The organism is Stenotrophomonas sp. SKA14, from assembly GCF_000158575.1.
GTDB classification, from domain to species: Bacteria; Pseudomonadota; Gammaproteobacteria; order Xanthomonadales; family Xanthomonadaceae; genus Stenotrophomonas; species Stenotrophomonas forensis.
Window position 1 is genome coordinate 1,629,856 of sequence record NZ_DS999412.1, and the last position, 57,671, is coordinate 1,687,526.

At 67.5% G+C, this 57,671-nt stretch carries 44 protein-coding genes (1 of these 44 running past the window's edge); 30 read left to right on the forward strand and 14 right to left on the reverse strand.

Annotation, left to right across the window (positions count from 1 at the left end; translation table 11 throughout):
* Nucleotides 1-365 precede the first annotated feature (365 nt).
* Nucleotides 366-914, reverse strand: a complete 549-nt coding sequence (locus tag SSKA14_RS07450) for a Dps family protein (protein ID WP_008265629.1) — start codon at nucleotides 912-914, stop codon at nucleotides 366-368.
* Between the two features lie 86 nt (nucleotides 915-1,000).
* Between SSKA14_RS07450 and hrpA the strand changes: the two genes are divergently transcribed.
* Nucleotides 1,001-5,083: an ATP-dependent RNA helicase HrpA gene (gene hrpA / locus SSKA14_RS07455; RefSeq protein ID WP_008265368.1), complete on the forward strand. Its 4,083-nt coding sequence runs from the start codon at nucleotides 1,001-1,003 to the stop codon at nucleotides 5,081-5,083.
* Between the two features lie 53 nt (nucleotides 5,084-5,136).
* On the opposite strand, the gene SSKA14_RS07460 is transcribed toward hrpA, so the two are convergent.
* A complete protein-coding gene (locus SSKA14_RS07460) occupies nucleotides 5,137-5,673 on the reverse strand; it encodes a hypothetical protein (protein ID WP_008266354.1) in 537 nt (178 codons plus the stop codon).
* A 130-nt stretch (nucleotides 5,674-5,803) separates the two neighbouring features.
* Here SSKA14_RS07460 and SSKA14_RS07465 point away from each other — a divergent pair, with 130 nt between their 5' ends.
* The gene (locus SSKA14_RS07465; protein ID WP_008266225.1) at nucleotides 5,804-7,960 is read left to right on the forward strand and encodes a bifunctional (p)ppGpp synthetase/guanosine-3',5'-bis(diphosphate) 3'-pyrophosphohydrolase; all 2,157 of its coding nucleotides are present in this window, start codon (nucleotides 5,804-5,806) and stop codon (nucleotides 7,958-7,960) included.
* 30 nt (nucleotides 7,961-7,990) lie between these two features.
* A complete protein-coding gene (locus SSKA14_RS07470; RefSeq protein WP_008268042.1) occupies nucleotides 7,991-9,556 on the forward strand; it encodes a hypothetical protein in 1,566 nt (521 codons plus the stop codon).
* Here SSKA14_RS07470 and SSKA14_RS07475 read toward each other — a convergent pair.
* Complete coding sequence (locus SSKA14_RS07475) at nucleotides 9,553-11,652, reverse strand: glycosyltransferase (RefSeq protein ID WP_008264581.1); 2,100 nt, start codon at nucleotides 11,650-11,652, stop codon at nucleotides 9,553-9,555. The genes SSKA14_RS07470 and SSKA14_RS07475 overlap by 4 nt on opposite strands.
* Before the next feature lie 96 nt (nucleotides 11,653-11,748).
* Here SSKA14_RS07475 and mrcB point away from each other — a divergent pair, with 96 nt between their 5' ends.
* The 4 genes from mrcB to tsaB all read left to right on the forward strand — a co-directional run bounded on the left by mrcB (nucleotide 11,749) and on the right by tsaB (nucleotide 18,056).
* Nucleotides 11,749-14,187, forward strand: coding sequence for a penicillin-binding protein 1B (gene mrcB / locus SSKA14_RS07480; RefSeq protein WP_008265794.1), 2,439 nt, complete (start codon nucleotides 11,749-11,751; stop codon nucleotides 14,185-14,187).
* 11 nt (nucleotides 14,188-14,198) lie between these two features.
* Nucleotides 14,199-14,723, forward strand: coding sequence for a hypothetical protein (locus SSKA14_RS07485; protein WP_040009436.1), 525 nt, complete (start codon nucleotides 14,199-14,201; stop codon nucleotides 14,721-14,723).
* A gap of 564 nt (nucleotides 14,724-15,287) precedes the next feature.
* Entirely contained in the window at nucleotides 15,288-17,333 is a 2,046-nt protein-coding gene (locus SSKA14_RS07490; protein ID WP_008264709.1) for an ATP-dependent DNA helicase, read from the forward strand.
* 9 nt (nucleotides 17,334-17,342) lie between these two features.
* Nucleotides 17,343-18,056 carry a tRNA (adenosine(37)-N6)-threonylcarbamoyltransferase complex dimerization subunit type 1 TsaB gene (gene tsaB / locus SSKA14_RS07495; protein WP_008266578.1) on the forward strand — a complete coding sequence of 238 codons (714 nt, stop codon included), beginning with the start codon at nucleotides 17,343-17,345 and terminating at the stop codon, nucleotides 18,054-18,056.
* A gap of 574 nt (nucleotides 18,057-18,630) precedes the next feature.
* On the opposite strand, the gene SSKA14_RS07500 is transcribed toward tsaB, so the two are convergent.
* Nucleotides 18,631-19,515 (reverse strand): energy transducer TonB, encoded by an 885-nt coding sequence (locus SSKA14_RS07500; protein ID WP_008264791.1) that lies wholly within the window; start codon nucleotides 19,513-19,515, stop codon nucleotides 18,631-18,633.
* Entirely contained in the window at nucleotides 19,515-20,462 is a 948-nt protein-coding gene (gshB, locus tag SSKA14_RS07505; RefSeq protein ID WP_008264760.1) for a glutathione synthase, read from the reverse strand. The genes SSKA14_RS07500 and gshB overlap by 1 nt, the downstream gene beginning before the upstream one ends.
* Nucleotides 20,463-20,702: 240 nt before the next feature.
* Here gshB and pilG point away from each other — a divergent pair, with 240 nt between their 5' ends.
* From pilG to SSKA14_RS07540, 7 genes are all read left to right on the forward strand, one after another.
* On the forward strand, nucleotides 20,703-21,104 hold the full coding sequence (pilG, locus tag SSKA14_RS07510) for a twitching motility response regulator PilG (RefSeq protein WP_005418455.1): 402 nt from the start codon (nucleotides 20,703-20,705) through the stop codon (nucleotides 21,102-21,104).
* Between the two features lie 18 nt (nucleotides 21,105-21,122).
* Nucleotides 21,123-21,485 carry a response regulator gene (locus tag SSKA14_RS07515; RefSeq protein ID WP_005410717.1) on the forward strand — a complete coding sequence of 121 codons (363 nt, stop codon included), beginning with the start codon at nucleotides 21,123-21,125 and terminating at the stop codon, nucleotides 21,483-21,485.
* On the forward strand, nucleotides 21,485-22,015 hold the full coding sequence (locus SSKA14_RS07520) for a chemotaxis protein CheW (protein ID WP_006464979.1): 531 nt from the start codon (nucleotides 21,485-21,487) through the stop codon (nucleotides 22,013-22,015). Before SSKA14_RS07515 ends, SSKA14_RS07520 begins: the two co-directional genes overlap by 1 nt.
* Before the next feature lie 41 nt (nucleotides 22,016-22,056).
* On the forward strand, nucleotides 22,057-24,093 hold the full coding sequence (locus SSKA14_RS07525; RefSeq protein ID WP_008266837.1) for a methyl-accepting chemotaxis protein: 2,037 nt from the start codon (nucleotides 22,057-22,059) through the stop codon (nucleotides 24,091-24,093).
* 100 nt (nucleotides 24,094-24,193) lie between these two features.
* Complete coding sequence (locus SSKA14_RS07530) at nucleotides 24,194-30,763, forward strand: Hpt domain-containing protein (protein ID WP_008266188.1); 6,570 nt, start codon at nucleotides 24,194-24,196, stop codon at nucleotides 30,761-30,763.
* Nucleotides 30,750-32,072, forward strand: coding sequence for a chemotaxis protein CheB (locus tag SSKA14_RS07535; protein WP_040007260.1), 1,323 nt, complete (start codon nucleotides 30,750-30,752; stop codon nucleotides 32,070-32,072). The genes SSKA14_RS07530 and SSKA14_RS07535 overlap by 14 nt, the downstream gene beginning before the upstream one ends.
* Nucleotides 32,069-32,533, forward strand: a complete 465-nt coding sequence (locus tag SSKA14_RS07540) for a chemotaxis protein CheW (protein ID WP_006464650.1) — start codon at nucleotides 32,069-32,071, stop codon at nucleotides 32,531-32,533. Before SSKA14_RS07535 ends, SSKA14_RS07540 begins: the two co-directional genes overlap by 4 nt.
* Nucleotides 32,534-32,611: 78 nt before the next feature.
* On the opposite strand, the gene SSKA14_RS07545 is transcribed toward SSKA14_RS07540, so the two are convergent.
* Entirely contained in the window at nucleotides 32,612-33,349 is a 738-nt protein-coding gene (locus SSKA14_RS07545; protein ID WP_008265180.1) for a 16S rRNA (uracil(1498)-N(3))-methyltransferase, read from the reverse strand.
* Nucleotides 33,340-34,731, reverse strand: a complete 1,392-nt coding sequence (gene bioA / locus SSKA14_RS07550) for an adenosylmethionine--8-amino-7-oxononanoate transaminase (RefSeq protein WP_008266339.1) — start codon at nucleotides 34,729-34,731, stop codon at nucleotides 33,340-33,342. Before bioA ends, SSKA14_RS07545 begins: the two co-directional genes overlap by 10 nt.
* Before the next feature lie 77 nt (nucleotides 34,732-34,808).
* On the opposite strand from bioA, the gene nudE reads away from it, so the two are divergent.
* From nudE to SSKA14_RS07600, 11 genes are all read left to right on the forward strand, one after another.
* Nucleotides 34,809-35,372, forward strand: coding sequence for an ADP compounds hydrolase NudE (gene nudE / locus SSKA14_RS07555; protein ID WP_008267624.1), 564 nt, complete (start codon nucleotides 34,809-34,811; stop codon nucleotides 35,370-35,372).
* A complete protein-coding gene (cysQ, locus tag SSKA14_RS07560) occupies nucleotides 35,369-36,172 on the forward strand; it encodes a 3'(2'),5'-bisphosphate nucleotidase CysQ (RefSeq protein WP_008268136.1) in 804 nt (267 codons plus the stop codon). The genes nudE and cysQ overlap by 4 nt, the downstream gene beginning before the upstream one ends.
* 13 nt (nucleotides 36,173-36,185) lie before the next feature.
* The gene (mazG, locus tag SSKA14_RS07565) at nucleotides 36,186-37,025 is read left to right on the forward strand and encodes a nucleoside triphosphate pyrophosphohydrolase (RefSeq protein ID WP_008266737.1); all 840 of its coding nucleotides are present in this window, start codon (nucleotides 36,186-36,188) and stop codon (nucleotides 37,023-37,025) included.
* Nucleotides 37,022-37,351, forward strand: coding sequence for a YnfA family protein (locus tag SSKA14_RS07570; RefSeq protein WP_008267009.1), 330 nt, complete (start codon nucleotides 37,022-37,024; stop codon nucleotides 37,349-37,351). The genes mazG and SSKA14_RS07570 overlap by 4 nt, the downstream gene beginning before the upstream one ends.
* A 123-nt stretch (nucleotides 37,352-37,474) precedes the next feature.
* Entirely contained in the window at nucleotides 37,475-37,777 is a 303-nt protein-coding gene (locus SSKA14_RS07575) for a DUF962 domain-containing protein (protein WP_008268297.1), read from the forward strand.
* A 67-nt stretch (nucleotides 37,778-37,844) separates the two neighbouring features.
* The gene (locus SSKA14_RS07580) at nucleotides 37,845-38,804 is read left to right on the forward strand and encodes an SPFH domain-containing protein (protein ID WP_008268117.1); all 960 of its coding nucleotides are present in this window, start codon (nucleotides 37,845-37,847) and stop codon (nucleotides 38,802-38,804) included.
* A 1-nt stretch (nucleotide 38,805) separates the two neighbouring features.
* Complete coding sequence (locus tag SSKA14_RS07585) at nucleotides 38,806-39,249, forward strand: NfeD family protein (RefSeq protein WP_008265054.1); 444 nt, start codon at nucleotides 38,806-38,808, stop codon at nucleotides 39,247-39,249.
* A 79-nt stretch (nucleotides 39,250-39,328) separates the two neighbouring features.
* On the forward strand, nucleotides 39,329-40,441 hold the full coding sequence (gcvT, locus tag SSKA14_RS07590; protein WP_008268250.1) for a glycine cleavage system aminomethyltransferase GcvT: 1,113 nt from the start codon (nucleotides 39,329-39,331) through the stop codon (nucleotides 40,439-40,441).
* 93 nt (nucleotides 40,442-40,534) lie between these two features.
* On the forward strand, nucleotides 40,535-40,930 hold the full coding sequence (gene gcvH, locus SSKA14_RS07595; RefSeq protein WP_006464497.1) for a glycine cleavage system protein GcvH: 396 nt from the start codon (nucleotides 40,535-40,537) through the stop codon (nucleotides 40,928-40,930).
* Between the two features lie 71 nt (nucleotides 40,931-41,001).
* Nucleotides 41,002-41,124, forward strand: coding sequence for a hypothetical protein (locus tag SSKA14_RS24250; protein ID WP_008265696.1), 123 nt, complete (start codon nucleotides 41,002-41,004; stop codon nucleotides 41,122-41,124).
* 581 nt (nucleotides 41,125-41,705) lie between these two features.
* Complete coding sequence (locus SSKA14_RS07600; protein ID WP_008264525.1) at nucleotides 41,706-42,209, forward strand: hypothetical protein; 504 nt, start codon at nucleotides 41,706-41,708, stop codon at nucleotides 42,207-42,209.
* 301 nt (nucleotides 42,210-42,510) lie between these two features.
* Here SSKA14_RS07600 and SSKA14_RS07605 read toward each other — a convergent pair whose 3' ends face one another.
* Nucleotides 42,511-43,911 (reverse strand): serine hydrolase domain-containing protein, encoded by a 1,401-nt coding sequence (locus SSKA14_RS07605; RefSeq protein WP_006464418.1) that lies wholly within the window; start codon nucleotides 43,909-43,911, stop codon nucleotides 42,511-42,513.
* A 285-nt stretch (nucleotides 43,912-44,196) separates the two neighbouring features.
* On the opposite strand from SSKA14_RS07605, the gene SSKA14_RS07610 reads away from it, so the two are divergent.
* Together SSKA14_RS07610 and SSKA14_RS07615 are read left to right on the forward strand one after the other, a co-directional pair.
* The gene (locus SSKA14_RS07610) at nucleotides 44,197-45,525 is read left to right on the forward strand and encodes an MFS transporter (RefSeq protein WP_008265264.1); all 1,329 of its coding nucleotides are present in this window, start codon (nucleotides 44,197-44,199) and stop codon (nucleotides 45,523-45,525) included.
* Nucleotides 45,526-45,555: 30 nt separating this feature from the next.
* On the forward strand, nucleotides 45,556-45,906 hold the full coding sequence (locus SSKA14_RS07615) for a DUF1304 domain-containing protein (protein ID WP_008267966.1): 351 nt from the start codon (nucleotides 45,556-45,558) through the stop codon (nucleotides 45,904-45,906).
* A 481-nt stretch (nucleotides 45,907-46,387) separates the two neighbouring features.
* On the opposite strand, the gene SSKA14_RS07625 is transcribed toward SSKA14_RS07615, so the two are convergent.
* The 3 genes from SSKA14_RS07625 to SSKA14_RS07635 form a co-directional block, all read right to left on the reverse strand.
* A complete protein-coding gene (locus SSKA14_RS07625) occupies nucleotides 46,388-46,855 on the reverse strand; it encodes a hotdog fold domain-containing protein (RefSeq protein WP_008267052.1) in 468 nt (155 codons plus the stop codon).
* A 75-nt stretch (nucleotides 46,856-46,930) separates the two neighbouring features.
* A complete protein-coding gene (locus tag SSKA14_RS07630; protein ID WP_008266728.1) occupies nucleotides 46,931-49,408 on the reverse strand; it encodes an acyl-CoA dehydrogenase in 2,478 nt (825 codons plus the stop codon).
* Nucleotides 49,405-50,322: an alpha/beta fold hydrolase gene (locus tag SSKA14_RS07635; RefSeq protein WP_008265798.1), complete on the reverse strand. Its 918-nt coding sequence runs from the start codon at nucleotides 50,320-50,322 to the stop codon at nucleotides 49,405-49,407. Before SSKA14_RS07635 ends, SSKA14_RS07630 begins: the two co-directional genes overlap by 4 nt.
* 141 nt (nucleotides 50,323-50,463) lie before the next feature.
* Here SSKA14_RS07635 and SSKA14_RS07640 point away from each other — a divergent pair, with 141 nt between their 5' ends.
* Nucleotides 50,464-51,066, forward strand: coding sequence for a TetR/AcrR family transcriptional regulator (locus SSKA14_RS07640; protein WP_006464233.1), 603 nt, complete (start codon nucleotides 50,464-50,466; stop codon nucleotides 51,064-51,066).
* 137 nt (nucleotides 51,067-51,203) lie between these two features.
* Here the strand turns inward: SSKA14_RS07640 and SSKA14_RS07645 are convergent, their stop codons facing one another.
* The 3 genes from SSKA14_RS07645 to SSKA14_RS07655 all read right to left on the reverse strand — a co-directional run bounded on the left by SSKA14_RS07645 (nucleotide 51,204) and on the right by SSKA14_RS07655 (nucleotide 56,198).
* Nucleotides 51,204-53,948: a TonB-dependent receptor gene (locus SSKA14_RS07645; protein ID WP_008264596.1), complete on the reverse strand. Its 2,745-nt coding sequence runs from the start codon at nucleotides 53,946-53,948 to the stop codon at nucleotides 51,204-51,206.
* Nucleotides 53,949-54,339: 391 nt separating this feature from the next.
* A complete protein-coding gene (locus SSKA14_RS07650) occupies nucleotides 54,340-55,188 on the reverse strand; it encodes a hypothetical protein (RefSeq protein ID WP_006464105.1) in 849 nt (282 codons plus the stop codon).
* Between the two features lie 116 nt (nucleotides 55,189-55,304).
* Nucleotides 55,305-56,198, reverse strand: coding sequence for an Hsp33 family molecular chaperone HslO (locus SSKA14_RS07655; RefSeq protein ID WP_008267303.1), 894 nt, complete (start codon nucleotides 56,196-56,198; stop codon nucleotides 55,305-55,307).
* A 77-nt stretch (nucleotides 56,199-56,275) separates the two neighbouring features.
* Between SSKA14_RS07655 and mtgA the strand changes: the two genes are divergently transcribed.
* Together mtgA and SSKA14_RS07665 are read left to right on the forward strand one after the other, a co-directional pair.
* A complete protein-coding gene (mtgA, locus tag SSKA14_RS07660) occupies nucleotides 56,276-57,025 on the forward strand; it encodes a monofunctional biosynthetic peptidoglycan transglycosylase (protein WP_006464101.1) in 750 nt (249 codons plus the stop codon).
* A 63-nt stretch (nucleotides 57,026-57,088) separates the two neighbouring features.
* Nucleotides 57,089-57,671: the 5' portion of a glycosyltransferase family 2 protein gene (locus SSKA14_RS07665; RefSeq protein WP_008267361.1), read on the forward strand. It continues 437 nt past the right edge of the window; the window shows 583 of its 1,020 coding nt (coding positions 1-583); its start codon is at nucleotides 57,089-57,091; the stop codon falls past the right edge of the window.

The following is a 57,671-nucleotide window of genomic DNA, read 5'->3' on the forward strand; positions in this document are numbered from 1 at the left end:
ATCCGACACCGCCCCGCCCCTGACAGTTCCCCGCGCCTGTTGGTAGGTGTCGACCTTGGTCGACACATCTTTCAGATATCGACAAACGAAATGGGGTCAGAGCCGTTTTCCTGCGGAAAACGGCTCTGACCCCAGGCTTTGCCGACAGATCGCGGAGAACTGTCGAAGGCGGGGTGGGTCCGGTTGCGGGAGTGTCAGCCGCATGGATGCGGCTGCCAAGCCCCCAAGGACGGGTTCACGGCGTCTCCCGCAACCGGACCCACCCCGCCAACCCACAGGAAACCAGCTTTTGCTGTTGCTGTTGCCGGCCAGCGGCCGGCACTACCGCGGGTGCAGGGCGCAGCCCTGCCGAGCCCCCAAAATCCTTACTGGAGCAGGGAACGCAGCATCCAGGCGTACTTCTCGTGGGTCTGCAGGCGCTGGGTCATCAGATCCTCGGTCGGGGCATCGTCACCCTTGGCTGCCACGTCCAGCACGTCACGTGCCGTACGGCAGACCGCTTCGTTGGCGACCACCAACTGGCGTACCATTTCACGCCAGTCCGCACTGTCGGTCAGGCCCGGTTCCTCGGCGATCGAGGTCAGCGCAGCAAATTCCCGGTAGGAGCCCGGGGCATTGAAGCCCAGCGCGCGGATGCGCTCGGCCACGTCGTCCAGTGCCGCCCACTGCTCGGTGTACTGCGTCTCGAACATGGTGTGCAGCGAGTTGAACATCGACCCGGTCACGTTCCAGTGGAAGTTGTGCGTCTTCAGGTAGAGCGTGAACGCATCGGCCTGGAAGCGCGACAGACCGTCGGCGATCTTCTTGCGGTCGCCCTGGGTGATCCCGATATCGATGTTCGGTGCCGACGGTGCCGCCGCTGCAAGCTTCTGCTTGCCGGTCTTGGCCTTGGTCGTGCTCTTGGTCTTCGCCATGGGGTTCCTCCTTGTGGAATCGTTGGCCTTCACAATAAACCGGTCGTGATGACTGGTCGCTTTCAAAGTTTTGAACGAACCGATTGATGAACTCTATCGATAAAAATCCATCGCCCCGCCTGCGCCAACAACGTGCCGCCATCGACGGCGCCATGAGCCGCGACCGGGGCCGTCTGCTGGGAATGCTCTCGCGTTGCCAGGCCAAGCCACAGGATGCGGCGCTGGCCGCCACCTTCGAGCAGGCCTTGCAGGCATCGGTGCAGCGCCGGCAGATGCGGGCGCAACAGCAGCCATCCATTACTCTGGACCCGCAGCTGCCGATTGCGCGTGAAGCCGACGCGATCATCGAGCTGATCCGCGACCACCAGGTGGTGGTGATTGCCGGCGAAACCGGTTCGGGCAAGACCACCCAGCTGCCGAAACTGTGCCTGGCCGCAGGCCGTGGCCAGGCTGGCATGATCGGCTGCACCCAGCCGCGACGGATTGCCGCACGTGCGGTGGCCAGCCGCGTGGCGCAGGAACTGCAGAGCGAACTGGGCCAGCTGGTCGGCTACCAGGTGCGCTTCAACGACAAGGTCAGCGACGACAGCCGCATCAAGTTCATGACCGACGGCATCCTGCTGGCGGAGATCGCCAGTGACCGCTGGTTGTCGAACTACGACACGATCATCGTTGACGAAGCGCACGAACGCAGCCTCAACATCGACTTCCTGCTGGGCTACCTGAAGCAACTGCTGCGCAAGCGCCCGGACCTGAAGCTGATCGTCACCTCGGCCACCATCGACACCGGACGATTCGCCGAGCATTTCGACAATGCGCCGGTGATCAGCGTCGAGGGCCGCACCTTCCCGGTGGAAGTGCGTTACCGCGCGTTGGAAGGCGAGGGCGAAGACCAGGGCGAACGCACCGTCAACGATGCCATCGTGTCGGCCATCGACGAGATCACCCGCCTGGATGCGCGCGGCGACGTGCTGATCTTCCTGCCTGGCGAACGTGAGATCCGCGACGCGCATCAGTCGCTGGAGCGCCGCAAGTACCGCAATACCGAAGTGCTGCCGCTGTACGCGCGGCTGTCCAACCAGGATCAGGACCGGGTGTTCAACCCGGGCCCGAACCGGCGCATCGTGCTGGCCACGAATGTGGCCGAAACCTCGCTGACGGTGCCGCGCATCCGCTACGTGGTCGACCCCGGTTTCGCCCGCGTCAAACGCTACAGCCCACGCAACAAGCTGGATCGCCTGCATATCGAGCCGATCTCGCAGGCCAGCGCCAACCAGCGCAAGGGCCGTTGCGGTCGTATCGCCGAGGGCATCTGCTATCGCCTGTACGCCGAAGCTGATTTCCAGGCGCGGCCGGAGTTCACCGACCCGGAAATCCGCCGCTCCAGCCTGGCCGGGGTGATCCTGCGCATGCTGCAGCTGGGCCTGGGCCGCATCGAGGACTTCCCGTTCCTGGAAGCACCCGATGAGCGTGCGGTGGCCGATGGCTGGCAGCAGCTGACCGAGCTGGGCGCGATCGATGCCGAGCGGCGCATGACCACCGTCGGCAAGCAGATGGCGCGCCTGCCGGTGGACGTGAAGCTGGCACGCATGCTGGTGGCCGCGCAGGCCGCCGGCTGCCTGCGCCCTATGCTGGTGATCGCCTCGTTCCTCGGCATCCAGGACCCGCGCGAGCGACCGGCCGAGGCGCGCGGCGCGGCCGACAGCGCACATGCGCAGTTTGCCGATGGCCGCTCCGAGTTCGTCGGCGTGCTGCGCCTGTGGGACGCCTACCGGCAGGCCCATGAAGACCTGACCCAGTCCAAGCTGCGCGACTGGTGCGGTCGCCATTTCCTGGGTTTCCTGCGCATGCGCGAATGGCGCGAGCTGCATCGCCAGCTGCGCTTGCAGTGTGAGGAACTGGGCTGGAAGGAAGAGGCCAACGAAGCGTCGATGGCGCCGCTGCTGGCCGGCAGCAGTGCGCCGACTCCGGCGCGTGATGATGCAGCGGCGGTCAAGGCCACCCGTGGCCAGCTGCACCGTGCCGCGCGGCTGGCCCGCGAGGGCAAGACCGAGGCTGCGCCGACGCCCGTAGCCGTGCGTGCGCAGAAGGAACAGGCGCCGGCTGGCGGCGGTTTCAGCGAACGCGTGCGTGCCGCCGCCTACCAGACCCTGCACCGGGCGCTGGTGGCGGGCCTGCCGACGCAGATCGGCCACCGCACCGAGAAGGGCGATTTCCAGGCCCCGCGCCAGCGCCGGTTCCTGCCGTTCCCGGGCTCGGCGCTGTCCAAGCGGCCGCCGCCGTGGCTGCTGGTGGCCAACCTGCTGGATACGCAGAAGGTGTGGGGCATGACCCTGGCCGCGATCGAGCCGGACTGGGTGATTGCCGAATTGCCGCACCTGCTGTTGCGCAAGCATTTCGACCCGCACTGGTCGCGCGCGCAGGGCCAGGTGCTGGCGTCCGAGCAGATCAGCCTGTTCGGCCTGGTGCTGGCGCCGAAGAAGCCGGTGCACTATGGCCGTATCGAACCGGGCGAAGCGCACGACATCTTCGTGCGCCAGGCGCTGGTGACCGGCGAGATCAACACCCGCGCCAGCTTCGTGGCCGACAACCAGAAGGTGCTGGAGGTCGCACGCGAGGAAGAGGCCAAGCTGCGCCGCGCCGGCATCGTTGCCGACGAGGACTGGCAGGCGCGCTGGTACCTGGACCGGGTGCCGCCGCAGATCCATTCGGCGGCGGGTCTGGACACGTGGTGGAAGGGGCTGGCGCCGGAACAGCGCAAGACCCTGCACTGGTCGCTGGTCGACCTGCTGCCCGGCGAAGGGAGCGAACAGGAGCGCTACCCGAAGTACCTGGCGCTGGGCCAGGCGCGGTTGCCGCTGCATTACCGCTTCGAACCGGGCGCTGACGATGACGGCGTGACCCTCGACGTACCGCTGCACCTGCTCAATGCACTGGACCCGGTGCAGCTGGGCTGGCTGGCGCCGGGCTTCGTGGTGGACAAGGCCTCGGCGCTGATCCGCAGCCTGCCCAAGGCGATGCGCCGCAACTATGTGCCGGCGCCGGACTTCGGCCGCGCGTTCTTCGAGGCGTTCCCGCAGCCCAGCGCCGATGCCATCACCGGTGAGCTGGCACGCTTCCTGTCACGCGCGACCGGTGCCATGGTGACGGCGCTCGATTTCGAGCCCGGTGCGATCGAACCGCACCTGCACATGAACCTGCGCCTGCGCGACGAGCACGGCAAGGTGCTGGCCACGTCGCGTGACCTCGATGCGCTGCGCGCGAAATTCGGTGGTCGTGCCGGCGATGCCTTTGCGGCGCGTGCCGGGCGCGAGATGGCGGCCGATGGCCTGCGCACGTTCCCGGCCACGCCGATTCCGCTACAGGTTCCTGGTGAAGCGGGTGTGCCGGCCTATCCGGCATTGCTCGATGAAGGTGACAGCGTGGCGCTGCGCATCTTTGCCGATCGGCAGCAGGCGCAGGAGGCCCATCCGCTGGGCGTGCGCCGCCTGCTGGAGATCGCGCTGGCCGAGAAGGTCAAGCAGGCACGCAAGCAGCTGCCGGTGGGGGCCAAGACCGGCTTGCTGTACGCGGCCATCGAATCGCAGGAGCGCCTGCGCGGCGATCTGGTCGATGCGGCGATGAATGCCGTTCTGGCCGAAGGCCTGGAGGACATCCGCGATGCGGCGGCCTTCGAGCAGCGTCGCGACCACGCGGCCAAGGCGCTGTTCGGCGAGGCGATGTCGCGATTGAAGCTGGCCGAGACCATCCTGGCGCTGGTGGCGGAATTGAAACCGATGCTGGAGGCGCCATTGATGGGCTGGGCGCGCGGCAACCTGGACGACATGGAAGCGCAGCTGGTGGGCCTGATCCACCCCGGCTTCCTGCGCGACACGCCGGCCGACGCGCTGGCGCAGTATCCGCGCTACCTGAAGGCGATGATCCTGCGCACCGAGCGGGCCAAGCGCGATCCGCCGCGCGACCAGGCACGCATGCTGGAGCTGCATCCGTTCCTGGACGCACTGCGCGATGGTGAGGCACAGGGCCTGCGTGAACGCCCGCAATGGCAGGCACTGCGCTGGGACCTGGAGGAACTGCGGGTGTCACTGTTCGCGCAGGAGCTGGGTGCGCGCACCGGCATCTCGGCGAAGAAGCTGGCGCAGCGGGTAACCGCACTGCGCCAGGCGTGAGTCCGATCCGGTAGAGCCGAGCCGGTGCCCGGCTCTACCTCCAGGACGCGCCGTTACTTGGTGCGGCGGACCTTGGGCTGGGTGTTCACACCGTCAACCTTCATGTACCAGACGCCCATCACCCCGGGCTTGATGCTTACCCGGGGCGACGCCTTGCGCACGCCGGCCAGGGTCGTGGCATCGGTCTGTTCCCATTCCTGGCCGTTGTCCAGCACGTAGACGCGGCCCTTGCCGAAGCCGCGGAACTCGCCCTGCAGCACGCCGGTGATGGGTTCGCTGCTGCCAAAATCGAAGAAGCCCCGGTTCTTCACGATCACTTCCTGGCGTCCTTCCTCGCGTGCCTCCTCGCGGACGGCGGCCACGGCCTGGGTGGTGGCCGCCTCGACCTTGCCCTGCAGCCAGCGGTTGAGCGTGGCCAGTTCCGCTGCATCGAGCTTGTCCAGCCCGGCGGCCTTGAACTCGGCGGGCGACATCTGCTGCTGCAGGTCGCCTTCCACCACGCGCTGGGCCAGCGCAGGCGCCGATACGGCCAGCAGCAGTGCGGCGCAGGCCAGCAGTCGTGGACGGAAGTGCGGAACGATCGAGGGCATGGCGGGACTCTCCTGGGTTTACCCGCGAGTGTAGCGGCATGTCCACATGCCGGGCGATGGTGGCCGCGGCGATTGTCCCTGAACGGCGCCGGCGCTAGTGTAGGGGCCTCTGTCTTGCCTGCTCGATGCTGTGAACCGCGCTTCCGTCCCCGGCCTGGATGCCTTGTTGAACCGTCCCTCGGCAGCGGTGCTGCCCGCTCCGCTGCGCGAGGCCCTGCGCGGGCACTGGGATGCCCCGGAGTGCGACCACCAGATGCGCGCCAGCTGGTCGGTGCTGGGTGACACCCTAGATGCGCTGTCGATGCTTTCAGCCGACGAAGGCGCAGTGGTCGCGGCCCTGCTGTTCGACCTTCCCGGGTTGCGTGCCCACCTGGATGCGTTGCCGCTGGGCAACCACAAGGCGGCAGTGATCGGCCTGCTCGATGGCCAGGACGCTGCTGATCCGGTATGGGCGCTGCACGCTGGCCGCGAGGCCGGACGTAACAGTGAAGGGCTGCGCCGCCTGCTGCTGGCGATCATCCGCGACCTGCGCGTGGTGCCGATCCTGCTGGCCCGGCAACTGGCGCGGATGCGCGCGGCCGACAAGCTGGATGACGAACAGCGCCGCGCGCTGGCCCAGCTGACCCGCGACATCCATGCACCACTGGCCAACCGGCTGGGCATCTGGCAGCTGAAGTGGGAGCTGGAGGACCTGGCTTTCCGACATCTGGAGCCCGAGACCTACCGGCGCATCGCCCGTGAGGTGGACGAGACCCGCATCGCGCGTGAGCGCTACGTCGAGAACGTCAAGAAGGTGCTGTCGCGCGAACTGGTCGCGCAGGGCATCAAGGCCGAGGTCAGTGGCCGCCCGAAGCACATCTACAGCATCTGGCGGAAGATGCAGAAGAAGCGACTGGCGTTCGACCAGCTGTACGACATCCGCGCGGTGCGGGTGATGGTCGACGACGTCGCCGCCTGCTACGCCGCGCTGGGCGTGGTGCACGCACTGTGGGCGCCGGTGCCGAGCGAATTCGATGATTACATCGCCCGTCCCAAGGCCAACGACTACCGCTCGCTGCATACCGCCGTGGTCGGCCCGGAAGGGCGCACCATCGAAGTGCAGATCCGCACGCACGAGATGCACTCGCAGGCCGAGCTGGGCGTGGCCGCGCACTGGAAATACAAGGAAGGCGGCAAGGGCGCGGAGAAGGCCTTCGACCGCAAGATCACCTGGATGCGGCAGCTGCTGGAGCAGGCGCAGGACGGGCAGGGCAACGAACTGGCCGGGGCGCTCGATGCCGAGCTGACCGAGGACCGGGTCTACGCGCTGAGCCCGAAGGATGAGGTGCTGGACCTGCCACAGGGCGCCACACCGCTCGATTTCGCCTATCAGGTGCACACCATGGTCGGTCACCGTTGCCGCGGCGCCAAGGTCAATGGCCGCATCGTGCCGCTGACCTACCGCCTGCGCAGCGGCGACCGCGTCGAGATCCTGACCGGCAAGGAGGCCGACCCGCGCCGCGACTGGCTGATGCCGGCCAATGGTTTCCTGGCCAGCAACCGCTCCCGCGAGAAGGTGCGCAGCTGGTTCCACAAGCTGGACCGTGCGCGCAACGTGCAGGCCGGGCGCGAACTGCTGGAGCGCGAGCTGAAGCGGCTGGGCCTGCAGCATTCGGATCTGGCGGTGGCGGCGAAGAAATTCCATGCCGACAGCGTCGATGACCTCTACATCCAGGTGGCGCTGGGCGATACCGGGCCGAACCAGGTCAGCCGTGCCCTGCTGGAAGCCGAGCGTGCCGCCAGCCAGCCGGCAACCGCGCCGGCGCTGCCGCGCCCGACCGCGCGCCGGGAGAACCTGGGCAAGTCCAAGTTCACCGTGCAGGGTGTGGGCAATCTTCTGGTGCAGCTGGCACGCTGCTGCCAGCCGGTGGCGGGCGAGCCGATCGTCGGCTACCTGACCCGTAGCCGGGGTGTCACCGTGCATCGGGCAGACTGTGCAGCGCTGGCCCGCCTGGCCGCTACCAGCCCGCAGCGTATCCTGCCGGTGGAATGGGGCCAGGCCGGTGGCGGCTACGAAGTGGACGTGGTGGTCACCGCGGTCGATCGCCGCTGGCTGCTGAAGGACATCACCAACCTGATCGCCCAGGAAGACGCGTACGTGCTCGATATCCATAGTGACAACGTGCGCAACAGCGGCCGTGCCCATCTGCGCCTGCGGTTGAAGGTGAGCGACTACGGCCAGCTGTCGACCCTGCTGGGCAAGCTGGACGCGCTGCCGGGCGTGAGCGAGGCACGTCGCCTCGGCTGAGCTTCACGCTGCCCCGGCTACCCTGCACGCATGGAACGCGAGCCCCCGCATCGCCCGCATGGCGCTGAACATCCTGCGCTGGACCGCGTCCGCCGCGAAGGCCGTTGGTGGTGGCTGCAGGCACGCCACGCACGCCGGGTCTGGCGCTGGGCGCTGGTCGCCGCGCTGGCCGTGTTCGTGCTGCTGGTGCTGCTGCGCAAGCCGCTGGCCGACTGGTTCTGGGATGAGCCGCAGATCGAACAGTTGCTGGCCGAGGGTGACCGCGCACTCGCCGCGGGCCGGTTGAGCGCGGCCGATGGCAGTGGCGCACGCGAGCGCTACCAGGCGGTGCTGGCACTGGACGGTGATCGGCCGCAGGCGCGCGAAGGCCTGGCCCGAACGGCTGCGGCGGCACTGCAGCAGGCACGCGACAGGCTGCAGAACAACGACCTCGACGGCAGCACGCAGGCACTGGCGTTGGCCCGCGAGCTGCAGGTGCCGCAGAGCGAAGCCGAGGCTGTTGCCCGCCAGCTGCAGGCGCGACGCAGCGCGGGGGCTGGCATCGGCGCGCTGCTGGCACAGGCGCGCAATGCCTATGCGGCGGGGCGGCTTGATGATGGCGACAGCAGTGCATTGCCGCTGTTCCAGCGCATCCTGGCAGTGCAGCCGGACAATCTGCCGGCGCTGGAAGGGCGCGAGGATGCCCTGAGCGATCTGTTGCAGCAGGCACGCACGCTGGCCGGGCAAGGGGAGCTGGCCGAGGCGGCTGCGATCGTGCAGCGCGCCCGCCAGTTCGATGCCGGCCATGCCGACCTTCCGGCCAGCCAGGAGGCGCTGGCACGAGCGGTGGACCTGCGCCTGCGGCAGGCGCAGCGCGCGTTGCAGCGCCAGCAGCTGGAAAATGCGGCGAAGGGATTCCTGGCCGTGCTGGCCGTGGCGCCGGAGGATCCCACGGCCCTGCGTGGCCGCGAGCAGGTGCTGCAGGCCGTGCTGGCGCGCAGCCAGAGCCAGGCCGACGATTTCCAGTTCGACGCAGCACAGCGTGATGCAGCGCTGGCCGAAGCGCTGGGCGCGTCGGCCGCGGCGCGCCAGCAGCTGGCGCAGCGCCTGCAACGTGCGCATCAGGCGCAGCAGTCGTTGCAGCAACCGGCGGCCAGCAACACGCAGCGCGAACGGCAGTTGCGCGAGCTGCTGCGCAGGATCGAGCGCGCCGAGCGCGCCGGGCAGTGGATCAGTCCACCGGGACACAGCGCGTTCGACGCGCTGCGTGAAGCACAGGCCCTGGCGCCGCGCGATTCCCGGGTGAAAGCGGCCGCCGCGCGCCTGCTGCCCGCCAGCCGTACCTGCTTCGATGACAACCTGCGGCAGAACCGGGTGCAGGCCGCGGGTGCCTGCCTGCAGGCCTGGCAGACCCTGTCGCCCACCGCGAGCGGCCTGCCTGCTGCCCGTCAGCGCCTGGCACAGCGCTGGCTTGCGATCGGCAGCGAACGGCTTGGTAACGGCGACCTGGATTTTGCCGCGCATGCCGCCGGACAGGCGCGGGTGCTGCAGCCGGAACTGGCGGAACTGCCGGCATTCGAAGACCGCCTGCGTCGCGCCGGTGGACGGGCGGACTAGGCGAAGAACACGCGCTGCACGGTCGCACGTGCGGCATCGAGCGAAAAATGCTCGGCGACATTGGCCAGGCCGGCATCGGACAACTGCTGCCACAGCTGCGGGTCCTGATACAGGCGGACCACCGCATCGGCGAAAGCGAGCGCGTCGTCAGCCACCAGCACATCCCGCCCCGGATGCAGGTGCATGCCTTCCACTGCGCAGGTGGTACCGACCACCGGCTGGCCATGGGCCATGCTCAGGTTGATCTTGCCCTTCACTCCGGCACCGAACCGCAGCGGCGCGATGGCAATGCGTACGCCGTCCATGTAGGGCGTGATGTCTTCGACGAATCCGTGCATCTGCACGCCGGGCTGGCGTGCGGCCAGCGCCAGCAACGACTCCGGTGCTGCGGCGCCAATGCAGTGCAGGTGCACCTCCGGCAGCCGGGCGCGGATGTTGGCGAACACCTCGCCGATGAACCATTCCATGCCATCCAGGTTCGGCGGGTGGCGGAAGCCGCCGACAAACACCAGGTCGTGGCGCTGCTCGAACCCGGCACCTGCACCGGCAACCTCGTGCAGGTTGGAGATCAGCTCCACCTGCACCCGCGGTGCATCGGCCTGCAGCTGCTCACGCTCGGCTGCACTGACCAGCACGGTGATGTCGCACTGCTCCATCACTGCCAGCTCGCTGCTGCGGGTACGCTCGGCAGCGCGCAGGAGAGTCGCGTCGCCGGCTACCTCGGCACCGCGGCGTTCGCGCAGGTAGTGCAGGTCGACGGTGTCGAACACGGTGCGTGCCTGCGGTGCGTAGCGCTTGAGCAGGGGCAGGCACTCATGGGCGACGTGGTGGCGTACCAGCATTGCCACGTCGAAACGCGATCCGTGGCTGCGCAGCCAGCCGGCCACGCCGTCCAGGAAGGGCGCGTACCAGACTTCCACGCCCATCCGCTGCAGTGCTTCGGTCGCCGCACCGGCATGCTCGCGCCGGGTCGGTACGAATACCACGTGGGCACCGCCCTGCAGCAGCAGGCGGATCAGGTTGACCTGGCGCAGCGACCCGGAGTCGCGATCCGGTTGTGGAACTTCCTCGTCCAGGATCAGCACCTGGCGCCGGCCGCGCAGCAGCAGCGCCGGAGACGGTACTTCGCCGACCGCCGGATGACGGGCCAGTTCGCTGGCCCAGCGGGCGGCAAAGATGGCCTGGTTGCGCACCTGGTAGGCCTTTACGCCACTGCCGGTGTCGGTGCCGTTGCTGGTTCCCTCGTCGTGGATCACCCGGCTGGCCGGCTGCACCAGCACGCGCAGGCCCTGTGCACGCACGCGGAAGGCCAGGTCGGTGTCCTCGTAGTAGGCCGGCTTGTAGCGGGTATCGAAGCCGTTCAGCTGCTGCCAGAGGGCGCGCGGCAGCATCAGGGCGGCACCCGAGCAGTAGTCGACATCGCGCAGGCTGGCAAAGCGCGGATCATCGGCGGCCTCGAAGCGGCCGTAGCTCCAGCCACTGCCATCGGCGAAGATCACCCCGCCCGATTCCTGCAGGCGGCCATCCGGGTACAGCAGCTGGCTGCCGACCAGGCCGGCGTCGGGTGTGTTGTCGAAGGTGTCGAGCAGGGCATCGAGCCAGCCCGGCTGCGGCACGGTGTCGTTGTTGAGCAGCACCACGTAACGGCCGCGGGCACGCGACACCCCATCATTGCAGGCTTCAATGAAGCCGCCGTTGTGCTCGCGAACTTCATAGCGCAGCCCGGCCACCTGCGGCATCCACTGCACGGTGGCGTCGCTGCTGCCGTCATCCACTACCAGGATCTCGCAGGCCGCCGCCGGCGGATGCGCCGCCAGGGCGCGCAGGCAGGCCAGGGTGTGCTCGACGTGGTTGTAGACCGGGATGACGATGCTCACCTCCGGCGACTCGCTGAACGGCACCGTGAAGGGGGCAAACTCCTGCGCCGGCGGCAGGTACAGCGGCGTGCGCGGAGCAGGAACGGCGCGCTGGGTATGGATGCGGATACGCTGCCAGGTGGCCCGCCAGCCTCGGGTGCGCAGGCTTGCCAGGCTCCGGCGGGCCAGGCCCGTCAGGCGGTTGATCAGGTATCGGATCTCGGCCAGTGACATCGCCATCCGGTTGCAACTCCAGCTTAAGCAGGGGGGGCTGGGAGAATTCGCCAGCCGCAGCGGCTGGGGTAGACTCGCCAGACCCTACATTCTCGCATTCCCGTGCCCCGACGCTACGATTCCGACGACATCGACGATTCCGACGACGACCAGCAGGACAACGGTCCGCTGTGGCGGCGCCGGCTGATCACCTGGAGCATGGCTGCGGTCGCGTTGGGATTGGGTTTCCTCATCCCCTATACGCTGTACCTGAACCAACAGGTGACGCAGCGCTTCGGTGAGCTGCGCTGGCAGATCCCAACGCGCGTGTACGCGCGCCCGCTGGTGCTTGCGCCCGGCAAGGCAATGGATGCGGCCACCCTGAAGACCGAGCTGGCTGCTTCGGCCTACCGCGATGACGGGCAGGGCAAGGAGCCGGCCACCTATGCGGTGAACGGCGGTCGCTTCGTCATCTCCAGCCGCGGCTACAACGACGTCGACGGCCGGGTTGCCCCACGCCGGGTGGAACTGTCGTTGGCCGATGGCGGCGTGGCCTCGCTGCGCGACGCAGACAACCGCAAGGCGCTGAAGGCGGCGCGGCTGGATCCTGCGCGCATCGCCACCCTGTACGGCCAGAAGCAGGAAGAGCGCCGCCTGATCCGCATGGATGAGGCGCCGGACCTGCTGGTGACCGGCCTGCAGGCGGTGGAAGACAAGGATTTCAACCGTCACCACGGCATCGATCTGTCGGGTATCGCGCGCGCGGTATGGGTGACCATCCGCTCCGGTGGCCAGAGCCGCCAGGGCGCGTCCACGCTGACCCAGCAGCTGGCCCGCAGTGGCCTGCTCGGCATCGGCAAGGAGCAGACAGTCACCCGCAAGTTCAACGAGGTGTTGTACGCGCTGATCATGGAAGCGCGTTACGACAAGCGCACCATCTTCGAGGCCTACCTCAACCAGGTGTATCTGGGCCAGCGTGGCAGCCAGGCCATCCACGGCATGTCCTCCGGCGCCGAGTTCTGGTTCGGCCGTGACCTGTCATCGCTGGAAACCGAGCAGATCGCGCTGCTGATCGGCCTGGTCAAGGGGCCGTCCTTCTACGACCCGCGGCGCAACCCGGAACGCGCGCTGGATCGCCGCAACTTCGTGCTGGGCAAGCTGCACGAGGCCACGTTGATCGACGACGCCGAGTACCAGCGTGCGCTGAAGGCACCGCTGGGCGTGCCGAAGACACCGGGCCTGGTGGCGGCCAACCGTTTCCCGGCCTACGTCGACCTGGTCCGTCGCCAGCTGGGCCATGACTATCCGGAATCGGCGCTGCAGGGCGCCGGTCTGAGCGTGATGACGGGTATGTCGCCGTCGGCCCAGGCCTACGCCGAAGGCGCGGTGACCCGCACCATCAAGTCGCTGGAGAGCAAGCGACGCCCCGAACTGCAGGCCGGCATGGTGTTGACCGACGTGCACAACGGCGATGTGCTGGCGGTGATCGGCAGCCGCGAGGTCTCCGAGGTCGGCTTCAACCGCGCGATCGAGGCACAGCGTCCGGTCGGTTCACTGCTCAAGCCGTTCGTGTACCTGCTGGCGCTGGCACAGCCGGATCGCTACTCGCTGGCCAGCTGGGTCGATGATTCCCCGGTGACGGTGCAGCTCGGCCGCGGCCGCAACTGGAACCCCGGCAACGCGGACAACCGCAGCCACGGCACCGTGCGCCTGATCGATGCACTGGCCCATTCCTACAACCAGGCCACCGTGCGCGTCGGCATGCAGGTCGGTCCCGAGCGCGTGACGCAGCTGATCCACGTGTTGGCCGGCATCAAGGCCGAGGCCAATCCGGCGGTGATCCTCGGCTCGACCGACCAGAGCCCGTACGCGATGGCACAGCTGTACCAGTTCCTGGCGTCCGGCGGCGAGATCCAGCCGTTGCACGCGGTGCGTGGCGTGCTCGATCCGCAGGGCAAGCTGCTCAAGCGCTATGACAAGACGCCGGCGCCGGCACAGGAGGGCGACTCGATCGCCGCCAACCTGATCAGCGTCGGGCTGCAGCAGGTGGTCGCCAGTGGTACCGCGCAGCGCCTCAACGCCGACGGCCTGGGCCGGCTGCAGCCGGCCGGCAAGACCGGTACCACCAATGATGGCCGTGACAGCTGGTACGCCGGTTACACCGGCGATCATCTGGCGGTGATCTGGATCGGCAACGACCAGAACGAGCAGGCGGGCCTGTACGGTGCCACCGGTGCGATGAGGGTGTGGTCGGGTATTTTCCAGCGTCTGCCAAGTGCTCCGCTGCGTGTCAGCAACAAGGGCCTGGACTGGCAGTCGGTGGCACCCACCGGCATCAACAGTACCGATGAAGGCTGCCCGGGCGCGCGTCGCTTCCCGTTCGTGGTGGGCTACGCGCCGGCCTATGCACCGTGTGCGCCGGCGGTATTGCCGGATGGGCAAGGCGGAGCCGAGGGCGAAGGCGGGGGCTGGCGCAGCTGGTTCGGCCTGGATCGCAAGCCGGAAGCTCCTGCGGAACCCGCCGCGGCACCTGCTGCCGCCACACCTCCTCCAAGCCGATGATGCCGATGAACATGCGATCCCTGCTGCAGCCCCTGGCCCTGAGCGGTCTCAGCCTCGCCCTGGCTGCCTGCGTGAGCAGCGCACCACCGGTGGCCAAGCCGCCGGTTGATACCACCACCCCGGCGCAACGTCTGGCCGCCGTGGACGCGGCCGCGGGGCCGGACGACAAGGAACTGTCGGTACAGCCGCTGCGCGATTCGCAGGTGGAAGACCTGCGGGTGACCGCGCAGGCGCAGCGACAGGCCAATGATCTGGCCGCCGCGGCCAGCAGTCTGGACCATGCGCTGGAGATCGTGGCGGGTGATCCGGCAGTGCTGCAGGAACGCGCCGAGCTGGCACTGCTGCAGGGCCAGTGGGCGCAGGCGGAGACGTTCGCACGCAAGGCGATCGATCTGGGTTCGAAGACGGGGCCGCTGTGCCGCCGGCACTGGGCCACGATCGAGCAGTCGCGCCTGGCGCGCGGCGAGAAGGAAAATGCGGTGTCGGCGCATGCGCAGCTGGAAGGCTGCACCGTGCCGGGGATCAAGCGGTACTGAGGTATTCCACTCCATCGGGCGCTGCCCCCTCTGCGGCGCGCGCGCACTGATGGATGCGGGTGATGGGCCGGGTGGGTGGGGCGTGCAGGACACGCCGTAAACCCATCCATGGGGGCTCGATGGCGCCATCCATGGCGCCAACGGTCCTGCACGCCCCACCCACCCGGCCCGCCATACATCGCGCGGGCCGCAGGCAAGAACAAAATCAAAATCAAAAGCGGGTCGCGCGCTGCGCGCGCTCTCTGTGATTTCTTTTCTTCTTCCCCCGCTTCCTCCCCGCTTCTGAAATCGCAGTCGAGCAAGCTCGACTCTACGAAGCATGTCCATCCGTCACCGGGAAACTGTCGAGGGTGGGGCGGGAGGGGCAGGCAGGACCGTTGGCGCCATGGATGGCGCCATCGAGCCCCCATGGATGGGTTCACGGCGTGTCCTGCCTGCCCCTCCCGGCCCGCCCAGCACGTAGAAACCCAGAGCCATGAACAAACGCTGTTGCTGTTGCTGTTGCCTGTGCTCTGGCTTGAAACGGGTGCCGGGCAGCGCCCGGCCGGGTATCCTTTGCCTCTGATGTCCGACCTTGTCCATGCCAGCCGCGAAGCCCTCAGCGACGGCGGCGCGCTCGCCTCGCACCTGGATGCCTTCGTCCCGCGTCCGGCCCAGCTGCGCCTGACCGAGGCCATCGCCGATGCGTTGCAGCAGCGCGATCTGCTGCTGGCCGAGGCGGGGACCGGTACCGGCAAGACCTTCGCTTATCTGGTGCCGGTGCTGCTGTCCGGGCTGCGTACCATCATCTCCACCGGTACCCGCGCGCTGCAGGACCAGCTCTACCACCGCGATCTGCCACGCGTGCGCCAGGCGCTCGGCGTCGGCCTGCGCAGCGCGCTGCTGAAGGGGCGTGCGAACTACCTGTGCCGTTATCGCCTGCAGCAGGCGCGTGGTGAGCCACGATTCTCCAGCCCCGAACAGGCGGCGCAGTTCCAGCGCATCCTGGCCTGGTCCGGTCGCTCCGAGTTCGGTGACATCGCCGAGCTCGATGGGCTGGCTGACGACTCTCCGCTGCTGCCGATGGTCACCTCCACCGTCGACAACTGCCTGGGCACCGATTGTCCGTTCTGGGACGATTGCTTCGTAGTGCGCGCGCGGCAACGTGCGCAGGCGGCCGATGTGGTGGTGGTCAACCATCACCTGCTGCTGGCGGACCTGGCATTGAAACAGGATGGCTTCGGCGAACTGCTGCCAGGGGCGCAGGCGTTCGTCATCGACGAAGCGCATCAGCTGCCCGAGTTGGCCGCGCAGTTCTTCGGCGAGGGGTTCGGCATGCGCCCGTGGCAGGAACTGGGCCGCGACTGCCTGGCCGAAGCGCGTGGCGTGGGCGGTGCGCAGTCGGCCCTGCAGGCGCCGGTCGACCAGTTGCAGCAGGCACTGCTGGCATTGCGCTCGGCGATGGAAGGCCTGCCGTCGCGCGGCACGCAGTGGCGCGCACTGGCAATGCCGCAGGTGCGCGACGGCTTCGATACGGTGATGGCGGGGCTGGTGACGCTGGAGCAGGCACTGCAACCGCTGCGCGAAGCCGCCGCTGGCCTGGATGCCTGCCATGCGCGGGCGCGCGAAGCGGTCTCGCGGCTCAGCCGCTGGCTGGGCGATGACGAGCCCAGCCTGGATTTCGATACCGACCCTGCGGACGTAGCGGGTGCGGCCGATGTGCTCTGGTACGAGCTGACGCCGCGTGGTTTCCGCTGCCAGCGCACGCCCATGGATGTGTCCGGGCCGCTGCGCGAGCACCGTGAACGCAGCCGGGCAGCATGGATCTTCACCTCGGCTACGCTGACCGTAGGCGGTGGCTTCGATCACATCGCCACGCGACTGGGCCTGGACGATCCGCATACCCTGGTCCAGCCGAGTCCGTTCAACTGGCCCGAGCAGGCGTTGTGCTACCTGCCCGAAGGCCTGCCCGATCCGGCCGCGCGTGGCTTCGGCACCGCGTTGATCCAGACCCTGCGGCCGGTGCTGCAGGCGTCGCAGGGCAGGGCATTCCTGCTGTTCGCGTCGCATCGCGCCCTGCGCGAGGCCGCCGAAGCGCTGCGCGACGGGCCGTGGCCGTTGTTCGTGCAGGGCGAGGCACCGCGCGCGACCCTGCTGCAGCGCTTCCGCGAATCGGGCAATGGCGTGCTGCTCGGCTCGGCCAGTTTCCGCGAGGGCGTGGACGTGGTCGGCGAAGCGTTGAGCGTGGTGATGATCGACAAGCTGCCCTTCGCTGCTCCGGACGACCCGGTGTACGAGGCGCGGCTGGAGGCGATCCGCAGCCAGGGCGGCAACCCGTTCCGCGACGAGCAGCTGCCGCAGGCGGTGATCGCGCTGAAGCAGGGCGTCGGTCGCCTGATCCGCAGCGAGAGCGACCGCGGGGTGCTGGTGCTGTGCGACCCGCGCCTGCTCAAGCGCGGCTATGGCCGGGTCTTCCTCGATTCGCTGCCGCCGTTCCGCCGTACCCGCAGCCTGGCCGATGTGCAGGCCTTCTTTACGCCACAATGGGCACCCGTGGCCGATGATGCCGTTCCGGCCACCGCTGCGGCGGGCCCGGATCTGGCGCCCGGCGCCACGTTCCCCCTGTTCTGACCTGATCCGATGAAACTGCTCGCCTTTGAAACCGCCACCGAAGCCTGTTCCGTTGCCCTGCATGTCGATGGGCAGGTGCTGGAACGCTTCGAGATCGCCCCGCGCCGGCATGCCGAGCTGAGCCTGCCGTGGGCGGAGGCGCTGCTGGCCGAAGCCGGCATCAGCCGCCGCCAGCTGGACGGTATCGCGCTCAGCCGCGGCCCCGGTGCGTTCACCGGCGTGCGCTTGGCCATCGCCATTGCCCAGGGCATTGCGCTGGCGCTGGATCGCCCGCTGCTGCCGGTGTCGACGCTGCAGGTGCTGGCGCTGCGGGCGCCGGCAGAAGAAGTGCAGATCCTGTCGGCGATCGATGCGCGGATGGGCGAACTGTACGTCGCACGCTTCGAGCGCGTGGACGGCCTGCCGGTCGCACGCGATGCCGAGCGCGTCTGCGCACCGGCTGCGGTGGTGCTGCCGGAAGGGCAGTCGGCTTACGGCGTCGGTACCGGGTTCGGCGCGGCCGAGGGCGCTCTGGTGGCACAACTGGGGGCAGGCCTGCGCGGCTTCGATGCCACTGCACTGCCGCGTGCGTCGGATGTACTGGCCCTGGCGGTGCCGGCCTTCGCGCGCGGCGAGGCCATTGCACCGGAGAAGGTCGAACCGGCGTACCTGCGCGACAACGTGGCATTGACCCTGGTCGAGCAGCAGGCCGCGCGCGAGGCGAAGGCGAAGGCCAACGGCTGAGCCCCTCGTGGCGGGGTTGGTTGATCGCGTAAATCAAAAGCCGCGCTTGGCCGGGCGGGGTGGGTTCGCGGGGGACGCCGTGAACCCCCCTCCGGGGTCCGGCCCAGCCGCTGGCGGCTGTGCGTTCGGGCGCTCGCGAAGCAGTGCTTCGCAAGCAAAGCGCCCTCACCCCTGGGGGCTTAGCCGCGCCATCCATGGCGCGGATACCCCCGCGAACCCACCCCGCCCGACCTCTGACAGTTTTCGTGTGCGTCCGCCACGGAAAATCAAAAGAAAATCAAAATCAAAAGCCGATCGCTTCGCTCGCATCCACGCGTGGCGTGGATGTGTGTCGACCAAGGTCGACACCTACCAACGGCGAAGATACGCCGCGATCTGTCAGCGGTGGGGCGGTGTCGGGTGGCGGGGTATCCGCGGCATGGATGCCGCGGCTAAGCCTACAGGGACGTACTTGCGGCGTCCCCGCCGCCCGACACCGCCCCGCCAAGCCTCAGTACACCGACCGCCGCTGGTGCCGTTGCCGTTGCTCAAGCCTTGCAGCGGGTCCCGGGCCGCAGGCCCGGGCAGCAAAACCCTACCGGTCGTCGTGCAGGGTGCCACCGGGCAGGAACACCCACGTGCGGGTGACCTGCAGGATGTCGATCTCGTCCTCGGTCTTCGGCAACGGCGGGAACGGCTGCGCCAGCTTCACCACCCGCAGCGCCGCTTCATCCAGCAAGGGCGTGCCGCTCGAACGCAGGATCCGGCTGCTCTCCACGCTGCCATCGCGGCGCACGCCCACGCTGATCACCACCTGGCCACCGAGGCGACGCTGCCGGGCCTCGTCTGGATAGTTCAGATTGCCCACCCGCTCGGCACGGTCGACCCACGCACGCAGGTAATTGGCGTAGGCATATTCCCGCGTGCTGGCCGACACGAACTTGCGGTTCGGGCGCTTGGCGTACTGTGCCGAGCGTAGGTGCACTTCGGCCGCCAGCCGCGCCATCTCCACGTCGCGCTGCTCGCGTGCGCTCAGCGGCGCATCCGGTTCGGGCTGCTCCGGCGTGGGCCGAGCCTGCGCCTGCGCCACCGTGTCCTGGCCGTTGCGGCTGCTGACCACGCGCGCCTGCGGCGGCGGAGCCGGCGCGGCCGATTGTTGCTGCTGCGGCACCGGGCTCACCCCGGCCTGGGCCTGCGGCACGATGCCGGCCTGGTTGTCGCGCGGGCGTTGTGCACGGTCGTGCTCGCCGCCGCCTTCCTGGCTGGCCGCGGCAAGGAAGTCGGCCTGCTTCGGGGTCAGCGCGGTGCGGGTCTGGCTGAAGATCACCTCCAGCGTCGGCACCAGCGGCGCATCGCCCTTCACCGCAAAGCCCACGCCCAGGATCAGCAGGGCGTGGACCACGACCGACAGCGCGATGGTTGCTCCCAGCCGCTGCGCTTCGCGCGGTGGCGGGGGCAGCACGGCAGGTGCGGCAGCCATCAGCGCAGGCCGGCCTCGAGCGCGTCGAACAGGGTGCCGGCGATGTTCAGGCCGTACTGGGCGTCCAGTTCGCGCACGCAGGTCGGGCTGGTCACGTTGACTTCGGTCAGGTAATCGCCGATCACGTCCAGGCCGACGAAGCGCATGCCGCGGCGCTTCATTTCCGGTCCGACCTGGGCGGCGATCCAGCGGTCGCGCTCGCTCAGCGGGCGGCCTTCGCCGCGGCCGCCGGCGGCCAGGTTGCCGCGGAACTCGTCCCCCTGCGGAATGCGCGCCAGGCAGTAGTCGACCGGCTCGCCGTCGACCAGCAGGATGCGCTTGTCACCGGCCGTGATGTCGGGAATGAACTTCTGGGCCAGCGCCAGCTTGCGGCCGCCGTCGGTCAGCGTTTCCAGAATCACGTTCAGGTTCGGATCGCCTTGGCCGCTGCGGAAGATCGAGCGGCCGCCCATGCCGTCCAGCGGCTTCAGCACGGCCTGGCCGTGTTCCAGTGCGAACGCCTTCAATGCCTTGGCATCGCGGCTGACCAGGGTTGGCGGGCAGCACTGCGGGAACAGCAGGGCGGCCAGCTTCTCGTTGTAGTCGCGCAGGCCCTGCGGGTTGTTGACCACGCAGGCGCCGGCGGCGGCGGCCACGTCCAGCACCTGGGTGTCGTAGATGTACTCGGCGTCGACCGGCGGGTCCTTGCGCATCAGCACGATCTGGCCGGGGCCGAACTCGGTACGGCTGAACGCGCCCAGCTCATACCAGCCGGACGGGTCGTCGCGCACCTGCAGGGGTGCGGTCTGGGCCACCGCCACCCCCCCTTCCAGGGCCAGGCCGCCCGGGCGCACGTAGTGCAGGGCATGGCCGCGGCGCTGGGCTTCCAGCAGCATGGCGAAGGTGGTGTCCTTGGCGATCTTGATGTGGGCGATGGGGTCCATCACCACGATGACGTTCAACGGCATGGGCGCACCTGTCAGGCAAGGCGTTGATGGTAGCGGCAACGCCGGTCGCGCGCCTCCCCGCCGTACTGCAACGCAGCGTCCGCCCGGCGGCAGCGCAATCATTGCGAACCCCGTCACGTTCAGCCGGCCGCCACCCCCTGCGCCGTGGGCCGGCCTTGAAGCGGGCGCGGAAAGTGCGATATAGATACGCTTTCGTAGCGGCCCCCGCCAGAGATCGGGCCGTGCGCTTGGGGATAGGCAATGACTGAAAACACGACTGCGGGCGGGGAACTCGCAGGACTCCGGGTGATGGTCATCGATGATTCGAAGACCATCCGCAGGACTGCGGAAACGCTGCTCAAGCGCGAAGGCTGCGAGGTGGTCACCGCCACCGACGGCTTTGAAGCGCTTGCCAAGATCGCAGACCAGCAACCGCAGATCATCTTCGTCGACATCATGATGCCGCGCCTGGACGGGTACCAGACGTGCGCGCTGATCAAGGGCAACCAGCTGTTCAAGGCGACCCCGGTGATCATGCTGTCGTCCAAGGATGGCCTGTTCGACAAGGCGCGGGGACGCATCGTCGGCTCGGAGCAGTACCTGACCAAGCCTTTCACGCGTGAAGAACTGCTGGGTGCCATCCGCACATACGTCAACGCCTGACCAGGGGGGAAAGGCACAATGGCTCGTATCGTTCTGATCGAGGATTCACCGACCGACCGCGCGGTGTTCACCCAGTGGCTGCGCCGTGCCGGCCACGAGGTGCTGGAAGCGGACAACGCCGAGGATGGACTGCAGCTGGTCCGCGACCAGGTGCCGCAGCTGGTGCTGATGGACGTGGTCCTGCCCGGCATGAGCGGCTTCCAGGCGACGCGGGCGATGGCCCGTGACGCAGCGATCAAGCACATCCCGGTGATCATCGTCAGCACCAAGGCGATGGAAACCGACAAGGCATGGGGCCTGCGCCAGGGCGCGGCCGATTACATCGTCAAGCCGCCGCGCGAGGATGAACTGATCGCGCGAATCAACGAACTGGTGGCCTGATGCGCTCGCCCTTCGACATCCTTGAGGCCTACGAACGGCGCAGCCTGGCCCACGCGGTGCAGCTGCCCGAACGGCAGTTCGCCCTGGACCTGTGGCGTGGCGTCGGTTACCGCGTGGGCCAGCGCCGGCTGGTATCCGATTTCCGCGAAGTGGTGGAAATCGTGCCGATGCCGCCGGTGACCCCGGTGCCATGTGCACAGCCGTGGCTGCTGGGCGTGGGCAACCTGCGCGGCAACCTGTTTCCGGTGGTCGACCTGAAATACTTCCTGGAAGGCACACGCACCGTGCAGCAGGAAGGCCAGCGCGTGCTGATCATGCGCCAGGCCGGCGGTGACGTCGCGCTGACCATCGATGAACTGTTCGGCCAGCGCAGCTTCGAACTCGACCAGCAGATCGCGGCCGGCACGCTGGCCGAGGGGCGCTACGGCCATTTCGTCGATCGCGCCTTCCATGCCGACGGCCACGACTGGGGCGTGTTCTCGCTCTCGCTGCTGTCGCGTACCCCTGAATTCCGGCAAGCCGCGGCCTGAGGCCGGGCGTCGCCCCCTGCATTGAAGATCGAGGTTGAACGATGAGTACTGCTTCGGACGCCACCAAATCCGGCAAGCTGCGGCTGGGCGGCAGCAACCTCTGGCTGTTCCTGCTGCTGGCATCGATGATCCTGTTCGGCGTCAACACCGGCGTCGCCACCTGGCAGGGCAGCCGCCTGGCGGACGCTGGCTCCAAGGCGGCCGACCTGCAGGTGCTGTCACAGCAGCTGGCCAACCAGGGCCGTGACGCGGTTGGCGGCAACGCGCAGGCGTTCACCGCCTTCAAGGCGACCCGCAACGCGATCGAACAGAACGTATCGACCCTGCAGGGGCGCTACGGCAAGGAGCCGGGTGTGTCCGGTGCCATTGCCACGCTGGGCGAGACCTGGGCGCCGCTGGGCAAGCAGGCCGGGCAGCTGGTTGCCAGCGAGCCGGCAGTGCTGGCCCTGGCCGGCAACGCCAACAACTTCACCGGCGCGGTGCCGGGCCTGCAGGCCCAGTTGAACGAGCTGGTGCGTGCGATGTCCGCCTCCGGCGCACCGTCGGCGCAGGTGTACAGCGCGCTGCAGCAGGTGGTGGTGGCCGGCTCGATGGCCCGCCGCGTGACCGAAATGCGGGCCGGTGGCAGCGCCGCGGCCACCGCCGGTGACGCGCTGGCCCGCGACATCACCGTGTTCTCGCAGGTGCTCGACGGCCTGCGCAACGGCAACGACGAACTGGGCATCACCGCCGTACGCGGTGCCGCCGCCATCGCCGCGCTGGAACAATCGCAGCAGAAGTGGGAAGCGATGAAGCAGGACGCCGACGCGATCCTGGCCAGCTCGCGCCAGCTGTTCGCCGCGCAGTCGGCCGCCACCGCGCTGGGCCAGGGCTCGGCGCACATGCTGGATGACAGCCGCAAGCTGTTCGAAGCGTTCTCCTCGTTCGGCTCGGTGTCCGATACCCGCCTGTTCCCGAATTTCTGGATCGGCGTGGTGTCCGGCGCGCTGTCGCTGATCGCGATCATCGGCTTCGTTTCCACCAACGTGCGCAGCCGCTCGCGCGAGCAGGAACTGCGCTACCAGACCCAGGTGGAGTTCAACAGCCGCAACCAGCAGGCGATCATGCGGCTGCTGGATGAAATCTCCTCGCTCGGCGAGGGTGACCTGACGGTGAAGGCCTCGGTGACCGAGGACATGACCGGCGCCATCGCCGACGCAATCAATTACGCGGTCGACGAGCTGCGCCACCTGGTGACCACCATCAACGACACATCGGCCAAGGTCGCGCTGTCCACCCAGGAAACCCAGGCGACCGCCATGCAGCTTGCAGAGGCGGCGGGCCACCAGGCCAACCAGATCACCTCGGCGTCGGACCGCATCGGCGAAATCGCGGCGAGCATCGAGCAGGTGTCGCGCAACTCGGCCGAATCGGCCGACGTGGCACAGCGCTCGGTGGTGATCGCCGCCGAGGGTGCCGGCGTGGTGCGCGAGACCATCCAGGGCATGGACCAGATCCGCGACCAGATCCAGGAAACCTCCAAGCGCATCAAGCGCCTGGGTGAGTCGTCGCAGGAAATCGGCTCGATCGTGGAACTGATCAACGACATTTCCGAGCAGACCAACATCCTGGCGTTGAACGCCGCCGTGCAGGCCGCCTCGGCGGGCGAGGCCGGTCGCGGTTTCGCGGTCGTGGCCGACGAAGTGCAGCGCCTGGCAGAACGTACCTCGGGTGCGACCCGACGCATCGAAAACCTGGTGCAGGCGATCCAGGCCGACACCAATGAAGCGGTCACCTCGATGGAGCAGACCACCGCTGAAGTGGTGTCCGGTGCGCGCCTGGCGGAGGATGCGGGCACCGCGCTGACCGAGATCGAGCGCGTGTCCAATGCACTGAACACCCTCATCAAGAACATCTCCATCGCCGCCCAGCAGCAGTCTGCGGCGGCCTCGGACATCACCCGCACCATGGGCGTGATCCGGCAGATCACCGGCCAGACCTCGCAGGGTGCCGGGCAGACCGCCGAATCGATCGGCCACCTGGCGCAGCTGGCGGCCGACCTGCGTCGTTCGGTCGCCGACTTCAAGCTGCCGGCGTGACGCGGGCAGGGCGGCGAGCAAGGAACCCCTCGATGAAGCATTTCCATTTCCCACGCCAGAATTCGCGCGGCCCCCGCGCGGTGGCGACCGGAGCGCGTCCATGAGCAGTCTGCGCGATGCGATGAGCCACGCGGCGCTGGGCTGGGTCAAGCCCGAGCTGGACGAGACCCTGCGCCAGGTGCGCAACGAGGTCGAGTACTACGCGGAAGACCCCAGCGATGCCAGCCGCATGCGCATCTGCGCCGGCTTCCTGCACCAGGTGCAGGGCACCCTGCGCATGGTCGAGCTGTACGCCCCGGCGATGGTGGCCGAAGAGCTTGAACAGCTGGCCAATGCCATTGGTGCGGGCCGCACCGCCGATCGTGATGAGGCCTGCGCAACGCTGATGCGCGGCAGCGTGCTGCTGCCCGATTACCTGGAACGCCTGCAGAACGGCCACCGCGATATTCCGATCGTGCTGATGCCGCTGCTCAACGAGATCCGCGCCGCGCGTGGCGAGGACGGCGTGCATGACAGCGTGCTGCTGGCGTTTGCACCGGACAGCATCACCGCCACCGAGGCCGAGCTGGACCATGCCCGTGGCAGCCTGAGTGGACGCAACCGCGAACTGCTGGATACCGTCGGCAGCGCGGTGAAGGAAGAACTGCTGCGCATCAAGGATGCGCTGGACCTGCACCTGCGTACCGGCGGTGCACCGGAGCAGCTGCAGACCCAGGCCAACGAACTGGGCGCGGTGGCCGATACCCTGGGCATGATGGGCCTGGGCGTGGCCCGTGGCGTGGTCGTGCAGCAGCGCGACGCGCTGCGCGGCGTGGTCGAGGGCCGCCAGCAGATCGACGAGAACCTGCTGCTGGATATTGCCGGCGCGCTGCTCTACGTGGATGCCTCGCTGGACGACCAGGTGGCCCATCTGGGCGCCGGCGGCAGTGGCGAGGACGACCCGAGCGCGGTCGAGAACCGGCGCACGGTCGAAGTGCTGGCGCATGAAGCGATCGCCAACTTCGCGGCGGCGCGTGAGCATTTCGTCGCCTTCATCGAAACCAGCTGGAACCATGCCGAGCTGCAGGACGTGCCGCGCCTGCTGGGCGATGTGGCCGGCGCACTGCGCATGCTCGACCTGGGCACGGCTGCCGACTACCTGCGCGGTGTGCAGCAGTACATCGAAGCCGAGCTGATTGGCCGCCAGCGCGTGCCCAGCGGTCGTCAGCTGGACACCCTGGCCGACGCCATGGCCAGCCTGGAGTACTACCTGGAAGCCCTGCGCGACCGCCGTCCGGGTCGCGAGGACATCCTCGACATCACCCGCAGCAGCCTCGAAGCGCTGCGCTACTGGCCGCTGCCGGACCGCAACGCGGTCGAGCCGACACCGTTCGCTGCACAGCCAGTTGAACGGGAGCCGGTAGCGCTGCAGATCGAGGCGCTGCAGCCGGAGCGCATCGAGATTCCGGTGCAGCCGGCCGCGCCTGCGGCAGGCACCGTGCCGGTGCCGCTGCCGGACTTCACTTTCGAACCACCACCGGTCGCACCCGCGCCGGAGGTTGTCGACAACCGCCTGATGTTCGGTGCGCTGGGTTCTGCCGCGATCGACGCCGCTGCCGCGCCGCTGTCGCTGCAGGACGACGCGGAGGCACCGCTGGTCTTTGCCGCTTCCAGTGCGCCCGCACCCGAAGTGCCGCAATGGGATCTTGCGCCGTTCCATCCGGATGCCGACCCGCTCGCATCTGCCGATGATGAGCGCAGCCCGACCTTTGCCAGCTTCGATCCGGTCAGCTTCGAACAGGACGATGCAGGGCAGGGCGCTGCAGCACAGTGGACGCTTTCGGAGGCCGTGCCGCCGGCCCTGGTGGAGACGGTCGCTGTCGACGCCGACGACGGCGCAGACATGACGCCAGGTATCGACCCCGATGCGTTCGCAGCACCCGTGTTCGATCCAGTGGCCGCCGAGCACGACGCCGTCGTGGCCGACGACGACGTGGTGTTCCGCTTCGACACCGATGCGTTGGACAACGCCGACGATGTGCTGTCGCTGCATGCGATGGAGACGTTGTCGCTGGACGACGATGCCGGGCTGCAGCCGTCGCTGGAGATCGTCGATGCCAGCCCGGCAACGCTGTCGGACGAGGTTCCGGTGGTCACCGGGCTGGACGTCGCGCCTGCGGATGCACCCGCGGTCTCGGTGATCGACATCGACACCATCGCACCAATCGATTTCAGCGAAGCCGACGCGCAGTTCTTCGCCGAGCTGAGTGCGGCCGCCGCGGACTTCAATCCGCAGGCCGTGGCTGCCCCGACCGTTGCTGAAGCGTCCGTTGCGGCGGATGCCGAGGCCGGTTTCGAAGCCGGCTTCGACGATGACGCCGAGAACATCGACGAGGACATCCGCGAGGTGTTCCTGGAAGAGTTCGACGACGAACTGGCCAATCTCGGCACCTTGCTGCCGGCATGGCGCGTGCAGCCGGACAACATGGACCGGCTGCGACCGATCCGCCGCATCTTCCACACCCTCAAGGGCAGTGGCCGCCTGGTTGGTGCACGCACCCTGGGCGAGTTCGCGTGGAAGATCGAGGGCATGCTCAACCGCGTGCTCGATGGCAGCCGCCCGGCCTCGCCGGCGGTGCTGGCCATGGTCGACAACGCGCATGCCGCGCTGCCGCAGCTGAACGCCGCGCTGCGCCACGGCCAGCGCATCAGCGTGGACCTGCAGGCCATGCAGGCCATCGCCGATCGTGTTGGCGCCGGTGAGGAGACCTACTACGTGCCGCTGCCGGTTGCAGCCGCACCGGTGGCACCCGTGCTCGAGACCGAGGCCGAAGGCGAGGACGAGATCAGCCGCATTCTCGAAGCCGAAGCGATTGCATCGGCACACGCCGACGCTGAGGCGGCACCCGAGGCCGTGGGCACGCCCGCCAACATCGACAGCGTGCTGCGCGAGATCCTCGAAGCCGAAGTGGAAGTGCACCAGGCGACCCTGCAGGGCTGGCTGCGCTCGGCGCAGCAGGCACCGCAGCCGGTCAGCGATGCGCTGCTGCGCGCGGTGCACACCATGAACGGCGCCTTCGCGATGACCGAAGTGCCGGAAATCACCGCCGTGACCGGCGGAGCCGAGTCCTACATCAAGCGTGCACTGGCCGCCGATGTGGTGCCGAGTGACGAAGGCGTGGCCGCGCTGGATGCGACCGCGCAGGCGATCACCGCGACCATGGAGGCCTTGCAGGCCGAGCAGCCGCGGATCGCACCGCAGGAAGCACTGGTGCAGCGCCTGCAGGCGCTGGCCGGTGAGCTGCCGGAAGCGCGTTGGCCGATGGTCGGGCTGGAAGACGAAGACGACGATCTGGCGCTGGAGGCCGAAACGGCGTCTGACGCCGCGGCCGATATGCCGGATGCCGCGGTGCCGGATGCCTCCGCAGCCGAGACTGCCGAGACTGCCGAGCCCGTGCTGGAACCGCTGGCCGCCGAAGTGCAGGCAGCGGAGAGCGTGGACGTGATCGGCACCGGCCTGGAGGCCGCTGAGCTGACTGGCAGCGATGATCTGTCGCGCTACTTCGATGCCGGATGGCCGGCGGTGCCGGGCGAGGGCGAAGCGGCCAGTGTGGATATCGGGTCGTTTGAATCGATCCAGCTGGTCGAGAGTGCGCCACTTGCAGCGGCGGCCGAAGCCGGTGCAGCACCGACGCCGGTCACCGAAGCCGATCTGACCGCTGCAGACGATCTGTCGCCGTACCTCGACGCCAGCGCACTGCCGGTCGATGACCGCGACACCGATGAACTGCCTGCGGCCGCAGAAGTTGTCGCAATCGACCTGAATACGCGATTGCCCGCCGACAGACTGGATAGCGAGCCCAGCGTCATCGACGAAGCTGCTGCACTGCCACTCGACAGCGGGCTGTCGAGCCTGCAGGATGAAATGGCTGTGCCGGGTTTTGCAGAACCGGTCACACTGGCAGCCGCGCTCGAGGCCGGCCTGCACGTGATCGACGAAGAGCAGACCCTGGACGACGACGGGCAGTGGCCCGTGCTCGGCCTCCAGGCCAGCGAACTCGCGCCGGGCGAGGCGGACGCCTTTGCCGAGGATGCGGACGTCGGCGGGGAGGCGGCGGTCGGTGAAGGAGAGAGCGCCGACCAGCCGTCCCCGGCGACGGTGGATGAGCACCCCCCGGTGGATGCCGCCGCACCGGTGCGCTTCTTCGAACTCGAAGATGCACCGGGCCAGGCGCCTGCGCCTGCCGCCGCCGAGCCGGTCGAGATCGACGGCGCGCCCAGTGCACTGGTCCATGATGAAACGGTTGCCGGGGAAGAAGGCACAGACAGCGCCGATGCACTCGACTTCAGCGTGTATGATCGCGAGCTGGTCGACATCTTCGTCGAGGAAGGCAAGGACCTGCTGGATCATTGCGACGGCCTGATCAGCGAACTGCGCGATGCGCCGCAGGACCGCGAGGTGCTGGCCGGCCTGCAGCGCGACCTGCATACCCTGAAGGGTGGCGCACGCATGGCCGGCATCAATGCCATCGGCGACCTTGGCCACAGCATCGAGTCGCTGCTGGAAGCGGTGGCTGCCGGTCGCACCGAGATCGAGCGCCGTGATGTGCAGCTGCTGGAGCGTGGCTTCGATCGCCTGCACCAGCTGCTCACCCGTACCGGTGCCCATCGCGTGGTCGAGCCGGCGCAGGACCTGGTCGAGGCTTTCGACGTCCGCACCACCACCGATATCGCCGCGGCGGCGGCCGTCCACGCAGTCAACGTGGGCGAGAGCGTATCCACGCCGGCCGACAGCCCGTCGACCGCCGTGGTCGATGTCCCATTGTCGGCACCGCTGCCGATCGAAGGCGGGGTCGACGAGGATCCGCTGGTCCGTCCGCAGCAGGAACAGGTGCGCGTGCGCGCCGACCTGCTCGACCGCCTGGTCAACCACGCAGGTGAAGTGGCGATCTACCGTTCGCGGCTTGAACAGCAGCTCGGCGCCTTCCGTGGCGCCATGGGCGAACTGGAGCGCACCAATGCGCGACTGCGCGATCAGCTGCGCCGCCTCGACCTGGAAACCGAGGCGCAGATCGTCGCCCGCTACCAGCGTGAGCAGGACCAGGCCGACCAGAAGTTCGATCCGCTGGAACTGGACCGCTTCTCCACCCTGCAGCAGCTCAGCCGTGCGCTGAACGAATCGGCGGCCGACCTTGGCGGCCTGCAAGGGGTGCTCGACGACCTGTCGCGCCAGTACGACTCGCTGCTGCAACAGCAGTCGCGCGTCAGTTCGGAACTGCAGGATGGCCTGATGCGCGCGCGCATGGTGCCGTTCGATGGCCTGGTGCCTCGCCTCCGTCGCGTGGTCCGCCAGTCGGGAATGGACACCGGCAAGCAGGTTCACCTGACCCTGGAAGGCACCCACGGCGAACTGGACCGCAACGTCCTTGATCGCATGGTCGCGCCGCTGGAACACATGCTGCGCAACTCCGTGGCCCATGGCCTGGAAGCACCGGAACAGCGCCGCGCCGCCGGCAAGCCGGAGGAAGGCGAGATCGCCATCCGCCTGCACCGTGAAGGTTCGGAAATCGTGCTGGAAGTGGCCGATGACGGCGCCGGCCTGGACCGCGAAGCGATCCGCCGCCGCGCCATCGACCGTGGCCTATTGGCCGCCGACGCGCAGCCAAACGAGCAGGAACTGGACAACCTGATCTTCGCTTCCGGCTTCACCACCGCCGACCAGGTCAGCCAGCTGGCGGGCCGCGGCGTGGGCATGGATGTTGTGCGCAACGAAGTGCGCCAGCTTGGTGGCTCGGTCGACATCCAGTCGGTACGCGGCCAGGGCGTGCGATTCACCCTGCGCCTGCCACAGACGCTGGCCGTCACCCAGGCGGTGTTCGTGCAGATCGGCGAAACCACCTTTGCGGTGCCGGTCGCCTCGGTCAGTGGTATCGGCCGCCTGTCGCGCGAGCGCTTTGAAGCGGCCGACAGCAGCTACCGCTACAGCGGCGAAGACTACCCGCTGTACGACCTCGGCACCCTGGTCGGCCAGGCCCCGGCGCGTGCCGATGGCCAGGACCAGGTACCGCTGCTGCTGGTCCGCGCCGGCGACCTGCGTGCCGCCGTGGCGATCGACCAGGTGCTGGGCAACCGTGAAATCGTGGTCAAGCCGGTCGGCCTGCAGATTGCTTCGGTACCAGGCATCTACGGCGCCACCATCACCGGCGATGGCCGCGTGGTGGTGATCCTCGACGTTGCACCGCTGGTGCGTCGTTTCCTGGCCAACCCGACGCTGCCGGTGCTGGCCAACGCACCGCGCCAGGAGCGCCAGGTGCCGCTGGTGATGGTGGTCGACGACTCGCTGACCATGCGCAAGGTCACCGGCCGCATCCTCGAACGCCACAACTTCGAGGTCAGCGTTGCCCGCGACGGCGTGGAAGCGCTGGAGCGGCTGGAAGAGCGCGTGCCCGACCTGATGCTGCTGGACATCGAGATGCCGCGCATGGATGGCTACGAGCTCGCCACCGCCATGCGTGCCGACCCGCGCTACAGGGAAGTGCCGATCGTGATGATCACCTCGCGCAGTGGCGACAAGCACCGCCAGCGCGCCTTCGAGATCGGTGTCCAGCGTTACCTGGGCAAGCCTTACCAGGAACTGGACCTGATGCGTAACGTGTACGACCTGCTGGGGATCGCCCGTGTCCGTGAGTGAAGTCCATCCGGCCCCGGCCGTCGCCCTGCTGGCCCGCCCGGGTGCGGCGCGTGAGCGCCTGCGCGAGGCACTGTCGCACGCCGATGTGCAGCTGGTGCTGGAAGACGACCCGAACGGCCTGGAGCCGCAGCAGTTGCAGGACGCCCGTCCGCAGATCGTGGTGATCGCCCTGGAGGCGGCCATCGAAGATGCGCTGGAGCGCCTTGAGCCCGTGCTGTCCGCGCCGGGCCTGACCCTGGTGTTCGACGAGGCCGAACTGGCGGCGCGCCGGGATGGCTGGGACGCGCAGCGCTGGGGCCGGCATCTGGCGGCCAAGCTGCATGGTCACCAGCAGGTGCTGCCGCCCGGCGCCGAGGAAGAACCCAGCCTGCAGCTGGAGCCGGGGCATCCGTCCCCGGCCCCGGCGCCGCAGGAGGAAGCCCTGCAACCGCATCTGGACCAGGCACTGAGCTGGGCCGACGGAGTGCCGGCGGACACCCTGTACTCGCCGCCGACGCACCTGCACGAACCGGTTGCACTGGAACAGGCATTGGCTGCGTTGCAGCCGGTGCTGCCCGAACCGCTGGAGGCACCGGCCCTGCCATCGCCTCCGGCGGCCGCACCGCCGGTGTCCTTCGACCATACCGCGTGGTCGCTGGTAGATGACGTGGCGGATGCACCTGCCGCCGCTGCCCACGGCGCTGCGCTGGAAGCGCCGTTGCCTTCGTTCGATACCGATCACCTGAGCCTGGTCGACCTGGATGCCGCAGCACCGGCCGGCGCGCGCGCCGGTTCGCTGCTGGTGCTGGCGGGTATCGGCGGGCCGGATGCCCTGCGCCGCCTGCTCGGTGCGCTGCCGCCTGCGCTGAGCGTGCCGGTGCTGGTGCACATGCGCCTGGATGGCGGTCGCTACGGCAACCTGGTCAAGCAGATGGCACGCGTGTCGCCGTTGCCGGTGCAGCTGGCCGAAGCCGGCCAGCGCGCCGTACCCGGTGAGGTGCATGTGCTGGCTGACGATATCGGTGTGCAGGCAGCCAGCGACGGCCTGCATTTCCTCAGCGATGCCGCCGGTATCTCGATTGCAGCGTTGCCGGCCGAATACACCGCGCTGGTGCTGCTCAGCGGCGCCGACCTGGCCCACGTCGGGCCGGCGCTGGATCTCGCCGCTGCCGGGGCCTGGGTGGCCGGGCAGGTGGGCGAGGGCTGCTATGACCCGGCGGCGGCCACCGCTGTCGTTGCCGCCGGCATGGTTGCCGGAGAACCGCAGGAACTGGCGCAGGCCATCGCCGCGCGCTGGGGCGAGCAGGATGACAACGGAGAGGCACCATGAGCTACGCCAGCAATGATGAGATCCGCGGCGTCCTGATCCAGGCTGGCAGTGAACGCGTGCTGCTGCCCAACGCCACGGTGGCGGAAATGATGTCGCGCGTGCCGGTGCAGCCGATCGCCGATGCACCGCGCTGGCTGGTCGGCGAGATCGGTTGGCATGGCTGGCAGGTGCCACTGGTATCGTTTGCGCGGCTTTCCGGGCTGGGCGAGGAAGCCGTGGGCGGCCACAACAAGGTGGTGGTGCTGAAGGCGCTGTCCGGCAACGCGCAGCGTCCCTATTACGCGCTGCTGACGCAGAACTTCCCGCAGCTGATCTCGGTGCCGCGTGACGGCCTGCTGGCCGATGCCTCCGAGGAAACCCTGCCGCAGATCGTGCACATGCGCGTGCTGCTGGGGGAGCAGAGCGCGCTGCTGCCGAACCTGGATGCGCTGGAAGCCGCGTTGGATTCGCTGGCTGCCTGAGGTAGTGCCGGCCACTGGCCGGCAACCGCATGATCCCGTGGGTGCCGGCCAGCGGCCGGCACTACCAGGCATCGAGTCTTACCCCAGGTCCCCCAGCCGTGCCTGCAGCGCCGCGATCGCGGCCAGGCCGGCGGTTTCCGTGCGCAGGATGCGCGGGCCCAGTTGCAAACCCTGGAACCCGGCCGCCGCCAACTGGTCGCGGTCGCGCGGTGACCAACCGCCTTCCGGACCGATGGCGATCACGATGCCGCCGGTGGGCGCGCCATCCAGCGTCGACAGCCGATGCGCGCCCTGCGGGTCCAGTGTCAGCCGCAACGTATCGGCAGGCAGCGTCGCCGCAGCCTGTGCCAGTGACAGGGGCGAACCGACCTGCGGAATGCGCGCACGCCCGGACTGGCCGCAGGCCGAAGTCACCACATTGTTCCAGTGCGCCACGCGCTTCTCGGCGCGGGCGGCATCGAGTTTCACTTCGGTGCGCTCGGCGTTGACCGGAATGATCGCCGCCACGCCCAGTTCGGTGGCCTTCTGCAGGATAAGGTCCATCTTCTCGCCGCGGGCGATGCCCTGCAGCAGGGTGATGGCCAACGGTGATTCGTTGTCCACTCTCTCCACTGCGTCGATGCGGACCTGAACCTCGCGCTTGCCGGCCACGGTGAGGGTGGCGCTGTAGTCATGGCCGTCGCCGTTGAACAGCACGCAGGCATCGCCTTCGCGCAGGCGCATCACCCGCACCAGGTGGTTGGCGGTCTCTTCCGGCAGGGTCAGGGTCTGGCCGCTGTACAGCGCCAGATCGATGGGGCAGCGGGTCACGCGCATGCAATCGCCTCGTCAATCGCTGCCAGCGTGGTATGTGCCAGCAGCTCCAGTTGTTCGTCGTCCACGCAGTAGGGTGGCATCCAGTACAGCACGTCGCCCAGCGGGCGCAGCACCACGCCACGCTTCAATGCAGCCTTGTAGGCGTGCAGCCCCAGCCGCAGGCCCGGGTCGAACGGCGTGCGCTTGTCGCCGTCACGCGACAGCTCGAACGCCACCACCATGCCGGCCTGGCGCACGTCGGCCACGTGCGGGTGGTCGGCAAACGGTGCCGCCAGCGTGCCCATCACCGAAGCGATCCCGCGGTTGCGGGCGATCACATCGTCGTCGCGGAAGATGTCCAGCGTTGCCAGGGCGGCCGCACAGGCCAGCGGATTGCCGGTGTAGCTGTGCGAATGCAGGAACGCGCGCTCGCGCGAGTCATCGAGGAAGGCGTCGTACAGGGCCTGTGTCGCCAGCACCGCGGCCAGCGGCAGGAAGCCGCCGGTCAGGCCCTTGGACAGGCACATCAGGTCCGGCATCACCCCGGCCTGTTCGCAGGCGAACAGGGTGCCGGTGCGGCCGAAGCCGGTGGCGATCTCGTCGGCGATCATGAACGCACCGTGTGCATCGCACAGTTCGCGCACGCGCTGCAGGTAGATCGGGTCGTACATGCGCATGCCGCCCGCACACTGCAGGCGGGGCTCCAGGATCACCGCGCAGATCTCGCCCGGGTGCTGGTCGAACAGCGTGGCCAGCCCATCGGCGGCGTGGCGCGCACGGTCGGCCGGGCTCTGGCCCGGCTCGGCCAGATAGGCATCGGGCGAGGGTGCGAACAGGCCTTCGGCCAGCAGCGGCGCATAGACACGGCGGTACAGCGGAATGTCCCCCAGCGCCAGGGCGCCCAGGGTCTCGCCGTGATAGCCGTTTTCCAGTGAGATGAAGCGGGTGCGGCGGGACTCACCGCGGTTCTGGAAATACTGGAACGCCATCTTCAGCGCCACTTCCACGCCGGCCGAACCGTTGTCGGCGTAGAACACCTTGGACAACGGCTCACGGCCGGCCTGGCGCGGTGCCAGCGCCAGCAGGCGTTCGGCCAGGATGATCGCCGGTTCATGGCCGAAGCCCGCCAGCATCACCTGCTCCAGTTGCATGGCCTGCGCCGCAATGGCGCCGCCAATGCGTGGCTCGGCGTGGCCGAACAGGTTGGTCCACCAGCTGCTGACCGCGTCCAGGTAGCGATTGCCGTCGTGGTCGATCAGCCATGCACCTTCGCCGCGGGCGATCGGCACCAGCGGCAGGGTGTGCGGATGCTCGCGCATCTGCGTGCAGGGGTGCCACAGCACCTGCAGGTCGCGCTGCCGCCATTGGCGGGCCAGCGGGGAGGGGGTTGGGTCTGCTAGCATTTCGGGCTCATGAACATGTTGCTGCCTGCACATTCTATCGGCCCCGGCGCAAACGCCGGCCGCCGCGGAGATTCCGCATGAACGATGACCGTGCCGGCCGTCGCTTGCCGATCATCCATCGGATCACCGATGAGGAAAACGGCCCCTTCCAGCGCCAGCATCTGGACCTGGAGTTCTCCAACGGCGAGCGCCGTCGCTTCGAGCGCCTGGTCAGCCGCGGCCATGGTGCGGTGGTGGTGGTGCCGATGCTCGACGATGAGACCGTGCTGCTGGTACGTGAATACGCGGCTGGCATGCATCGCTACGAGCTGGGCCTGGTCAAGGGCCGCATCGACGCCGGCGAGACCCCCGAGCAGGCGGCAGACCGCGAGCTGAAGGAAGAGGCCGGCTATGGCGCGCGCCGGGTCGACGTGCTGCGCGCGATGACCCTGGCCCCGACCTACATGAGCCACCAGTCGTGGCTGGTGGTGGCACGCGATCTCTACCCGGAGAAACTGCCCGGTGACGAGCCGGAGGAACTGGAAGTCGTGCCGTGGAAACTGGCCGAGCTGGACCAGCTGATGCTGCGCGAGGACTTCTCCGAAGGACGCTCGCTGGCGGCGCTGTTCATCGCCCGCCAGTGGCTGCAGGGAATGCGATGATCAAGCTGACCACGGACCTGCGCGAGACGGCCATCGCCATCGCCCAGGAAGCCGGACACGCCATCATGCAGGTCTATGCCGATGGCTTCGACGTGCAGATCAAGGCTGACGACAGCCCGGTTACTGCGGCCGACCTGGCCGCCAACCAGGTGATCGAACAGGGCCTGCAGCAGCTGACCCCGGACCTGCCGATCCTGTCCGAGGAATCGGCGCAGGTGCCGTGGGAGCAGCGTCGCCACTGGGGCGCGTACTGGCTGGTCGACCCGCTCGACGGCACCCGCGAGTTCGTCAAGCGCAACGGCGAGTTCAGCGTCAACATCGCGTTGATCTACCAGGGGGCGCCGGCCTTCGGCGTGGTACTGGCCCCGGTCACCGGCATCGTCTGGCATGCCATGCGTGGCGAGCTGGCCTACCGGCGCCAGGGCCTGCACGACACCGTGCTGCGCACGCGTACCCCGGCCACCGCGCCGCTGCGGGTTGCCGCCAGCCGCTCGCATCGTTCAGCGCAGACCGAGGCGCTGCTGGCCCGCATGGGCCGCATCGAGACCATTGCCCAGGGCTCGTCGCTGAAGTTCTGCCGGATCGCCGAAGGCGGCCTGGACGTCTACCCGCGGCTCGGCCCGACCTCCGAATGGGATACCGCCGCCGGCCAGTGCGTGCTGCACGCCGCGGGCGGCGCGGTACTGTCGGCAGCGACCGGCAAGCCGTTCCGCTACAACCGCCGCGAAACCCTGTTGAACGGCGATTTCATTGCCCTTGGTGATACCAGCCTGCCGTGGCGCGACTGGTTGTCCGATTGACCCTGGAGGCCGCATGAGCGCGCATGACACCCCCACCCAGCGCAGTGCTGCCAGCACCGAACTGGAACGCCTGCTGTCGATCATGGCGCGCCTGCGCGATCCGCAGGGCGGCTGCCCGTGGGACCTGGAGCAGAACTTCGCGACCATCGCGCCGTACACCATCGAGGAAGCCTACGAGGTCGCCGATGCGATCGACCGGGGCGACCTCGACGATCTCTGTGACGAGCTGGGCGACCTGCTGCTGCAGGTGGCGTTCCATGCGCGCATGGCCGAGGAGCAGGGCGCTTTCGCCTTTGCCGACGTCGCCCGCGCGATCAGCGACAAGATGCAGCGCCGCCATCCGCATGTGTTCGCCGACGTCAGCGTCGATGATGCCGATGGGGTGATGCGCAACTGGGAGGCGATCAAGCGCGCCGAGCGCGCCGCCAAGGGCGAGCAGGATACCTCCGCGCTGGCCGGCATCTCGCGCGGCCTGCCGGAATGGCAGCGGGCGGTGAAGCTGCAGTCGCGTGCGGCCAAGGTCGGATTCGACTGGCCGGGGCCGTTGCCGGTGCTGGACAAGGCGGCCGAGGAGCTGCAGGAACTGCGCGAGGAATTCGAACGCGGCGACCTTGCCGGCAACAAGGTGCGGTTGCAGGAAGAACTGGGCGACCTGCTGTTCGTCTGCGCCAACCTGGCCCGCCATGCCGATATCGACCTGGGCGCCGCGCTGCGCGGGGCCAACCACAAGTTCGAGCGTCGCTTCCGCTCGATGGAAGCGCAGGCCGAAGCCCAGGGCAGCACGTTGGCGGCGATGGACCTGGATGCGCAGGAAGCCTTGTGGCAGCACGCCAAGACGGCGGAAAAGGCGTGAAGACAGTCGCCCTGTTCCTGCTGACCGCGCTGGCCGAGATCGTGGGCTGCTATCTGCCCTGGTTGTGGCTGCGCAAGGGCGGGAGCGTCTGGTTGCTGCTGCCGGCGGCAGCCAGCCTGGCCCTGTTCGCGTGGCTGTTGACCCTGCATCCGACCGCCAGCGGCCGCGTCTATGCCGCCTACGGTGGCGTCTACATCGGCACGGCGCTGTTCTGGCTGTGGCTGGTCGACGGCATCCGCCCCAGCCGCTGGGATCTGATCGGTGCAGCCCTGTGCCTGGCCGGCATGGCGGTGATCATGTTCGGGCCGCGCGCCCCCTCTGTGTAGCGTCGAGCGTACTCGACTGCTCCGGCCTTCTGTAGAGTCGAGCCATGCTCGACTGCATCTGCTGCCGCTTTCCCTCCCAGGAAGGCGCATGATGGCGGTGACCACGGCCCCCGGAGCACGTGCATGTCCCGATTCGCCAGCTTCCGCGAGTTCTATCCGTTCTATCTCAGCGAGCACCGCCATCCGGTGTCGCGCCGGCTGCACTTCATCGGCAGCTGCGGGGTCCTGGTGCTGCTCGCCGCGGCGATCCTGCGTGGACAGCCGGTGCTCCTGCTGGCCGCCCTGGCCTGCGGTTATGGATTCGCCTGGGTTGGCCACTTCTTCTTCGAGAAGAACCGCCCGGCGACCTTCCGGCATCCCCTGTATTCGTTCGTGGGTGACTGGGTGATGTTCGTCGACATCCTGCGCGGACGGGTGCCCTGGTAGCCCAGGCTGTGCATGCCGCCTTCACGCGCTATGCTGGGGCCTGGACGTCATAGATAAGGAAAGCGCGATGTTCCCCACCATGTTCTTTACCGTGGTACTGGCCTTCGTGGCCGTGGTCATTCTGTTCAAGGCAGTACGGATGGTGCCGCAGGGATACGAATGGACCGTCGAGCGCTTCGGGCGCTATACGCACACCATGACCCCCGGCCTGCACTTCCTGATTCCGATCGTCTACGGCGTCGGGCGCAAGGTGAACATGATGGAGCAGGTGCTGGACGTGCCCAGCCAGGAAGTGATCACCAAGGACAACGCGGCCGTGCGCGTGGACGGCGTGGTGTTCTTCCAGGTGCTGGACGCGGCCAAGGCCGCCTACGAGGTGGCCAATCTGGAAGTGGCGATGATCGCCCTGGTGCAGACCAACATCCGTACCGTGATCGGGTCGATGGACCTGGACGAATCGCTGAGCCAGCGCGAGGTGATCAACGCCCAGCTGTTGAGCGTGGTCGATCATGCCACCAACCCCTGGGGTGTGAAGGTCAACCGCATCGAGATCCGCGACATCCAGCCACCGCGTGATCTGCTGGATGCGATGGCCCGGCAGATGAAGGCCGAGCGTGAGAAGCGCGCGCAGATCCTCGAGGCAGAAGGCTCGCGGCAGTCGGAGATCCTGCGTGCCGATGGCGAGAAGCAGGCCACCGTGCTGGAGGCCGAAGGCCGCCGCGAGGCAGCGTTCCGCGATGCCGAGGCGCGCGAGCGCCTGGCCGAGGCCGAGGCGATGGCCACCAAGGTGGTGTCGGCGGCGATCGCCGAGGGCGACGTGCAGGCGATCAACTACTTCGTCGCCCAGAAGTACGTGGAAGCATTCAAGGAACTGGCGAGCTCGCCGAACCAGAAGCTGGTGCTGATGCCGATGGAAGCCAGTGGCGTGATCGGTTCCATCGCCGGCGTGGCCGAGCTGGCCAAGCAGGCGCTGGCCTCCCAGGGCAATGCACCGGCGGGCAAGCGACCGCCGCCGATCGGGGGCTGACATGCGTTGGGAAGTCGTAGGCTGGGGCGCACTGGCATTGCTGCTGTTTGCCGCCGAGGCGCTGGCGCCAGGCGCGTTCATGTTGTGGATCGGCATCGGCGCGGCGGCCGTGTTCGTATTGGTGGCCGTGTTCAGTGGCATTCCCCTGTTGTGGCAGGTGGTGGCGTTCGTGCTGCTGAGCATTGTTTCGATCCAGTGCTACCGGCGCTGGGGCAGGGCGAGGGCGCGGCCCAGCGATGCGCCGTTGCTCAACCGCCGTGCCGAGCAGCTGGTCGGACGGGTGGTGCCGTTGCAGCAGGGCATCGTCGGTGGGCAGGGCCGGGTCAGCATCGACGACGCGTACTGGCAGGTCAGCGGCCCGGAACTGCAGGCCGGCCGCCTGGTGCGGGTGGTGGCGGTGCAGGGCAGCACGCTGCAGGTCGAGGCAGCAGACCGCCCCCTGTAGCCGCTGCGCTGCGGCACGCCTGCGGGCGACCGATCTGGGATAATGGGGATTCTTGTTTCCTCTGCTGCCGGACCCGGTCATGACCCAGAAGACGCTGCTCAACGATACCCACCGCGCCCTCGGCGCCAAGATGGTCGATTTCGGGGGTTGGGACATGCCCATCCACTACGGCTCGCAGCTGGATGAGCACCACCTGGTGCGCCGCGAGTCGGGTGTGTTCGACGTCAGCCACATGACCGTGGTCGACCTGCGCGGTGACCAGGTCAAGCCGTTCCTGCGTCGCCTGCTGGCCAACTCGGTCGACAAGCTGAAGGTGCCGGGCAAGGCGCTGTACTCGTGCATGCTGAATCCGCGCGGCGGCGTCATCGACGACCTGATCGTCTACTACCTCGGCGATGATTTCTTCCGCATGGTGGTCAACGCCTCCACCCGCGAGAAGGACCTGGCCTGGCTGCGCGAGCAGGCCGCGCCGTTCGGCGTTTCCGTCCAGCAGCGCCCGGATCTGGCCATCCTCGCCGTGCAGGGCCCGCAGGCGCGCGACATCGTGATCGGCCTGGCCGGCGAAGCCGACCGTGCAGCGCTGGGCAAGCTGGGCCGCTTCGCCGCCCTGCAGGTGCAGTCCGATGATGGCGTCGAGCTGTTCGTCGCCCGCACTGGTTACACCGGCGAGGACGGTTTCGAGATCCTGCTGCCGCAGGATGCCGTGGTCGCGTTCTGGAACCGCCTGCTGGCCGCGGGCGTGAAGCCGGCGGGCCTTGGTGCGCGTGACACCCTGCGCCTGGAAGCCGGCATGAACCTGTACGGCCAGGACATGGACGAGGAGATCAGTCCTTATGAAGCGGCACTGGCCTGGACCGTGTCGCTGGACGAAGGCCGCGACTTCATCGGCCGCGACGTGCTGGAAGCGCAGAAGGCCGCCGGCACCGCGCGCCAGATGATCGGCCTGGTGATGGACGAGAAGGGCGTGCTGCGCCACGGCCAGGCGGTGACCACCGCCAGCGGCCAGGGCGAGATCCTGTCCGGCACCTTCTCGCCAAGCCTGGCCAAGGGCATCGCGTTTGCCCGCGTGCCGGCCGGCGAACTCGGCGAGGTTACCGTCGATATCCGTGGCCGGCAGGTGCCGGTGCGCGTGGTCAAGTTCCCCTTCGTGCGCGAAGGCCAGGCCCAGCCCGGCGTGCTTGCCGACGCCTGATCCGAACATGCCGGCCGTCACTGACAGCAGTGGCGGCCGGTTGGTTACACTAGCCCCGTTTTTTCCACCCCTGCATATCTCTGGAGCAGTCCCATGAGCGAGATCCCCGGCGACCTCAAGTTCCTCAAGTCCCATGAGTGGGCCCGTGTCGAAGGCAACGGCCGCGTCACCGTCGGTATTTCCGACCACGCACAGGGCCTGCTCGGTGACCTGGTCTACGTCGAACTGCCGGAAGTCGGCGCCGACGCCAAGGCCGGCGAACAGATCGCCGTCGTCGAGTCGGTGAAGGCCGCCTCGGACGTCTACAGCCCGATCAGCGGCAAGGTCGTCGAGGTCAACTCGGCCCTGTCCGACAAGCCGGAAACCATCAACGAAGATGCCTACGGCGAAGGCTGGATGTTCGTGGTCGAACTGACCAACGCCGAAGAGGTCAACGAACTGCTGGACCCGGACGCATACGCCGAAGCCCTGGAAAACGAAGACCACTGAGTCGTCGCTTCCGGGTTCGGACACGGCCACCTTCGGGTGGCCGTTTTTGTTTTGGCGAACGCGTCGGGCTCATGACGCAGGGTTCGCTGCACACCCTCGACGCGGCATCAGCCGAGCTGCGGGCGGTGCCGACGGGCGTGCGCAGTTTTGCGCAAATCCGCGTTTCCACCCTGCGTCGGCGCGTCCAGATGTGAAAACTTTTCGCCCCCCGTTGCGGTGCCGTTGTGCTGGCGTTGGCGCTGCCGACGACCGCTGTTGGCGATGCACGCCCGTCACTGCGAATCTCATGCATGCATCTGCGCGGAGTGCTTATTTCAAGTGCTTTTTGTACAACGCATGCGTTGCTGGTGTTGTCGCCGGCGTGCGTGCATCGTGCTTTGCGGGTCGTTGCGGGCGGAGCGCAACGGCCGTGCAGGTGCCACCGGGAATGGCGCGGATGTGAAAATTTTTCGCGGGGGTTGTTGACAGTAAAAAAAACCGTGATTAGGTTTCGCCTCAGCAGACCTTGCCTGCCCAACCGAGTGCGCAGAATCAATCGTCCGATGCGAAGCAGCCCCTTCAAGACCACCGCGATCCTGATGACGGTGGACATGGCCCCGCTTCCCCCGGAGAAATGCAAGGCACCTCCCGTTCCGATGCCCGCTCCGCCGATCGAGGCGGGCATTGCCGCATCCGTAACGGCGCGCCTGACGCGCCGGCGGTCCCCGCACGCAGCACCCGCGGGTTTGATCCACCTGGGCGTTTCAACTCCCTATCACTGACGAGGAGCCATCCCATGGCAACCAAGAAAGCTGCGAAGAAGAAGCCCGCCGCCAAGAAAGCGGTGAAGAAGGTCGCGAAGAAGGCCGCTGCCAAGAAGGCAGTGAAGAAGGTCGCGAAGAAGGCGACCGCCAAGAAGGCAGTGAAGAAGGCTGCGAAGAAGGTCGCCAAGAAGACCACTGCGAAGAAGGCAGTGAAGAAGGCGGCGAAGAAGGTAGCCAAGAAGTCCACTGCCAAGAAGACCGCGAAGAAGGCTGTCAAGAAGGTAGCCAAGAAGGCCACCAAGAAGACCACTGCCCGCAAGCCGGCCAAGAAGGTCGCAAAGAAGGCAGTAAAGAAGACTGCAAAGAAGGCGGTGAAGAAGACCGCCAAGAAGGCAGTCAAGAAGACCGCGAAGAAGGCGACCAAGAAGGCTGCCCCGAAGAAGGCAGCGAAGAAGGTTGCCAAGCGCAAGCCGGCCGCCCGCAAGAAGAAGGCCGCTCCGGTCGCTCTGCCGGCAACCCCGGCGCCGCTGATCTAAGTATTTCCCGATAGCCGTACCCTGAAACCCCCTTCCCTGTTGCCCAGCAGGGAGGGGGTTTTTTTATGCATGGGCGTGCGCAGTGCCGCGCGATGCTCGAGGCCGCCAGCGCCATGGCGTCGAGCTTGCTCGGCCGCACACCGCATTTGTAGCGTCGAGCTTGCTCGACTGCTTTGGCTCGATCAGTCGAGCAAGCTCGACTCTACGGTTCTGTGGCAGTCGAGCAAGCTCGACGCTCCGAGCGCAAACAAAAAGGGCGGCCCGCAGGCCGCCCCTCATGCTTACGGCACAGCTCGCCAGATCAGCGCGGAGAGGCCACCGCGCGGTTGCTCGAAGCACCCTTGCCCTTGCGCTTGTCCTGCTGTGCGGGGCTCGCGCCCTCGGCCATCAGGTTGTCGCTGCCGAAGTCGGTGTCCACGTCCAGCCAGCGCTGCGCCGGCAGGCCGAGCGCGGAATCGAGCACGGTCGGCAGCAGGCCACTGGGCAGGCCGCTTTCGCCGTTCCACATGATGGCGATGCCGAGATCGCGTTCCGGCACCAGCGCGACCAGGCCGCGATAGCCCTGCACCGCGCCGGCATGGAACACCACGTCGTGGCCGGCGTAGTCGAAGGTGCGCCAGCCCAGGGCGTAGCCGGCAGAATGCAGGCGCTCGCGGCGCCAGCCCGAACGCATCTCGCCGGGGGTGTTGATCAGGCTGGAGTGCAGCGTGGCCAGCAGCGGTGCCGGCAGCACGTCCGGGCGGTGCCCGGTGTGGGCCAGCAGCCACTGCGCCATGTCACTGGCGCTGGCGTTGACGCCGGCGGCCGGGGCGACGCGGTAGTAGGTCGGCTTCGGCGTCAGCGATACCCAGCCGTTGCGGCTGCGCACGTGCGGACGCGCCCAGCGCGAGCTGGCCTGGATGCCGGCCAGGCCGAGGCTGGCATCATTCATGCCCAGCGGCTTGAAGATGCGGCGCTCGACCGACTGCTCGTAGAAGCTGCCGGAGGCCGCATAGACGACGTCGCCGATCAGGCTGAAGGCCACGTTCTGGTAGGCATAGCAGTCGCCCGGCAGGCACTTCAGGCTGGTGTTGGCCAACTTCTGGGTCAGCGCGTAGTACTCGGCGTTGCCTTCGATGTCGCGGTCGTAGGCGTTGTATGGCAGGCCGACGCGATGGCTGAGCACGTCGGCCACGGTCAGGCGGTCGGTGGCTTCCGGCGAGTTCAAGCGGAAGCCCGGCACGTAATCGGTGACCTTGCTGTCCCAGCGCAGCGTGCCGTCGTTGACCAGCAGGCCGGCCATGGTGCCGGCGAAGGCCTTGGACAGCGAGGCCAGGCGGAACACGGTGTGCGCATCGACCGGCAGCGGATTGTTGACGTCGGTGACGCCATAGCCGCGTGCGCTGAGGATGCGGCCGCCCTGCACGATCGCCACCGCCATGCCCGGCACGCGCTCGCCATAGGTGAGCTGCTGTGCCATCGACTCGATGTTGGCGACATTGAAGCCTGCGGCCGGCGCCTGCACCTGCGGCACCAGGCCGGTGCGGTAGGCCGCCGGCTGGGTGTGGGCGACGGCGGTGGCGGCGGCCGATTCGATGTTGGCCGGCATCGGTGGCAATGCCGGCGGGGTCTGCGCGGTGGTGGACAAGGCAACGGGCATCAACATGCCCAGCAAACCGGTGGCCGCCGAACGGATCGGACGACGCAGGCTGTTCTTTTTCATCGGTTGGACCCGTGCGCGACTGCTGATGGCGATTCTAGCGCCGCTTTTCCCCTGTGCACAAACAAAGCGAAGATGAATGCGCATCTCGTTGAAAAAGTTGGAATTTTGACGCCAGGAAATCGTGTGTCGCAGCGTGTCATCCGGACCCTCCGGAGACCTGGTCCAACGTCCGTCGGCGGTCGCCAGCTGGCGATGTTGCAGTGCATTGGCTAACGTACGCGCTTCACCGCGCCCGGAGCCTGCGATGCTACTGTCCAACCGCCGTCTGTGGGCGAGGGACGCCGCGTGAGCGCGGCATCGGGCAAGAGGCCGCTGCAGGGCCTGATCGCGGCGCTGCGCGAGTCGCCGGCGCTATGGTGGTCCTTCCTGTATTTCTTCTGCCTGCTCAGCGGTTACTACGTGCTGCGTCCGGTGCGCGAGGCGATGGCGGCTTCGGCAGATCTGGAAACGGTGTTCCCGCCGATCCTGATCAGCTGGTTCGGCCGTCATGGCATCGCGCTGAAGGACTTCGTCCTGCAGTTCCTGTTCACCTGCGTGTTCGTGATCATGCTGGTGATGCAGCCGGTGTACGGCTGGCTGGTCAGCCGTTTCCCGCGCCGGGTGTTCCTGCCAGCGGTGTATGGCTTCTTCATCGTTACCCTGCTGGGGTTCTACGCGCTGTTCGACAGCGGGGTACCTGGCCGGGGCATGGCCTTCTTCCTCTGGGTCATGGTGTTCAACCTGTTCGCGGTAGCGGTGTTCTGGAGCTTCATGGCCGACGTGTTCTCCAACGTGCAGGCGCGCGCGTACTACGGCTACATCGGCGCAGCCGGCACCGTCGGTGCCTTCCTTGGCCCCATCATCACCAGTGCGCTGGTGCAGCGCGTGGGTATCGCCAACCTCATGCTGGTCTCGGCCGGCTTCCTTCTGGTGTGCCTGCTGTGCATCTGGCGGCTGCGGCATTGGGCGGTGCTGCGCGAACGCGAGCAGCAGCTGGTGTCGGGCGAGCAGCCGATGGGCGGCAGCGTGCTCGATGGCCTGAAGTTGATCGTGCGTGAGCCGCTGCTGCGCTGGCTGGCGGTCATGGTGGTGTTCGGGGTGGGCGTGGGTACGCTGCTGTACAACCAGCAGGCCAGCATCGTGCGCGCGGCCTTCACCGACCCGACGGCCAGTACCGCGTTCTTCTCACGCATCGACCTGGCGGTGAACGCGCTGGCGCTGTTGATGCAGCTGGGCCTGACCCGCTGGTTGCTGTCACGCCATGGCATCGCGCCGGCGCTGCTGATCCCGGGCTTCGCGATTCTGATCGGCTTCTCGGTGCTGGCTGCCTCGCCGATGCCACTGATGGTTGCGGTGGTGCAGGTGATGACCCGCGCCAGCGAATTCGCGCTGGCCAAGCCGGCGCGCGAAACCATTTACACCCGCGTGGACCGCCAGTGGCGCTACAAGGCCGGCGCGGCCATCGACACGGTGGTCTACCGCGGTGCGGACCTGAGCTTCACCTGGGTGCACAAGGCACTGTCGTTGTTTGGTTCGCATGTGGTGTTCATAGGTGGCGTACTGGTGGCTGGCTTCATGACCCTGGCCGCGTTCGGCGTGCTGCGCGAAGAAAGGAAGCTGCCGCGCGACCGCTGAGCCGGTCCGGCTTTTTCGAGGAGAGGAACGATGTTGATGATCGCGCTGTTGCTGACCGTGCTGGTCGCGGTGCTGCACCTGTACTTCCTGGTGCTGGAGATGTTCCTGTGGACGCGCCCGCTGGGCCTGAAGACCTTCCGCAATACGCCGGAGAAGGCCGAGACCACGCGGGTGCTGGCGGCCAACCAGGGGCTGTACAACGGCTTCCTGGCGGCAGGGATCGTGGTGGGGCTGGTGGTCGATCAGCCGGTGCTGGTGACGTTCTCGCTGGCCTGCGTGGTGGTGGCGGGGTGCTATGGCGCGTACAGCGTTAGCCGCCGCATTTTCATGATCCAGGCGGTGCCGGCGATTCTGGCGTTGGTTGTTCGCGCGGTGGTGTGAGTTTCCAGCCAACGGCGCAGCCCCTCGTGGGCTGGTCGCGTAGAGCGGGTCATGTGTTGGGTGTGGCGGGTGGGCCGTGCAGGGGACGCTGCAAGTACGTCCATGTAAGCTCGATGGCGCCATCCATGGCGCCAACGCCCCTGCACGGCCCACCCGCCACACCCCTGACAGTTTCCGTGCGCGGCCAGCCCACGGAGAAGAAAAAGAAGATCAAGAGCAACAGCAACGGCAACAGCAAAAAGCGGCCGGTGGGCCGCTTTTGCTTTTGCTCTTCTTTTTTCTCTTCCGTGGCTGGACGCCGCAGAGATCTGTCAGAGGCTGGGGGCGGTGGGTTCGCGGGGGTGTCCGCGGCATGGATGCCGCGGCCAAGCCCCCAGGGACGGGTTCACGGCGTCCCCCGCGAACCCACCGCCCCCAGCCAAACCCAGGCTTTCCGTGACCAACCGTCCACCCACGAGGGGCTGCGCCGTTCGCGGGAACCTCACTTCGCCGGCGACATCCACATGTCGATGACCGCGCTGAACACTTCCGTCCCGGCACGATCGCGCACGCTCACCGTCACCGGCAGTGCGTAGCCTTCAGCGGCCGCCACGATCGGCTGCGCCGGCAATGCAATCGCCTGCAGCGTGCCACGTGCCTTGGCCAGGTACTGCACCTGCATGCCCTTCGGAATCCAGCGCATGCCCTTGGGCAGCGAGGCATCCACCATCAGCCCGGCGGTCAGCTCGGCCAGGTTGCACATCGCGATCGCGTGCACCGTGCCGATGTGGTTGCGCACCTTGTGACGGTCGACCAGCGTGCCTTCGCAGCGGCCGTGCTCCAGGCGGGTGATGCGCGGCGCGATGCTGGCGAAGTAGGGCGCCTTGAAGCACACCGCGCGCGAGAACAGCCAGTCGCCGGCAGGCCAGCGCTGCAGGCGGTGGTAGAGCGAGAGCAGGGGCGTGGACATGGTGGATATTCCGGTCGGCGGATAAAGCGACGGCGGGCCGAGGCCCGCCGTCGAGGCTACGCGTGTCGCGGGCGATCAGGCCGCCTGCGAATGGGGGTCCTTGTGCTGGCGGTCGTAATAGCTGGCCGCACGCAGTTCGTGGGTGTCGAAGTCGTCCACGGTGATGGTGTCCAGAGTCAGCGTGCGCAGCTCTTCCAGCAGGCTGCGTTCGTCCTGGGTGATCACGCCTTCGGCCACGGCTTCGTCCAGCTGCGCCTTGAAGTCCAGCGCCTCGATGCCCTTGCTCTTCAGTGCCTTCAGGAACTTGCGCTCCACCGGTTCGGCCATGATCGCCTTGCTCAGGTAGCTGTTGATGCGGCCACCCGGATTGTTCTCGCACGGGGTCAGGAACACGCCATTGGCCAGGCGGTCGCGGGCTTCGTTCGGCGCCATCAGCAGGGCGGCGACGCGGCGGCTCAGGCGGTCGCCCGGAGCCTCTGCACGGCGGCCGAGCGGGAAGATCAGCGCCCACATCAGCCAGCCGATCGGACGGATCGGGAAGTTGCGCAGCGCGGCCGACAGCGATTCCTCGATCTTGTGCACGCTGTCATGGAAGGCCCAGGCCAGCAGCGGCTGGTCGGCCTGCGGTGCGCCTTCGTCGTGGTAGCGCTTGAGCATGGCGCTGGTCATGTAGACATGGCTCAGCACGTCGCCCAGGCGGCCGGACAGCGATTCCTTGAACTTCAGCTTGCCGCCGAGGGTCATCATCGAGATGTCGGCCATCAGCGCCAGGTTGGCCGAGTAACGGTCCAGCTTGCGGAAGTAGCGGCGGGTGTAGGCATCGCCCGGGGCGGCACCGAAGCGTGCGCCGGTCAGGCCGAACCAGAACGAGCGCACGGCATTGGAGATGCCGAAGCGGATGTGGCCGAACAGGCTGCGGTCGAACTCCTGCAGGCCGGCACGGGTGTCCGGATCCTGCGCCGCCTTCATTTCCTTCAGCACCCACGGGTGGCAGAGGATCGCACCCTGGCCGAAGATCAGCAGGCTGCGGGTCATGATGTTGGCGCCTTCCACGGTGATCGCAATCGGTGCGGCCTGCCAGCTGCGGCCGGCGAAGTTGCGTGGCCCCAGGATGATGCCCTTGCCGCCGATCACATCCATCATGTCCGAGATCACTTCGCGGCTCATGGTGGTGCAGTGGTACTTGGCGATCGCCGACGGCACCGACGGCACGTCGCCACGATCGACCGCCGCGGCGGTAGCCTGCGACAGCGCGCTGATCTTGTACGCCTTGCCGCCGATGCGGGCCAGCGCTTCTTCAACGCCCTCGAAGCGGCCGACCGACAGGCCGAACTGCTTGCGGATGCGCGCATAGGCGCCGGTGACGGCGGCACCGGCCTTGGCACCGCCGCTGGCGGTGGACGGCAGGGTGATCGAGCGGCCCACGGCCAGGCACTCGTTGAGCATGTTCCAGCCCTTGCCGGCCATCGCGGCGCCACCGATCAGCTGGGTCAGCGGGATGAACACATCCTTGCCCTTGATCGGACCGTTCTGGAAGGTCGAGTTGAGCGGGAAGTGGCGACGGCCGATTTCCACGCCCGCGGTGTCGCGCGGCAGCAGGCCCAGGGTGATGCCGATGTCGCGGGTGTCGCCGATCAGGCCATCCGGGTCGTACATGCGGAAGGCCATGCCGATCAGGCTCGCGACCGGGGCCAGGGTGATGTAGCGCTTGTCGAAGGTCAGGCGCACGCCGAGCACCTGCTCGCCGTTCCACTCGCCCTTGCAGACGATGCCGTAGTCGGGAATCGAGGTGGCGTCGGAGCCGGCGAACGGACCGGTCAGGCCGAAGCACGGCACCTCGCGGCCATCGGCCAGGCGCGGCAGGTACTGGTCCTTCTGTTCCTGGGTGCCGTAATGCACCAGCAGTTCACCCGGGCCCAGCGAATTCGGCACGCCGACGGTGGAGCTGACCACCGAGGACACCGAGGCCAGCTTCTGGATCACCTTGTGGTGGGCCAGCGCGGAGAAGCCCAGGCCGCCGTATTCCTTCGGAATGATCATGCCGAAGAACTTGTTCTTCTTGATGAAGGCCCACAGTTCCGGCGGCAGGTCGGCATGGACATGGGTGATTTCCCAGTCGTTGACCATGGTGCACAGCTCTTCGACCGGGCCATCGAGGAAGGCCTGCTCTTCAGCGGTCAGCTGCGGCTTGGGGTAGTTCAGCAGGATGTTCCAGTCCGGATCACCGGTGAACAGCTCGCCCTCGAAACCGACCGAGCCGGTTTCCAGCGCGATGCGCTCGGTCTGCGACAGCGGCGGCAGCACCTTGCGGAACACCTTCATCATCGGGCCGGTCAGCAGCGGCTTGCGGATGAACGGCAGCAGCAGCGGCACGGCGATCACCGCCAGCACAGCGGCAGCCACGATCGTGGCGGTCTGGTTGACGTAGGGAATGAACCAGCAGGCGACCAGCAGGGCCACGCTGATCAGCGTCCAGGTAACCAGCCGCATGCGGTGGTAGGCGACGAACGCGCCTGCCAGCAGCAGGGCGAGGAAGGGAAGAACGATGCTCATGAGCGTGCTCCGGTGACGTGCTCGTTTGTGGCGGACGAAGCTGCAGCATCCGCTGCGGGCAACACGTCCAGATAGTCCAACACAGTAGCGGTAAAGGCGTCGTTGTCATCGCCGGCGACCATATGCGTGGCCTGCGGCAGCTGTACATGGCGCGCGTGCGGTGCCAACGCCAGGAATTCGGCCACGGTCTGCGGCGTGACCAGGTCGCTGCGGCCGCCGCTGACCAGCAGCAGGGGGCATTTCACCTGGCGTGCGGCTTCGGCCAGCGCATCCTGGTGCTGCTCGCTGTCACGGGCCAGCTCGGCCACCAGGCGCGGATCCCAGTGCCAGCGCCAGCGGCCCTGGCCGTCTTCGCGCAGCAGCGCCCGCAACGACTGCTCGGATTTGCGCGGGCGGTGCGGCATGTAGGCCGAGATCACATCAGCGGCCTGGGTCAGCGACGCGAAGCCGTCCGGGTGGGCCGTCATGAACGCAAGGATGCGCTCGACACCTGCGGTATCCCAGCGCGGGGTGATGTCGACCAGCACCATCGCCGAGAACAGGCCGGGCCAGCGCGATTCGGCCAGCAGCCCGAACAGGCCGCCCATCGAGGCCGCGACCAGCACCGGCGGGCGTGGTTGCTCGCCGGCCAGGACGATCAGGTCATCGGCGAACTGTTCGCCGTGATACGGCAGGTCGGCGGCATTCCAGTCCGAATCACCATGGCCGCGGGCATCGTAGGCCAGGGTCTGCAGGCCGGCCGCGTTCAGCGCGCGCGCAGTGGCATTCCAGGCGTGGCGGGTCTGGCCAAAGCCATGCGCGAACAGCACCCGGCCGCGGCGGCCATGGTCACTGGCGGTCGCCGCCAAACGCGCGCCATGGGCAGCGTCCAGGCGCAGGTCATGGAACGCAGCGGGAGTAGGGGACGTAACCATACCGGATAGTATGGATTGCTTGAGAGGGAAGTCAATACTGCAGGGTATGGTGCACTGCGGCAGCTGGTCCGGCGGGGGCCGTAACGGTTTCGGGCGCAACGGCGTACTGCAACGAACCCCGGCGTATGGTTAAATCAGCCCATGAATCAACCTGACGCTTCCGCCGGCGAACCGCGCGCCGGCCGCAACAGCCGCCTGAGTGCCGAAGACTGGGCCCAGGCGGCACTCGACCTGATTGCTGAACAAGGTGTAGGTGCCGTCGCGGTGGAACCGTTGGCGCGGCGCCTGGGTGTGACCAAGGGCAGCTTCTACTGGCATTTCCCCTCGCGCGATGCCCTGCTGCAGGCGGCGCTGGAACGCTGGGAACTGTTCGAACAGGAACAGGTGTTCGGCAGCCTCGAGGATGTGCCCGATCCGCGCGTACGCCTGCGCCAGCTGTTCCAGATGGTGGCGCACGAAGTGCAGCCGCACATCATCTACAGCGAACTGCTGAAAGCGCTGGATCATCCGATGGTACGCCCGGTGATCGACCGCGTGTCGCAGCGTCGCCTGGACTACCTGATTGCCTCGTTCCGCCAGGCCGGGCTCAGCTCCACCGATGCGCGGCATCGTGCGCGCCTGGCCTATGCAGCGTATGTCGGCTTCCTGCAGCTGTCGCTGCAGCTGCAGCAGCCCAAGCAGGCCCGCGAGGATTTCGAGGCCTATGTCGAGCACCTCATCGAGACGCTGATTCCGAACGGTTGAAGATCGCCGTACCGGTCACGAGAAAGCCGCGGCATTGCCGCGGCTTTTTTCTTGCGTGCCATCCACGTATTGCCGGAGGCACAAAGAACAACGGCCCCTTGCGGGGCCGTTGCTGCATCAGCCGATCAGTGAATCGATCAGAACTTCTGCTTGTACTGCATGTACATGTAGCGGCCCGGCAGGTCGTACTGCGGGTCGAACATGTTGGCGCGGACCGAGTAGGACACCGGCGGGCTCTTATCCCACACGTTGTTCAGGCCGACCATGATGGTGCCCTTCCACGGCGTGTTGTAGCGGAACTGGACGTCGTGGTAGGTGGTGGCGCCGATGTGGTTTTCGCGGTTGTCGGGATCCGAGCAGTAGCTGCGCAGTGCGCCGCCCAGCGAGCAGACCTCGGTCATGCCCGACTTGTAACGCAGGCCATAGTTGACGCCGAAATCACCGTAGGACCAGTCGACGTACAGGTTGGAACGGACGCGCCAGTACGGATCCTGGTCGAGGTAGCGACCCTGGCGACCTTCAACCGGGGCGTCCTCGGTCGACTTGGTTTCCCACTTCGACAGGTAGGTGCCGTCCAGGCTGACGGTGAACTGGCCGAACGAGGTTTCCGGCAGGCGGTACAGGACGCCCAGGTCCCAGCCTTCCACCTTGTACGACGCCAGGTTCATCAGCGGCATGTCGACGTTGGTGATGGTGTAGCGCTCGTTGGCGGTGCCGTAGTTCGGATCACGCGTGATCAGGCCGCAGTAGGCTGCCTGCTGCTGTGCGGTACCACCGTAGCAACGATCCATGATGTCGCCGATCGCCGGACGGGTGATGGCGTCTTCGATCTTGATCTGCCACCAGTCCAGGGTGACGTTCAGACCGGTGACGAAGCTCGGGCTCCACACCAGGCCCAGCGTCTTGCTGGTCGAGGTTTCCGGCTTCAGGTTCGGGTTCGACTTCCAGGTGAACGGCTCGACCGTCTGCAGCGGGCCAGGCTCGCCATCGGTGTTCGGCTGGACGAAGTTGGCCGGAACGCCCTGTGCAATACACTGGGCAAGCACGGCGCCGGTCGGGTTGTTGGCCCTTGCGCACGGGTCGGCGTAGGTCTCGAACGAGTCGGTGTCACCGCGGTACAGATTGTTGATGCTCGGTGCGCGGAAGCCTTCGGAGTAGTTACCACGCACCATCAGGTCATCGATCGGCTTCCAGCGGAAACCGAACTTGTTGTTGGTGGTGTTGCCGAAGTTGCTGTAGTCCGAGAAGCGCGAGGCGATGCTGAAGTCCAGCAGCTTGGCGCCCGGCAGATCCGCCAGCACCGGGATCGACAGTTCCACGTAGAACTCGTCCAGGTCGTAGGCACCCTTGGTCGGTGCTGCACCGTTGCCGGTGCTCAGGCCCGAGGCGATGAAGGCGTCCGGATCGAACTGGCCGCTTTCCTTACGGCCTTCGTAGCCGGCAGCGAAGCTCAGCGCACCCGCCGGCAGCTGCACGATTTCGCCGGAGATGTTGGCGTAGTAGCTCTTCGATACCAGGCTCGCCGAGTCGTGCGCGGTGAACGAGGTGTAGTCCAGAGCGCCCTGCGAGATCGAGCCCAGGCCACCGAGCGGATTGATCGGCACGCAACCGGCAATGACGGCACCTGCCGAGTTCAAGCAGACCGGGCTGCCATCGCGGATGGCCGACGGGCCGTACGCTTCTTCCAGGCGCTGTACATTGAACAGGCCGTAGGTCAGATCGTTCTGGTCGGTCTTGTCGTAGCGGTAGCCGACATCCCAGTCGAAGTTGCGACCGGCGAACTCGAAGAAGCCTTCGAAACCACCGTAGAAGTGCCAGTTCTTGACGTTCTGGTTGAACGAACGGCCACCGGTTTCATTGAAACGGCGGTTGACGCCGGTCAGGTCGACGCCATACGGGTTGTACATGCTGTCAGCGGACAGCGTCATGCCGGTCACCGGCATCGCAGCCAGCAGCTGCTCGGACTTGCGCTCGTTGTACATCGCCTCGGTACGGAAGGTGATGTTGTCGGTGATGTTGTACGAACCGACGGCGAACAGCGAGGTGCGCTCGTTCGGGGTCAGCAGGTAGTTGTCGGGCGCAGTGTTGTAACCGTGCTGGTTGGAGACGAACGGCGTTTCCACACCATTGATGATGACGTAGCGCTGATCATTGCGGACATAGGAGCCCGGAATACCGGTGCCGCTCTGGCCGCTGAAGAACGGCGGGCCACCGGCGGAGATCTTGCGATCACCGGCCATCACGGCCTTCTCGTCAACGTAGGACACGCCCAGCACCAGCGAAGCGCGATCGGTGGTGGTGCCGAGGGTGAAGTCGGCCGCGGTGCGCTCGCCGTCGCCGGCGCTGTACTGGCCCTTGTAGACGTTGGCTTCAGCACCATCGAAGTTCTGCTTGGTGATGATGTTCACCACGCCGGCGATGGCATCCGAACCGTAGATGGTCGAGGCGCCGTCCTTCAGGACGTCGATGCGCTCGATCATCGCGGTCGGGATGGTGTTCAGGTCGACGCTGCCGTCCAGGCCGGTGGTCCAGCGGCGGCCGTTGACCAGCACCAGGGTGCGCTCGGAACCGAGGTTGCGCAGGCTGACGCCGGCCGAGCCGTCACCGCCGTTGTTGAACGTACGGTTCAGGGCGGCACCGTTGGCGGCGACGCGCTGCAGGATGTCGGCGACCGAGGTCACGCCCTGCTTTTCGATGTCGGCGCGGGTCAGGCTGAGCACCGGCTGCGAGGTTTCGATGTCGGTGCTCTTGATGCGCGAACCGGTGACCGAGATGCGGTCCAGGTTGGTCGCTTCCTGAGCCTGGGCGGTGGCAGTGGACGCCACACCGGCAACGAGCGCGACCAGGACGGCGTCGCGCAGCTTGTTGGACTTGAAGTTCATTGGCTCTCTCTCTCCAAGAAATCTTGGCTGGGTGATTGCCTGCGTACGGAGCGAAAAGGCGCTCCAAAAAACGCGAGGCTGAGCCGATAGTACTGGTGCGTTCCCAAAAATTAAAGGTGTGTTAATACAGGTCGTGGCAGGGCTGAATGCGATGTGTGCGGGTCATTGACGTCATTGAATTCAATGACTTGAGACCATTCCTACCCAGCTCGCCAGTCCGATGTTAGTTTCATGTGAAAGAAAATATTTCGGTTGTTGCAGCGCGCAGGCGAAAGAATTCTGTCTGTCCATCGTCCATTCAGCATTGCTGCGGCGCAAAAAAAGAACGGGCACCCTGCGGCACCCGTTCCCATTCAACGCCCGGATTGTGAGCCCCGCCGGTGCTGTCCGGTCAGAGATCCTGCTCGTAGCGGACGTACGGCACGGTGCCGTCATCGTTGCTTTCATTGCGCGGCGAGAACGGATTCTTGCCGCGGCTGATCACGTTCTCGGCGCCCACGGTGAGCTGGCCGGACCAGGGAGTACGCCAGGTCAGCCCGATCCCCAGGCCTTCCCATTTGCCAGGCTTGCCCGGCACGTCGACGACACGCCCGATGATGCTGCCAGTGAAGTTGCCGTAACCGGCGCCGATGCTCAGGCTCTTGCTGTCCCAGCGATCGACGATGGCCGGAGAGGCATCAGCCAGCGGTACCAGGCGGGCCTTGGCATAGGTGCCGGCGATGGAGACGAAGCCCTCGCGGCCGATGTTCTTCTGCGCGAACACGGTCAGGTCGTTCTGCTCGGCGCGCAGCGAAGGGGTCTTGTTCGGGCCTGACAGCCAGGCCGGCAGGGTTTCACGGCCGGTACCTGCGGTGATGCCCAGGCGGCTGTTGCCACGGTTGAGTGCGGCGGTGCCGGTGAAGCGGCGGCTGTTGAGGTCGTCATCATCGCCGAGGCTGGCCAGCATGCAGTGACTGGCCAGGCCGCTGATGCTGGTTCCGCTGCTGCTGTTGCAGAGCAGGCCCAGCGAATCGCCGGAGGACAGACCGAAGGCGGCATCCAGCGAGTTGCGGCCGAAGTGCCAGCGGGCGCCGGCCGCCTGTTCGCCGGTGGGTTCCAGATACAGCAGGGCCTCGACCTTGCCGCTGCCCTTGTTCCACACCGGCAGCACGGTACGGGTGTCCTTGCTCTGCGCATGCGCGCCCGCAATCGCGCCAAGGGCGATCAGCAGGGCCAGCGGTAGACGCAGGAAGGTACGCATCGGACCAGTTCAGACAGGGATGAACAACGGAAGTTCCCGCGGAAACGGGAACTTGATCGTAGGGCGTTTATGAATTCTTAACAAGCCTTGATCCCCCCAGATGCAAGACAAGCCGATTACTGAAGCCGTTCAGGTGCCGGCACAGTCCCCTCGGCACCGTGGAACAGTATGCCGAACTCCGTCAAAGGAAAGTGATACTCGCGCCCGCAGAATTCGCAGCGTACCTCGACCGCGTTGGTGGCTTCGGCGGCGGCACGGGCCTCGTCCTCGCCCAGCGACTGCAGCATCGATGCGACCCGTTCACGCGAGCAGGAGCAGGCGAAGGACAGCGGCTTGCCGCCCACCAGCTCCGGCTTCTCCTCGTGGAACAGGCGGTGCAGCAACTGCTCGGCCGGGGTGGCCAGCAGTTCGGCCTTGCCCAGGGTCTCGAACAGGGCGCTGGCGCGGGCCCAGCCGTCCTCGTCTCCCTCGTCGCCCGGCAGCTTCTGCAGCAGCAGGCCGGCGGCACCGTTGCGGTCGGCGGCCAGCAGCAGGCGGGTCGGCAGTTGTTCGGACTGACGGAAGTAGTCCTCGAAGGCTTCGTCCAGTTCCGGTGCGGTCAGGGCGACCAGGCTCTGGTAGCGCTGCGGTTCGCGCGGGTCCAGGCCCGGGTTCTCGATGGTGATCGCGAGCAGGGCGTCATCGCCCAGGCTGGACAGGTCGCGCGGCGCATCGGCACCGTCGCTGAGCTGGGCGATACCGCGCAGGGTGCCGGCGGCGGTGCATTCGGCGAACAGGGTGCGCAGGGCGGTGCTGCTGCGCAGCTGGATGGACAGGCGGCCATCGATCTTGGTGTGGCCGGTGAACAGCGCCGAGGCCACGCAGGCCTCGCCGAGCAGCTCGGCAGCGGTATCCGGGTACTGGGCGTGGGACAGGATCTCCTGCCAGGTGGCCTGCAGGTGCACATGCACGCCACGGACGCCGGCGTCGGGCAGCAGGAAACGGATCAGGGAATCGGGGTTGGCGGTCATCGGCTCACATCGCGCGTAAACGGAGGCGGTTGCCGGATAATGCGCCGACAACCAGACAGAAGAAGGATGCACCAGTAATGGGGGCAGCGGGAGAGCAGCACAAGGTCGAGGCCGGGGCGGACGTCCCTCGCCGCAGGCGCTGGCGCTGGAAGCGGCTGCTGTGGCTGCCGGTGCTGCTGGCCGCCTTCAGCTGCCTGCAGGTACTGGTATTGCGGTTCATCGACCCGCCCGGGTCCATGGTGATGCTGTGGCGCTACGGTGAGGCGTTGGGCGAGGCGGACTGGTCCTATCGGCTGCATTACCAGTGGCGCGACCTGGACCAGATGGCGCCCAGCCTGCCGATTTCGCTGGTGGCGGCCGAGGATCAGCGCTTTCCCGACCACAATGGATTCGACCTGCAGGCCATCGAAAAGGCGCGCGACCACAACGCAAAGGGGGGCCGCCTGCGCGGTGCCAGCACGATCAGCCAGCAGGTGGCCAAGAACCTGTTCCTGTGGCAGGGCCGCAGCTGGGTCCGCAAGGGCCTCGAGGTCTGGTACACGGTGCTGATCGAAGCACTGTGGCCGAAGGAGCGCATCCTGGAGATGTACGCCAACATCGCCGAGTTCGGTGATGGCGTGTATGGCGCGCAGGCCGCGGCGCAGAAATTCTGGGGCAAGGACGCGGCTCGGCTGAGCCCGGCCGAAAGCGCGCGGCTGGCGGCGGTGCTGCCGGCACCACGGCGCTACAACGCGGCGGCACCGGGGCCGTATGTCCAGCGGCGTGCGGCATGGATCCAGCGCCAGGCGCGGCAGCTGGGTGGGGCGGCGTACCTGTCGGAGGAGTGAGGGCGCGGCCTGCCGGGTCTGCAGGCGGCGCCTGATCTACCGGCGGCAACGTACAATCCGGGCATGACCCGCGAACGGCTTACTTTCGTCATCGCCGCCTACAACGAGGCCCTGGCACTGCCGTTGCTGCATCCGCGGTTGTGCGCGGTGCTGGATGGCATGCCCGATATCGAAGGCCACATCCTGTATGTGGACGACGGCAGCCACGACGATACCTGGCCGGTGATCGCCGGCCTGGCCGAGGCCGATGTGCGGGTCTCGGCGCTGAAACTCTCGCGCAACTTCGGCAAGGAGGCCGCGCTGACGGCCGGTCTGGACCTGGTGCGCGAGGGTGCGGCGATGATCCTTGATGCGGACGGCCAGGACCCACCGGAGCTGGTGCCGCAGTTCGTCGCGCGCTGGCGTGAGGGGCACGACAACGTCTATGGCACGCGCATGGCCCGCGATGGCGAGGCCTGGGTGAAGCGCGCCACGGCGGCGATGTTCTACCGGGTGATGGGGCGCCTGTCGCGCACGCCGATCCCTGCCGACACCGGGGATTTCCGCCTGCTGTCGCCCCGCGCGCTGAGCGCACTGCGCGAGATGCGCGAGCGCCATCGGTTCATGAAGGGCCTCTTCAGCTGGGTCGGGTTCAAGCGGGTGGCCG

Excerpts from the sequence above, each read along its gene's own strand:
- SSKA14_RS07520 (WP_006464979.1), top strand. The coding sequence starts at position 21,485 with ATGCGCTCGCCCTTCGACATCCTTGAGGCCTACGAACGGCGCAGCCTG.
- SSKA14_RS07450 (WP_008265629.1), bottom strand. The coding sequence starts at position 914 with ATGGCGAAGACCAAGAGCACGACCAAGGCCAAGACCGGCAAGCAGAAG.
- SSKA14_RS07630 (WP_008266728.1), bottom strand. The coding sequence starts at position 49,408 with ATGAGCATCGTTCTTCCCTTCCTCGCCCTGCTGCTGGCAGGCGCGTTC.
- SSKA14_RS07545 (WP_008265180.1), bottom strand. The coding sequence starts at position 33,349 with ATGCGCGTGACCCGCTGCCCCATCGATCTGGCGCTGTACAGCGGCCAG.
- SSKA14_RS07525 (WP_008266837.1), top strand. The coding sequence starts at position 22,057 with ATGAGTACTGCTTCGGACGCCACCAAATCCGGCAAGCTGCGGCTGGGC.
- SSKA14_RS07655 (WP_008267303.1), bottom strand. The coding sequence starts at position 56,198 with ATGACCGCCAACCCCGATTCCCTGATCCGTTTCCTGCTGCCCGACGCC.
- mazG (WP_008266737.1), top strand. The coding sequence starts at position 36,186 with ATGAGCGCGCATGACACCCCCACCCAGCGCAGTGCTGCCAGCACCGAA.
- SSKA14_RS07600 (WP_008264525.1), top strand. The coding sequence starts at position 41,706 with ATGGCAACCAAGAAAGCTGCGAAGAAGAAGCCCGCCGCCAAGAAAGCG.
- SSKA14_RS07475 (WP_008264581.1), bottom strand. The coding sequence starts at position 11,652 with ATGGCGATGTCACTGGCCGAGATCCGATACCTGATCAACCGCCTGACG.
- SSKA14_RS07460 (WP_008266354.1), bottom strand. The coding sequence starts at position 5,673 with ATGCCCTCGATCGTTCCGCACTTCCGTCCACGACTGCTGGCCTGCGCC.
- SSKA14_RS07650 (WP_006464105.1), bottom strand. The coding sequence starts at position 55,188 with ATGCGTACCTTCCTGCGTCTACCGCTGGCCCTGCTGATCGCCCTTGGC.
- SSKA14_RS07540 (WP_006464650.1), top strand. The coding sequence starts at position 32,069 with ATGAGCTACGCCAGCAATGATGAGATCCGCGGCGTCCTGATCCAGGCT.
- gcvT (WP_008268250.1), top strand. The coding sequence starts at position 39,329 with ATGACCCAGAAGACGCTGCTCAACGATACCCACCGCGCCCTCGGCGCC.
- cysQ (WP_008268136.1), top strand. The coding sequence starts at position 35,369 with ATGATCAAGCTGACCACGGACCTGCGCGAGACGGCCATCGCCATCGCC.
- pilG (WP_005418455.1), top strand. The coding sequence starts at position 20,703 with ATGACTGAAAACACGACTGCGGGCGGGGAACTCGCAGGACTCCGGGTG.
- SSKA14_RS07530 (WP_008266188.1), top strand. The coding sequence starts at position 24,194 with ATGAGCAGTCTGCGCGATGCGATGAGCCACGCGGCGCTGGGCTGGGTC.
- SSKA14_RS07615 (WP_008267966.1), top strand. The coding sequence starts at position 45,556 with ATGTTGATGATCGCGCTGTTGCTGACCGTGCTGGTCGCGGTGCTGCAC.
- SSKA14_RS24250 (WP_008265696.1), top strand. The coding sequence starts at position 41,002 with ATGACGCAGGGTTCGCTGCACACCCTCGACGCGGCATCAGCCGAGCTG.
- SSKA14_RS07470 (WP_008268042.1), top strand. The coding sequence starts at position 7,991 with ATGGAACGCGAGCCCCCGCATCGCCCGCATGGCGCTGAACATCCTGCG.
- hrpA (WP_008265368.1), top strand. The coding sequence starts at position 1,001 with ATGAACTCTATCGATAAAAATCCATCGCCCCGCCTGCGCCAACAACGT.
- mtgA (WP_006464101.1), top strand. The coding sequence starts at position 56,276 with ATGGGGGCAGCGGGAGAGCAGCACAAGGTCGAGGCCGGGGCGGACGTC.
- SSKA14_RS07640 (WP_006464233.1), top strand. The coding sequence starts at position 50,464 with ATGAATCAACCTGACGCTTCCGCCGGCGAACCGCGCGCCGGCCGCAAC.
- SSKA14_RS07515 (WP_005410717.1), top strand. The coding sequence starts at position 21,123 with ATGGCTCGTATCGTTCTGATCGAGGATTCACCGACCGACCGCGCGGTG.
- SSKA14_RS07635 (WP_008265798.1), bottom strand. The coding sequence starts at position 50,322 with ATGGTTACGTCCCCTACTCCCGCTGCGTTCCATGACCTGCGCCTGGAC.
- SSKA14_RS07625 (WP_008267052.1), bottom strand. The coding sequence starts at position 46,855 with ATGTCCACGCCCCTGCTCTCGCTCTACCACCGCCTGCAGCGCTGGCCT.
- SSKA14_RS07485 (WP_040009436.1), top strand. The coding sequence starts at position 14,199 with ATGCGATCCCTGCTGCAGCCCCTGGCCCTGAGCGGTCTCAGCCTCGCC.
- SSKA14_RS07585 (WP_008265054.1), top strand. The coding sequence starts at position 38,806 with ATGCGTTGGGAAGTCGTAGGCTGGGGCGCACTGGCATTGCTGCTGTTT.
- SSKA14_RS07645 (WP_008264596.1), bottom strand. The coding sequence starts at position 53,948 with ATGAACTTCAAGTCCAACAAGCTGCGCGACGCCGTCCTGGTCGCGCTC.
- tsaB (WP_008266578.1), top strand. The coding sequence starts at position 17,343 with ATGAAACTGCTCGCCTTTGAAACCGCCACCGAAGCCTGTTCCGTTGCC.
- SSKA14_RS07500 (WP_008264791.1), bottom strand. The coding sequence starts at position 19,515 with ATGGCTGCCGCACCTGCCGTGCTGCCCCCGCCACCGCGCGAAGCGCAG.
- SSKA14_RS07605 (WP_006464418.1), bottom strand. The coding sequence starts at position 43,911 with ATGAAAAAGAACAGCCTGCGTCGTCCGATCCGTTCGGCGGCCACCGGT.
- gcvH (WP_006464497.1), top strand. The coding sequence starts at position 40,535 with ATGAGCGAGATCCCCGGCGACCTCAAGTTCCTCAAGTCCCATGAGTGG.
- bioA (WP_008266339.1), bottom strand. The coding sequence starts at position 34,731 with ATGCTAGCAGACCCAACCCCCTCCCCGCTGGCCCGCCAATGGCGGCAG.
- SSKA14_RS07580 (WP_008268117.1), top strand. The coding sequence starts at position 37,845 with ATGTTCCCCACCATGTTCTTTACCGTGGTACTGGCCTTCGTGGCCGTG.
- SSKA14_RS07575 (WP_008268297.1), top strand. The coding sequence starts at position 37,475 with ATGTCCCGATTCGCCAGCTTCCGCGAGTTCTATCCGTTCTATCTCAGC.
- gshB (WP_008264760.1), bottom strand. The coding sequence starts at position 20,462 with ATGCCGTTGAACGTCATCGTGGTGATGGACCCCATCGCCCACATCAAG.
- nudE (WP_008267624.1), top strand. The coding sequence starts at position 34,809 with ATGAACGATGACCGTGCCGGCCGTCGCTTGCCGATCATCCATCGGATC.
- SSKA14_RS07490 (WP_008264709.1), top strand. The coding sequence starts at position 15,288 with ATGTCCGACCTTGTCCATGCCAGCCGCGAAGCCCTCAGCGACGGCGGC.